This is a genomic window from Flaviaestuariibacter flavus (genome assembly GCF_004337505.1).
GTDB classification, from domain to species: Bacteria; Bacteroidota; Bacteroidia; order Chitinophagales; family Chitinophagaceae; genus Flavisolibacter; species Flavisolibacter flavus.
Window position 1 is genome coordinate 340,093 of sequence record NZ_SJZI01000042.1, and the last position, 57,671, is coordinate 397,763.

General features: G+C 58.8%; 36 protein-coding genes, 1 tRNA gene and 1 riboswitch (2 of these 38 only partly in view). Of the genes, 26 read left to right on the forward strand and 11 right to left on the reverse strand.

The window, feature by feature from the left end:
- The 16 genes from EPD60_RS09460 to EPD60_RS09535 all read left to right on the forward strand — a co-directional run.
- Positions 1 to 5,696, forward strand: partial view of a pectinesterase family protein gene (locus EPD60_RS09460; protein ID WP_131449139.1) — the 3' portion only. It extends 574 nt beyond the left edge of the window; the window shows 5,696 of its 6,270 coding nt (coding positions 575–6,270); its start codon lies off the left edge, out of view; it ends in the stop codon at positions 5,694 to 5,696.
- Between the two features lie 47 nt (positions 5,697 to 5,743).
- Positions 5,744 to 6,697, forward strand: coding sequence for a pectinesterase family protein (locus EPD60_RS09465; protein WP_131449141.1), 954 nt, complete (start codon positions 5,744 to 5,746; stop codon positions 6,695 to 6,697).
- Positions 6,698 to 6,739: 42 nt separating this feature from the next.
- On the forward strand, positions 6,740 to 8,353 hold the full coding sequence (locus EPD60_RS09470; protein ID WP_131449143.1) for a glycoside hydrolase family 43 protein: 1,614 nt from the start codon (positions 6,740 to 6,742) through the stop codon (positions 8,351 to 8,353).
- Positions 8,354 to 8,406: 53 nt separating this feature from the next.
- Positions 8,407 to 9,447, forward strand: coding sequence for a Gfo/Idh/MocA family oxidoreductase (locus EPD60_RS09475; protein WP_131449145.1), 1,041 nt, complete (start codon positions 8,407 to 8,409; stop codon positions 9,445 to 9,447).
- Between the two features lie 322 nt (positions 9,448 to 9,769).
- The gene (locus EPD60_RS09480; protein ID WP_131449147.1) at positions 9,770 to 11,407 is read left to right on the forward strand and encodes a glycoside hydrolase family 28 protein; all 1,638 of its coding nucleotides are present in this window, start codon (positions 9,770 to 9,772) and stop codon (positions 11,405 to 11,407) included.
- Between the two features lie 52 nt (positions 11,408 to 11,459).
- Positions 11,460 to 13,364 carry a glycoside hydrolase family 88 protein gene (locus EPD60_RS09485; RefSeq protein WP_131449149.1) on the forward strand — a complete coding sequence of 635 codons (1,905 nt, stop codon included), beginning with the start codon at positions 11,460 to 11,462 and terminating at the stop codon, positions 13,362 to 13,364.
- Positions 13,361 to 15,364 (forward strand): pectate lyase, encoded by a 2,004-nt coding sequence (gene pelA, locus EPD60_RS16965; protein WP_165871492.1) that lies wholly within the window; start codon positions 13,361 to 13,363, stop codon positions 15,362 to 15,364. Before EPD60_RS09485 ends, pelA begins: the two co-directional genes overlap by 4 nt.
- A gap of 3 nt (positions 15,365 to 15,367) precedes the next feature.
- Positions 15,368 to 16,885, forward strand: a complete 1,518-nt coding sequence (locus EPD60_RS09495; protein WP_131449151.1) for a tagaturonate reductase — start codon at positions 15,368 to 15,370, stop codon at positions 16,883 to 16,885.
- On the forward strand, positions 16,882 to 18,540 hold the full coding sequence (locus EPD60_RS09500; protein ID WP_131449153.1) for a UxaA family hydrolase: 1,659 nt from the start codon (positions 16,882 to 16,884) through the stop codon (positions 18,538 to 18,540). Before EPD60_RS09495 ends, EPD60_RS09500 begins: the two co-directional genes overlap by 4 nt.
- Positions 18,541 to 18,551: 11 nt before the next feature.
- Positions 18,552 to 19,994 carry a glucuronate isomerase gene (gene uxaC / locus EPD60_RS09505; RefSeq protein WP_131449155.1) on the forward strand — a complete coding sequence of 481 codons (1,443 nt, stop codon included), beginning with the start codon at positions 18,552 to 18,554 and terminating at the stop codon, positions 19,992 to 19,994.
- Positions 19,995 to 20,014: 20 nt separating this feature from the next.
- Complete coding sequence (locus EPD60_RS09510) at positions 20,015 to 21,025, forward strand: sugar kinase (RefSeq protein WP_131449157.1); 1,011 nt, start codon at positions 20,015 to 20,017, stop codon at positions 21,023 to 21,025.
- Complete coding sequence (locus tag EPD60_RS09515; RefSeq protein ID WP_131449159.1) at positions 21,018 to 21,677, forward strand: bifunctional 4-hydroxy-2-oxoglutarate aldolase/2-dehydro-3-deoxy-phosphogluconate aldolase; 660 nt, start codon at positions 21,018 to 21,020, stop codon at positions 21,675 to 21,677. Before EPD60_RS09510 ends, EPD60_RS09515 begins: the two co-directional genes overlap by 8 nt.
- A 49-nt stretch (positions 21,678 to 21,726) precedes the next feature.
- Positions 21,727 to 23,196 (forward strand): MFS transporter, encoded by a 1,470-nt coding sequence (locus EPD60_RS09520; RefSeq protein ID WP_207896590.1) that lies wholly within the window; start codon positions 21,727 to 21,729, stop codon positions 23,194 to 23,196.
- A 14-nt stretch (positions 23,197 to 23,210) separates the two neighbouring features.
- Entirely contained in the window at positions 23,211 to 25,187 is a 1,977-nt protein-coding gene (locus tag EPD60_RS09525; RefSeq protein ID WP_131449161.1) for a YhcH/YjgK/YiaL family protein, read from the forward strand.
- A gap of 77 nt (positions 25,188 to 25,264) precedes the next feature.
- A complete protein-coding gene (locus EPD60_RS09530) occupies positions 25,265 to 26,248 on the forward strand; it encodes a Gfo/Idh/MocA family protein (RefSeq protein WP_131449163.1) in 984 nt (327 codons plus the stop codon).
- Between the two features lie 254 nt (positions 26,249 to 26,502).
- Complete coding sequence (locus EPD60_RS09535; protein WP_131449165.1) at positions 26,503 to 26,925, forward strand: hypothetical protein; 423 nt, start codon at positions 26,503 to 26,505, stop codon at positions 26,923 to 26,925.
- Positions 26,926 to 26,953: 28 nt separating this feature from the next.
- Here the strand turns inward: EPD60_RS09535 and EPD60_RS09540 are convergent, their stop codons facing one another.
- Together EPD60_RS09540 and EPD60_RS09545 are read right to left on the reverse strand one after the other, a co-directional pair.
- Positions 26,954 to 29,020: a tetratricopeptide repeat-containing sensor histidine kinase gene (locus tag EPD60_RS09540; protein WP_131449167.1), complete on the reverse strand. Its 2,067-nt coding sequence runs from the start codon at positions 29,018 to 29,020 to the stop codon at positions 26,954 to 26,956.
- A gap of 81 nt (positions 29,021 to 29,101) precedes the next feature.
- Complete coding sequence (locus tag EPD60_RS09545; RefSeq protein ID WP_131449169.1) at positions 29,102 to 31,972, reverse strand: triple tyrosine motif-containing protein; 2,871 nt, start codon at positions 31,970 to 31,972, stop codon at positions 29,102 to 29,104.
- Positions 31,973 to 32,188: 216 nt separating this feature from the next.
- Here EPD60_RS09545 and EPD60_RS09550 point away from each other — a divergent pair, with 216 nt between their 5' ends.
- The 7 genes from EPD60_RS09550 (at position 32,189) to EPD60_RS09580 (ending at position 44,642) form a co-directional block, all read left to right on the forward strand.
- On the forward strand, positions 32,189 to 35,323 hold the full coding sequence (locus tag EPD60_RS09550; RefSeq protein ID WP_131449171.1) for a SusC/RagA family TonB-linked outer membrane protein: 3,135 nt from the start codon (positions 32,189 to 32,191) through the stop codon (positions 35,321 to 35,323).
- A gap of 18 nt (positions 35,324 to 35,341) precedes the next feature.
- Positions 35,342 to 36,853: a RagB/SusD family nutrient uptake outer membrane protein gene (locus tag EPD60_RS09555; RefSeq protein ID WP_131449173.1), complete on the forward strand. Its 1,512-nt coding sequence runs from the start codon at positions 35,342 to 35,344 to the stop codon at positions 36,851 to 36,853.
- Between the two features lie 27 nt (positions 36,854 to 36,880).
- Positions 36,881 to 37,792 carry a hypothetical protein gene (locus EPD60_RS09560; protein ID WP_131449175.1) on the forward strand — a complete coding sequence of 304 codons (912 nt, stop codon included), beginning with the start codon at positions 36,881 to 36,883 and terminating at the stop codon, positions 37,790 to 37,792.
- Between the two features lie 138 nt (positions 37,793 to 37,930).
- Positions 37,931 to 39,643, forward strand: a complete 1,713-nt coding sequence (locus EPD60_RS09565; RefSeq protein WP_131449177.1) for a cellulase family glycosylhydrolase — start codon at positions 37,931 to 37,933, stop codon at positions 39,641 to 39,643.
- A 20-nt stretch (positions 39,644 to 39,663) separates the two neighbouring features.
- Positions 39,664 to 41,868 carry a glycoside hydrolase family 3 C-terminal domain-containing protein gene (locus EPD60_RS09570; RefSeq protein ID WP_207896592.1) on the forward strand — a complete coding sequence of 735 codons (2,205 nt, stop codon included), beginning with the start codon at positions 39,664 to 39,666 and terminating at the stop codon, positions 41,866 to 41,868.
- Between the two features lie 50 nt (positions 41,869 to 41,918).
- The gene (locus EPD60_RS09575; RefSeq protein WP_131449179.1) at positions 41,919 to 43,115 is read left to right on the forward strand and encodes a family 16 glycosylhydrolase; all 1,197 of its coding nucleotides are present in this window, start codon (positions 41,919 to 41,921) and stop codon (positions 43,113 to 43,115) included.
- Between the two features lie 87 nt (positions 43,116 to 43,202).
- Entirely contained in the window at positions 43,203 to 44,642 is a 1,440-nt protein-coding gene (locus EPD60_RS09580; protein WP_243647796.1) for a glycoside hydrolase family 30 protein, read from the forward strand.
- Positions 44,643 to 44,698: 56 nt separating this feature from the next.
- Here the strand turns inward: EPD60_RS09580 and EPD60_RS09585 are convergent, their stop codons facing one another.
- Positions 44,699 to 45,430, reverse strand: coding sequence for a carbon-nitrogen hydrolase family protein (locus tag EPD60_RS09585; RefSeq protein WP_131449181.1), 732 nt, complete (start codon positions 45,428 to 45,430; stop codon positions 44,699 to 44,701).
- Positions 45,431 to 45,608: 178 nt separating this feature from the next.
- Here EPD60_RS09585 and EPD60_RS09590 point away from each other — a divergent pair, with 178 nt between their 5' ends.
- A complete protein-coding gene (locus tag EPD60_RS09590; protein WP_131449183.1) occupies positions 45,609 to 47,735 on the forward strand; it encodes a T9SS type A sorting domain-containing protein in 2,127 nt (708 codons plus the stop codon).
- A gap of 218 nt (positions 47,736 to 47,953) precedes the next feature.
- Here EPD60_RS09590 and EPD60_RS09595 read toward each other — a convergent pair.
- The 7 genes from EPD60_RS09595 to EPD60_RS09625 form a co-directional block, all read right to left on the reverse strand.
- A tRNA-Arg gene (locus tag EPD60_RS09595) sits at positions 47,954 to 48,028 on the reverse strand.
- A gap of 142 nt (positions 48,029 to 48,170) precedes the next feature.
- Entirely contained in the window at positions 48,171 to 48,749 is a 579-nt protein-coding gene (locus EPD60_RS09600; RefSeq protein ID WP_131449185.1) for a MarC family protein, read from the reverse strand.
- 149 nt (positions 48,750 to 48,898) lie between these two features.
- Positions 48,899 to 49,519: an alpha-ribazole phosphatase gene (gene cobC, locus EPD60_RS09605; RefSeq protein ID WP_131449187.1), complete on the reverse strand. Its 621-nt coding sequence runs from the start codon at positions 49,517 to 49,519 to the stop codon at positions 48,899 to 48,901.
- Complete coding sequence (locus EPD60_RS09610) at positions 49,504 to 50,277, reverse strand: adenosylcobinamide-GDP ribazoletransferase (RefSeq protein WP_131449189.1); 774 nt, start codon at positions 50,275 to 50,277, stop codon at positions 49,504 to 49,506. The genes cobC and EPD60_RS09610 overlap by 16 nt, the downstream gene beginning before the upstream one ends.
- A 3-nt stretch (positions 50,278 to 50,280) precedes the next feature.
- Positions 50,281 to 51,309, reverse strand: a complete 1,029-nt coding sequence (gene cobT, locus EPD60_RS09615; RefSeq protein ID WP_131449191.1) for a nicotinate-nucleotide--dimethylbenzimidazole phosphoribosyltransferase — start codon at positions 51,307 to 51,309, stop codon at positions 50,281 to 50,283.
- A 9-nt stretch (positions 51,310 to 51,318) separates the two neighbouring features.
- Complete coding sequence (locus EPD60_RS09620) at positions 51,319 to 52,020, reverse strand: Dph6-related ATP pyrophosphatase (protein ID WP_131449193.1); 702 nt, start codon at positions 52,018 to 52,020, stop codon at positions 51,319 to 51,321.
- Positions 52,021 to 52,092: 72 nt separating this feature from the next.
- On the reverse strand, positions 52,093 to 54,057 hold the full coding sequence (locus EPD60_RS09625) for a TonB-dependent receptor plug domain-containing protein (protein WP_165871493.1): 1,965 nt from the start codon (positions 54,055 to 54,057) through the stop codon (positions 52,093 to 52,095).
- Positions 54,058 to 54,151: 94 nt separating this feature from the next.
- Positions 54,152 to 54,424, reverse strand: a riboswitch (cobalamin riboswitch).
- A 133-nt stretch (positions 54,425 to 54,557) separates the two neighbouring features.
- On the opposite strand from EPD60_RS09625, the gene EPD60_RS09630 reads away from it, so the two are divergent.
- Positions 54,558 to 55,130 carry a hypothetical protein gene (locus EPD60_RS09630; RefSeq protein WP_131449197.1) on the forward strand — a complete coding sequence of 191 codons (573 nt, stop codon included), beginning with the start codon at positions 54,558 to 54,560 and terminating at the stop codon, positions 55,128 to 55,130.
- A 147-nt stretch (positions 55,131 to 55,277) separates the two neighbouring features.
- Entirely contained in the window at positions 55,278 to 55,847 is a 570-nt protein-coding gene (locus EPD60_RS09635) for an OST5 family protein (protein ID WP_131449199.1), read from the forward strand.
- A gap of 617 nt (positions 55,848 to 56,464) precedes the next feature.
- Here EPD60_RS09635 and EPD60_RS09640 read toward each other — a convergent pair.
- Positions 56,465 to 57,671: the 3' portion of a sensor histidine kinase gene (locus tag EPD60_RS09640; RefSeq protein WP_131449201.1), read on the reverse strand. Its footprint extends 182 nt past the window's final position; the window shows 1,207 of its 1,389 coding nt (coding positions 183–1,389); its start codon lies off the right edge, out of view; it ends in the stop codon at positions 56,465 to 56,467.

Genomic DNA, 57,671 nt, shown 5'->3' on the forward strand with positions numbered 1-57,671 from the left:
GCACCACGCTCCAGTGGAATATCGTATCGGAGCCCCTAAACCTGTCGTATCACAACGAAGGCTCGGGCGTGGAAAGCCACGGCTACGGCGGCATCATGGGCGGCCGCAAGGTGTCCATCCACCACAACCTCTTTGCGCATTGCTACAGCCGCACGCCGCGCTTCGACGGCACGCGCAACCTGGGCAACAGCGCCGCCGGACTCGAGAACGTCGAGTTCGTCAACAACGTGCTCTACAACTGGGGCATCAACAACGTTTACGGCGGCGAAGGCGGCAACTACAATATCATCGGCAACTACTACAAATACGGTCCTTCCACCAACAGCGGTGTGCGTTTCCGCGTGGCGAACCCGTACAAGCAAACCAGCAGCCCCGCGATCCCCTATGGTAAGTATTACCTGGCGGGCAACTACGTGGACGGCTCGGCCACCAACACCGCCAACAACTGGCGCGGCGTGACGATGGACGGCGGCAGCGCCGCCGATACGGCGCTGGCAAAGGCAACGACGCCCTTCAGCATCAGCACGCTCGCAGCGCAGGATGCAGCGGCGGCCTACAGCCTCGTGCTGCAGCAGGCCGGCGCTACCCTGCCTATCCGCGATTCGCTCGACCAGCGCATCGTAAACGATGTGATGAACCGCACCGGCCGCATCATCGACGTTCAGGGCGGCTACCCGCGCCTGACGCCCTTCGCCACTTCGCAGAGCGCCTGGCCGACGCTTGTTGGCGGCACTGCACCCGTGGATACGGACAACGACGGCATGCCCGACAGCTACGAGACGGCCAACAGCCTCAACCCTAACGACGCCGCCGACCGCGAGGGCATCGCTGCCAACGGTTACACCAACCTGGAGAACTACCTCAACGGCATCACCACGACGCCGCAGTTTTCGGTGAGCGGCAACCTCTCGGGCTTCTCGCAGACGATCAGCACACCCGCGGCCGCTTCTGCTTCCCGCGCTTACAGCCTCAGCGGCTCCAACCTCACTACCGACGTTACCGTGACAGCGCCCGCCAACTTCGAAGTGTCGGCCAACGGCACTACCTGGGCAGGCACGGCCACCATCCCGGTAAGCGGCGGCAACCTGAGCAGCAGCAGCGTATATGTGCGGATGAATGCCGCCAGCGCCGGCAGCTATTCGGGTGTCATCACCAACACTACTTCTTCCATCACGCAAACGATCCCCGTGAGCGGCATCGCCACCACGGCACCGGCCGGCGTAAACGCCACGGTGGCCAAGGACGGCACGGGTAACTACACCACCGTTCAGGCAGCCATTGACGCCGTTGCAACGGGTCGCACCACGCCCTGGGTGATCTATATCAAAGACGGCAAATACCGTGAGAAGATCGTCATCCCCTCCACCAAGCCTTTTATCCAGCTGGTAGGAGAGAGTGTGGCCAATACCATCATTTATTATGATGATCCGGCTACAACGCTTGGTACCTCGGGCTCGGCGAGCGTTACGATCAATGCTCCGGATTTTGCGGCGATGAACATCACCTTCGCCAATACTTATGGCGACGGATCGCAGGCCGTGGCCGTGCTGGTCAACAACGACCGCGCTGTATTCAAGAACTGCCGCTTCCTCGGCAACCAGGATACCTTTTACGGCAAGGGCAGCGGTACGCCGCGCGTTTACCTGAGCCAGTGCTATATCGATGGCAATATCGATTTCATCTTCGGATCGGCGATCGCTGTATTCGACAACTGCGTGATCTATCCCAAGGCCCGCACCGCCGCCGGCAACTCATTCATCACGGCTGCCAACACGCCCACGGGCCAGAACTATGGCCTCGTGTTCCGCAACAGCATCATCGCCAACAACACAGGTGCTACCACGTATTACCTGGGCCGCCCCTGGCAGAATACAACCACCGCATCGCCGGTCATCCTCAACAACCGAACGACCTTCCTCAACACCACGATGGGTTATACCATCAGCCCCGACGGCTGGACCACCTGGGATGCTACCACCAACACGGCAGGCATCGACTATGGTGAATTTGGCAGCAAAGACTTCCAGGGTGCGCCGGTGAACACATCGGGCCGCGTTGCCTGGGCCACCGCGCTTACCGCTGCGCAGGCAGCCAACTATACCAATGCCAACCTGTTCGGCAGCTGGGATCCCTGCGCCGTAGCAGCCAATATCTGCACCCTCCAGCAGTCGCCCATCGCCGTGTCGAACTTCCGCGGTACCAAGGGCAGCCTCAATGCTTCGGTTGACTGGAATATCAGCTGGAACATGATGGGCATCACCTATGACCTGTATCGCTCCACGTCGCGCAACAGCGGCTACAGCCTTCTGAGCTCGGTGACCAGCGTCAACGATACGGCTTACAACTTCAACTACACCGAGGCGCTTCCTACCTCGGGCACCGTATACTATTATTACCTTGTGGCTTCGCGCGCGGGTATGGCTTCACACACGACCGATACCATTTCGATCTCCAATCTCCAGACGATCGTAACGGCAGGTACGCTGAATGCCTTCACGCAAAATATCGGCACGCCTTCGCCGAGCCAGACCTTTACGGCTTCCGGTACCAACCTCACCGATGATGTTACTGTGACGCCCCCGGCTAACTACGAGGTGTCGACCGACGGCGCTAACTGGTTTACCAGCAGCAACCCGCTGGTGCTTACCCAGGCTGCAGGCTCCGTTGCCGCCACCCCGATCAGTGTGCGTCTCAACTCGCCTTCGATCGGCACCTGGGGCGGCAATATCGTGCTGAGCTCGGCCGGCGCCACGTCGGTGAACATGCCGGTGACCGGCAGCACGGCCATCATCGCGCCCGTAACAGAGCGCATCCTGCAGTGGTGGCCGATGACAGCCAACAACATCGACAGTGTCGGCGCCCGCGCTCCCGGTGTGGCCCCGAGCACCACGCGCTTCAACCGCATGACGGTTTCCAACGGTACGACCGTAGCCACCGTTCCGCCTTATTCGCCCCAGCGCGGCCAAGCACTGGCGCCGCTCACCGCCACCCTCGGCGAAGGCCTGTGGTCCAGTTCCGCCGGCGGCCCCGGTGGCTCGCTCAACCGCACGATCTACGAGCAGTTCGTGATCAAAGGCGCCAACCCGGCCGTTGACTCGCTGCAGATTGACTCGCTGATTCTGAGCGCGGCGTTCTATAACTCCACCAGCAGTACCCGCCTCGGTGTGGTCTGGTCGAAGACCGGCTTTTCTACCGCCGACTCGACCGACGTGAGCACCACGCCGGGTGGCTTTACCAACTTTATTGTGCTCAACCAGCAGAACACGGGTCCCACCGATGTGTACCGTCTTGCCTTCAACGGCAGCACGGGTGTTAGCATCAAGCGCGGCGACTCACTTACATTCCGCATCTATTTCAGTTGCAGCTCTTCGTCAACCGGCCGCTATGCGCTGCTGAAAGATGTAATGGTAAAGGGTGCCCGCATCGACGCCACGATCCCGCCGCCGACGATCACCGTGAACCCTGCCACGCTGCCGGCCTTCTCGCAGAACCTGGGTATTCCGTCGGCTTCGCAGTCATATACCGTTTCGAGTACCGACCTCGTCAGCCCCATTCTGGTTGTACCGCCGGCCAATTATGAAGTGTCGCTCAACGGCACCACCTGGAATAACAGCACCACGCCAATCATCCTCAACCCCGTTGGCGGTGTGGTTGCTTCAACTACCATCCAGGTGCGCCTCAACGCCAGCGCCACAGGCACCTACTCTGGTGTGATCAAGAACATGGTGGCCTCGGGCACCAACAAAGATGTGACCGTAACCGGTACTACCGCTGCGATCCCGACGATCGTTGCCGTGCCGGCCACGCTCGCTACCTTCTCGCAGACCCTGGGCTCGCCCTCTGCTACGCAGACCTATACGCTGAGCGCCTTCAACCTGGTGGGTAACCTCACGGTGACGCCTCCCGCCAACTACGAGGTTTCGGGCGATGGCGGAACTACCTGGTTCAACAGCAGCTCCCCGCTCCTGATCACACCGGTAGGCACCAGCGTTGCGCCCATCGTCATCACCGTTCGCCTTTTTGCTCCGGCTTCGGGCACCTATGGCGGCAACATCGTACATAGCTCCGGCACTGCCGCGCTGAACCTACCGGTGAATGGCATCACTTCCGGCACCCCGACGCTGATTCAGGCAGGCACGCTGGCTCCGTTTACACAAACGGTGGGCACGCCTTCCGCTGTTCAGACCTACACGCTTTCCGGAAGCGCGCTTTCGGCAAACGTGACCGTGGCACCGCCCGCAGGATACGAAGTATCTGCCGACGGCACCAACTGGTTCACCAGCAGCAGCCCGCTTGTACTCACGCCGGCAGCCGGAACCCTGGCCACTACCACGATCAGCATTCGCCTCAACGCCGGCGCGGCCGGTACCTTTGGCGGCGACGTGGTACATGCCAGCACCGGCGCCACCAGCGTACTCGTGCCGGTTACCGGTACGGTCGTGCCGGCTCCCGTGCTCAACGCAACGGCCAGCTTCACTCCTTTCACGCAGACCATCGGGGTAGCGCAGCCGGAGCAGACATACACCGTTTCGGGCAGCAACCTGGTTGGCGCCAACGTAACCATTACGCCTCCCGTCGGTTACGAGATCTCGCTGAACGGCACCACCTGGGTCACCAATACTACACCGATCCAGATCCCGGTGCCCGCCTCTGGCACGCTCGCTGCCACCACGATCCACGTACGCATGGCGGCCACTACTACCGGCACCTATGGCGGTAATATCCTCCATACCGGCACCGGCTTTGCGGCCGTGAATGTTCCGGTAACCGGCACCGCGATCCTGCCGCCCACCATCACGGTGTCGAGCGCTACGCTGTCGCAGTTCTCGCAAACGATCGGCGCGCCTTCCGGTGTGCAGTCGTACACGGTTTCGGGTCAGAACCTGACCGCCGACCTGACCATCACCGCACCCGCCGGCTACCAGCTGTCGCTCGACGGCATCACCTGGAGCAGCGCCCCGCTGACCCTGGCGCCCGCCGCTGGTGTTGTGGCTGCCACGACGGTTTCGGTTCGCCTGAACGCGACCGCCGCCGGTAACTACAATGGCCCGATCGTGAACGCAAGCACCGGCGCCGCAAGCCGCAACGTGAACATCACCGGTGTTGCCGTAGTGCCGCCGTCCTTCCTGGTATCGGTGCCGCAACTGCAGCCCTTCCGCCAGATCCTCGGCTCGCCCTCGAATCCGCAGAGCTACGTGCTCAACGGCGCCGGCCTGCTCGGCCCGATCAATATCACGCCTGCCGCCGGTTACCAGGTGTCGCTCGACTCCGGTAAGACCTGGTCTTTTGTTCCGGTTACCGTTACCCCCAACGCGGGCACGGTGAACCAGGCGGTGTGGGTGCGCCTCAATGCGGGCACTACCGGCACGCATGGCTATACCATCATTCACCAGAGCAACGGGGTTGCCAACCGCGCCTATGTGGATGTGATCGGCATCACCACTACCGAGGCTACGGGCGATTACAGTGTGTACCCGGTACCGGCCTTCAACAAGGTGTGGTTCAGCCACCCGGTGACGACGAAAGCAGCCACCATTACGATCTTCAGCATCGGCGGCGAGCGGCTCCGTACACTGCGCGCAGTGCCCGGCGCTGTAGAGACGCCGATCGACATCAATACGATGGCCCAGGGTGTCTACCTGGCCGTGTATGACAATGGCGAGGAGCGGGTAACGCGCCGGTTTGTTAAAGAGTAAATACTTCAGGATGCCGGGTAACACCGGCATCTTTATTTTGAAACCTTATGAAACAGATCTTTTCATTCGCCTTCCTGCTGCTGACGCTTGCCGCCGCAGGCCAGAAAAAGCAAAAGGGATGGACCGTCGCCGCCGATGGCAGCGGCGACTTCCGCACCGTTCAGGCCGCGCTCAACGCGGTGCCCGAAGGCAACAGCAAGCCGCTTACGATCCGCGTGAAGAAAGGCGAATACAAAGAGGTGATCATCGTGGACGCCACCAAGAACTTCGTCCGGCTTGCAGGCGACGATGCGGCGAACACCATCATCACGTTCAACAACCACGCCGGCACACGGCTGCCCAATGGTGATACGCTCAACACCTGGACCTGCGCCACGGCATTCGTTTACGGCAACGACTTCAGTGCCGAGAACATCACCTTCCGCAACGATGCCGGGTTCACCGCCGGCCAGGCTGTGGCCCTGCGCGTGGAAGGCAACCGCGCGGCCTTCCGCAACTGCCGGATGACCGGTTTCCAGGACGTGCTGTTCCTGAGCGGATCAGGCGTGAAGCATTACTTCCGCGACTGCTATATCGAGGGCACCACGGACTTTATCTTCGGCGCCGCCACGGCCGTGTTTCGCAATTGTCATATCCACAGCAAGAAGAACTCGCATGTCACCGCGGCTTCCACCAACAGCATCATCCCTTTTGGTTTCGTGTTCTTCGACTGTCGCCTTACCGCCGACAGCAATGTGAACAAGGTGTCGCTCGGGCGGCCCTGGTCGCCTACCGCATCGGTTACCTACCTGCGTTGCTGGATGGGAAGCCATATTGTTCCCGAAGGCTGGAACAACTGGAAAAACCCCGCCAACGAGGCGACGGCGCGTTATGCCGAATTTGAAAGCACCGGGCCGGGTGCCAACCCGGCTGCGCGGGTGAAGTGGGCACGCCAGCTCAGTGCGGATGAAGCAGCCCGATTTACCGTGAAGAATATCCTGGGTGACTGGAATCCGGAATGAATATCGAATATCGAATAATGAATAACGGGTAATGCGCCGGCGATGAAGAAACTGCTTGGATTGTCTTTTTCCGTATTACTACTGTCCGGCGCCGCGGCGCAGGGATTGTCAAAGACCTGGATTTCCGACCAGGGTGACGGCACCTACAAAAACCCGGTGCTGCATGCCGACTATTCGGACCCCGACGCCATACGGGTGGGCAACGATTATTACCTGACGGCCTCTTCTTTTGAAGATGCGCCGGGCCTGCCGATCCTGCACTCGAAAGACCTGGTGAACTGGGAGCTGGTGGGGCACGCGCTTCCCCGGCTGCAGCCCGATGCACACTTCTCGGTGCCGCGCCACGGCGGCGGCGTGTGGGCGCCTTCGCTCCGCTATCACGGGGGTGAATTCTATCTCTATTATCCCGACCCGGATTTCGGTATCTACCTCCTCAAAGCGAAAAAAGCAGAAGGTCCCTGGAGCGCACCCCTGCTGGTGGCGGCCGGCAAAGGGCTTATCGATCCCTGCCCGCTGTGGGACGACGACGGTAAGGCCTTCCTGGTTCATGCCTTTGCCGGCAGCCGTGCCGGCATTAAAAGTGTGCTTGCGGTCAGGAAGCTCAGCGCCGACGGCACCCGCACCCTCGATAATGGTGTGCTGGTGTACGATGGGCACCGGGATGATCCCACCATCGAAGGCCCGAAGCTGTATAAATACGGGGGGTGGTATTACATTTTCGCTCCGGCCGGCGGCGTGTCTACCGGCTGGCAGCTGGTGCTCCGGTCGAAAAGTATCTACGGGCCTTACGAGCGCAGGGTGGTGATGGACCAGGGCCCTACCCCGGTGAACGGCCCGCACCAGGGAGCCTGGGTGCGCACCGCGCAAGGGGAGGACTGGTTCCTGCACTTCCAGGACAAGGAAGCCTATGGTCGCGTGCTGCACCTGCAGCCGATGCGCTGGAAAGGGGGCTGGCCGGTGATCGGCGTAGATCCCGACGGCGATGGCAAGGGTCAGCCCGTGCTGCACTACCGCAAGCCCGAAACCCTCGCGGGCGGTACCCGGGCTACGCCCCCGGAAAGCGACGAGTTTAACAGCGCTACCCTTGGAGCGCAGTGGCAGTGGATGGCCAACCCTGCAGGCACCTTTGCCTTTCCCGACCCGTCGGGCGGGGTGCTCCGGCTCTTTTCCGCTTTTGCGGCCAGCGCCCGCAGCGTCTGGGATTATCCCAATGTGCTGCAGCAGAAATTCCCGGCGGAGACTTTTACCGCAACCACGAAGCTCACCCTGAACGCAAATCCGAAACTGTCGGAGCGTGCCGGGCTCGGAGTGCTTGGCCTCGCGAGCGCCGGCATCGCGATCCGCAATACCAGGAGCGGCTACGAGCTGGTCGGCTTCCAGGCACCCGACGCCGGTAAAGGCGGGGGCGAGCAGGAAACCGTGCTGGCCGCCACTGTTCCCGCCACCGTATATCTACGGGTGCGCGTCGGTGCCGGTGCCCGCTGCCGCTTCAGCTGGAGCACCGACGGGCAGTCGTTTACCGAATGGCCGGTGGATTTTACCGCGCAGCCCGGCCGCTGGAAAGGCGCCCGGCTGGGTATCTTCTGTACCCGCACCGGTACCACCAACGATTCCGGCAATGCCGCCTTCGACTGGTTTCGCCTGTCGTCTTACTAGCTTTGCAACAAACCTCAGAACCCCAGAACCTTAGAACCCCAGAACCCTTCTCCATGAAACCCATTCGAGCCGCCCTCTTATCCTTTGGCATGTCAGGGAAAGTATTTCACGCTCCTTTCCTGCACCTGCTCCCTGCATTTCAATTAGCGGGCGCCTGGGAGCGAAGCCGTAAGGAGATCGCGACGCGCTATCCCGGAGCCACCTCCTTCGACACGCTCGACCAGCTGCTTGCCGATGATTCCATTGAGCTGGTGGTGGTCAACACGCCCAACTATACGCACTACGAATACACGAAGCGCGCCCTCGAAGCAGGCAAGCACGTGGTGGTGGAAAAGCCTTTTGTCACCACCGTGGCGGAAGGGGAGGAGCTGTGCCGGATCGCCGGGGAGCGCGGCCTCCTGTTGTCGGTGTATCACAACCGGCGCTGGGATAGCGACCTGCTGAGCGTGAAGGAGGTGATCGGCTCCGGTGCGCTGGGCGAGATCGTTGAGGCTGCCCTTCATTTTGATCGTTTCAAAGCGGAACTCAGCCCGAAGCTGCACAAGGAAAAGCCCGGCCCGGGCGCGGGCGTGCTTTACGACCTGGGTTCCCACCTGATCGACTCCGCCCTGCATCTTTTCGGGACACCTTATTCCGTATTCGCCGATATCCGTTGCCTGCGCCCGGGTTCGGAGGTGGATGATTACTTCGAGTTGTTGCTGTATTACCCGCGGCTGCGCGTACGCCTGCATGCGAGCTACTTCGTGCGCGAGGCACCGCCGTCTTTCCAGCTCTACGGCACTGCCGGTAGCTTTCTGAAGCCCCGCGGCGATGTGCAGGAAGCGAGGTTGCAGGCCGGTGAAATTCCCGGCGAAGGCTGGGGTGCCGAGGATCCCGCGACCGCCGGCCTTTTGCACAGTGAGCACGACGACAGTGCAGGGCGTCGCACAGTGGCTGCGCCTCCCGGTGATTACCGTGCCTATTTCAATGGCGTTGCAGCTGCCATCCGCAACGGTGCCCCGGCGCCGGTAACATGCAGCGAAGGGCTGCAGGTGATCCGGGTTATCGAGACCGCTTTCCGGAGTGCTGCGGAAGGACGCGTGCTGCCTTTCTGAATGCCGGCGTTTTGCCATTAATCAATCCTCTTTCTAAGGGATTCCGACTAGCAGGGCGAGGGGCCCCGATGCTCCGCCCGAAGCGCGCCGCGATCGCCGGAAGTGCCGGAGAATGCTGCATTTGCCGCGAACGGGTTTACGGAAACGTTTTCGGTAACGATTGCGTAAAAAAAGGTCCTGTATCCGCTTGCGAAGAGTCAGGATTCGTTTAGACTTGTTGTGTGATCCCATCACCATTTAAGGGTCTGGGTCATATGTTGCAAGCAATCGTTTTACCGGCGGAATAGGTCCCTATACTGCCTTTTTATTCCTCAATCAGTTTATGAAAAATATATTCTTGATCGCCGGCCTGCTTTGCGCCACTTCCCTGCCCGCCCAGAAATGGCCGGTGCCGGTAGTGGTGAAAGATCCTGTGTTCCGGAAAGACACGCTTTCAATCCTCAGATTCGGCGCCCGCGCCGATGGGCAATTCCTGAACACAGGCGCCATCAATGGCGCCATCGACGCGTGCAGCAAAAAGGGTGGCGGTGTGGTGCTGGTGCCCGCGGGCTTCTGGCTCACGGGGCCGGTAGTTTTGAAAAGCGGCGTAAATCTCCACCTCGCAAAAGGCGCCCTGCTGCAGTTTACCGATGACTTCACCCAATACCCGCTCGTTGCGGGCAACTGGGAAGGCTTGCCGCAGATGCGCAACCAGTCGCCCCTCTCCGCCGAAAAGGCAACCAATATCGCCGTAACGGGATTTGGTATCATCGACGGCAATGGCGATGCCTGGCGCATGGTGAAGAAAGACAAACTCACTGAAACGCAATGGAAGCGGCTCGTTGCTTCGGGCGGCGTACTCAGCGATGATAAAAAGACCTGGTACCCCTCCGAAAAAAGCAAGACGGGGGCCTCCTTGAAAAACCCCGGTGTCATCGAATCCTCCAAAACACCGGAATACTACCAGTCCATCAAGGACTTTCTCCGTCCTAACCTGCTGGTGTTCACCTCCTGCAGGAATGTGCTGCTCCAGGGCGTTACCTTCCAGAACTCGCCGGCCTGGAACCTCCACCCGCTGATGTGCGAAAACCTGGTGGTGCGCGGTGTGTATGCCAAGAATCCCTGGTATGCGCAGAACGGCGACGGCATCGACGTGGAAAGCTGCAAAAACGTGCTCATCGAGAACAGCACCTTCGACGTCGGCGACGACGGCATCTGCATCAAGTCGGGCCGCGACGAAGCCGGCCGCAAGCGCGGCATGCCCACGGAAAACCTGGTGGTCCGTAATAATACGGTCTACCATGCCCACGGCGGCTTCGTGATCGGCTCCGAGATGAGCGGCGGCGCCCGTAACATCTGGGTCGACAACAATACCTTCATCGGTACCGACATCGGCCTGCGTTTCAAAACCACCCGCGGCCGCGGCGGCATCGTGGAGCATATCTTCGTGCGCAACACCACTATGAAGGACATTGCCGGGGAGGCTATCCTCTTCGACATGTATTATGCAGCCGTTGATCCGGTGCCGCTTGCCGGTGAAAAGCGCGAGCCGCCCAAAGTGGAGTTGCTCCCCGTAACCGAGGCCACACCGCAGTTCCGCAACATCCGCATCTCGGGCGTGGTGTGCAACGGCGCCGAGAAAGCCATCTTCGTGCGCGGTCTTCCCGAAATGAATATCCGTGACATCGTGTTGGAAGACATGGTGATCGCCGCACAAAAGGGCCTTGATATGACCGAGGGCACCGGCATTACGATCCGCAACGTGCAGCTGGTGACGAAGGAAGTAAATCCCGTGCTCAACATCCATAACAGCCGGAACGTGACGCTGGAAAAGATCCGTTACGGGAAGGCCGATCTCCTGCTCAACGTCTCCGGTGAAAAGAGCACGGGCATCACGGTGCGCAGCACCGACAAAGCTGCCGCCACCCAAGACATTGAACTTTCCTACGGTGCCCGCCCCGGCGCGGTCACCTGGAACTAATAGCGATTGCAATTCCGGCGGCAGCGCCGGCAACCCAAAAAGAGCATTAAGCATGATCAGAAAGGGAACGATAGCATTGTTGCTGCTTTGCGGAGGTGTTGCGAAGGCGCAGCCTGCTGCCAAGGCCGAAGGTCTTGCCACCACGGCCATGAAGCTGTGGCCTGATTCCTTTGTCCTTGCCGGCGACAAGACAGCCAAATGGCGCTACGACCAGGGCGTGGTGCTCCAAGGCATCGAGGGCCTCTGGAAGCGTACCGGCGATGGCAAATGGTTCAAGTACCTGCAGCAGAGCATGGACTTCTACCTGCAGCCCGACGGCATCATCCGCGGGTACAAGCCCGACGAATACAATATCGATCACCTCAATAACGGCAAGCTGCTGGTGTCGCTCTGGCAGGTTACCGGGCAGGAGAAATACAGGAAGGCGATCGAGCAGTTGCGCACGCAACTGCGCACGCATCCCCGCACTCCGGAGGGTTCCTTCTGGCACAAAGGTGTATATCCCAACCAGGTTTGGCTCGATGGCCTCTATATGGGACAGCCCTTTTACGCCGCGGTAGCACAGATGTATGGCGAGGATACGGCCTTCAACGACATTGCCCGCCAGTTTGCCCTCATTGAGCAGCATGCGCGCGACCCCAAAACCGGCCTGCTTTATCATGGCTGGGATGCAAGCCGCGAACAGCAGTGGGCCGATAAGAAGACCGGCCTTTCGCCCCATGTGTGGGGACGCGCACTCGGTTGGTACGGCATGGCGCTCGTGGACGTGCTGGAATTCTTCCCCGAAAATCATCCCGGTCGTGCCACCATCACCGGCATCCTCAACCGCTTTGCAGATGCGATCGTGAAAGTGCAGGATGATAAGACCGGCGTTTGGTACGATATTTCCAACATGCCGCGGGAGCCGAAGAATTACCTCGAAGCCTCGGCGTCATCGATGCTTGTATATACGCTCGCCAAAGGCGTGCGTCTTGGCTACCTTCCCGCACGTTATTCCGTAGCTGCGAAAAGAGGCTATGCCGGTATTGAAAAGCAATTCATCAAAGCGGAAAACGGCCAGGTGAACCTGCACGGCACCGTATCGGTATCGGGCCTCGGCGGCAAGCCTTACCGTGACGGCTCTTTTGCTTATTATATGAGTGAGCCGGTGGTCGTGAACGATCCGAAAGGCATGGGTGCCTTCATCAACGCAGCCAACGAAATGGCGCTGATGGAGCAGCCGCGCCCTGCTGCCGGGAAGACCGTTCTGCTGGACCGCTATTACAACAACGAATGGAAAAAAGGCGCCGCCGGACAGCAGGTGCGTTTTCACTATACCTGGGAAGACCGCGCCAACAGCGGCTTTTCGACGCTCGGTGAGCAGTTCCGAAACGTGGGCTTCCGGCTTGCTTCGCTGGATAAGGCACCCGACGCTGCCGCGCTGAAAGACGCCAGCGTATACGTGATCGTGGATCCGGATACCGAGAAGGAAACCGAGCACCCGGCCTTTATGAATGAGACCGATGCTACGGCTATTGCCGAATGGGTAAAAGCGGGCGGCACCCTGGTGCTGCTGGCCAATGACGCCGGCAACTGCGAGCTTACGCGCTTTAATGCCCTGTCCTCCAAGTTCGGCATCCGTTTCAACGAAGACCATATGAATATGGTGCAGGGCAACCAGTTTGAGCAAGGGCTCGTGAGCGTGGGTAAAGGCAACCCGGTTTTCCCGGATGCACGCCGCCTCTACATCAAGGAGCTGGCCACGCTCGGCCTGGAGGCACCTGCACAACCGGTGCTGACCAAGGAAGGTAAAGTGGTGATGGCTGTTGCCAACTACGGCAAGGGCCGCGTGCTGGCCCTGGGCGATCCCTGGCTGTACAACGAATACGTGGATGGCCGCAAGCTGCCGCCCACCTTTGATAATTTTACCGCTGCCCGCGACCTGGCGCAGTGGCTGGCAAAAGGAGTGAAAAAATGAGTACCCGCGGCAGACATATCCTGCTGGCGGGTTTCCTGCTTTCTGCCGCGCTGCTCCGCGCGCAGGACCCGGTTGCCGATAACATGCTGTTGTACCAGCGCTCCGTGGGCGGCTGGCCCAAGCATATCGGCGAGGTGAAGATCGATTACAACAAGCCGGTGAGCGAGACCGAGCGCGCCGGGCTGGTTGACGACAAAGGGCGCAACGATGCGACCATCGACAACCGAGCAACCACGAAAGAGATCCGCTACCTGGTGGACGCCTATCACAAATCGGGCAACGCGGCCTACCTGCGCGCCGCCGAGGATGGCGTTCGTTACCTGCTGGCGATGCAGTATGCCAATGGCGGCTTCCCGCAGTTCTGGCCCGATACCAGCGGCTACCGCAAGCAGATCACCTACAACGACGACGCAATGGTGAATGCGCTGGAAGTGCTGTGGGATGTGGCGCATAAGGCGAACGGCTTTGATGTGCTGAACGCCCGCCTGGCAAAGCCCGCGCAGAAAGCGATCGACCTCGGTGTTTCCTGCATCCTGAAAACGCAGATTCGCGTCAATGGCAAGCTCACTGCCTGGTGCGCCCAGCATGATAAAAATAATTTCGCCCCGGTGAAGGCGCGTGCCTTTGAGCTGGTGTCGCTCTCCGGAGCAGAAAGCGTGCACATCGTTGAATTCCTGATGAAGATCGACCGGCCATCAGCGGAAGTGCGCGCCGCCATCGAAGGCGCCGTGGAGTGGCTCCGCCGCAGTCGTATTGATGGTTACACCTACGCCGATGTGCCTGCGGCCAATACGCCCAAGGGATACGATCGCCTGCTCCGTCCCGACAGTAGTTCTACGATCTGGGCCCGCTTTTACGATATCGAAACGAACCGCCCTTTCTTCAGCGGCCGCGACGGCATAAAGAGATGGAGCGTCGATCAGATCGAGTACGAGCGCCGCACAGGCTATGGCTGGTATGGAATATGGCCCGGGAAGCTACTGGCAAAAGAATACCCGGAATGGAAAGCAAAGCAAGGCGGCCCTACAGCAGCGAAAGGCCGCGTGGTTACGGTGAACGCCACCGGCAAGGCTGATTTCCGCTCCATCCAGGAAGCCATCAACAGCCTTCCCGATACAGCGGATGCGCCACGCATTATCCGGATCGCCAAAGGTGTTTACAAGGAAAAGCTTTTCTTAAGCAAGCACCAGGTGGCCTTGATTGGCGAAGACCGCGATGCGACGGTGATCACCTTCGATATCGCCCGCGACGAATGGCGCTGCGACCATGCCGACGACTGGGGCGTGGCCACGCTCAACCTGAACGGCAACGACATCACACTGGCCAATCTCACCATTGCCAACGACTACGGCTTCAACCAGAAAGAGCCGCGCGAGGTGGCCTGCGTTGCCGATACAGTAACGCATAAAAGAACGATCACCAAAGACGGTCACCAGATGGCGCTGCGCAGCATGCGCACCACGCGCCTGAAAGCCGTCAACTGCCGCTTCCGTGCCTGGGCCGGCGATACCGTGAGCCCCTGGAACCTGGAGGATGGCATGTTCTACTTCAAGGACTGCCTCATGGAAGGCGGCGTGGACTTCTATTGCCCGCGCGGCTGGGCCTGGGCCGAGGGATGCACGTTCTTCGCCAACACCGGTATGGCGGCCATCTGGCACGACGGCTCGGGCAAGGCCGACTTCAAAACGGTGCTGAAGAACTGCCGCTTCGATGGCTACGATGGCTTCAAGCTTGGACGGTACCACAAGGATGCCCAGTTCTTTCTTATCGGCTGCCGCTTTTCTTCGAAGATGGCCGATACCGATATCTACCAGGTTAAGACCAGCAACGTGCTGCAGTGGGGGCGCCGCGTGTACTACAGCGACTGCCACCGCGAAGGGCGCGACTATGCCTGGTTTCGTGATAATCTTCCTGAAGGCGTCCGGGTCGGCGATATCACGCCCGCCGCGCTTTTCGGTAACAAATGGCAACCACAACTAAACCAGATAAAAACTAATTAACGTATGATCCTTTCCCGATATACCCTCAAGAACATCGCCGGTGAAGTGGCCCGAGTGCCGGATGAGGCGATCTTCGAACTGCCTGAAAAAGTATTGCAATTCGGAACCGGGGTGCTGCTGCGCGGCCTGCCCGATTACTTCATCGACAAGGCGAATCATAAGGGCATCTTCAATGGCCGCATCGTAGTTGTAAAATCCACTGCGCAGGGCGACACCAAAGACTTTGACCGGCAGGACGGCCTCTACACGCTTTGCATCCGCGGCGTGGAGAACGGTGAGAAGGTGGAAGCGCTCGAGGTGAATTCCTCTATCAGCCGTGTGCTCAGCGCCGTGGAGCAATGGGAGGAAATCCTGGAGTGTGCGCACAATGCTGATATGCAGGTGATCATCTCCAACACCACCGAGGTGGGCATCGAGCTGGTGCAGGATGATGTCCGCCATCATCCCCCGAAGTCGTATCCCGGCAAGCTGCTCGCTTTTCTTTACGAGCGTTACCGCGCCTTTGAAGGCAGCGCCAGCAGCGGTATGGTGATCGTTCCCACGGAGCTGATTCCCGACAACGGAACCAAGCTGCAGGCCATCGTGCTGGAGCTGGCCCACCTCAACGGGCTGGAGGATGCGTTCATCGAGTGGCTGGAAACGAATAACCGTTTCTGCAATTCACTCGTTGACCGCATTGTGCCCGGTCGCCCTGATGCCGATGATACCGCGCAGATCGAAGCTGCGCTTGGCTGCACCGACAAACTGCTTACCGTTTCCGAAGTGTACCGCCTCTGGGCCATCGAGGGCGACGAGCATGTGCGCTCGGTACTTTCGTTTGCGCAGGCCGACGAAGGCGTGGTGATCACGTCCGACATCGACGTGTACCGCGAATTGAAGCTTCGCCTGCTGAACGGCACGCATACCCTGAGCTGCGGTCTCGCCTACCTCGCCGGTTTTGAAACCGTGCGCGAAGCCATGGAAGACGAGCTCCTGTCGGGCTTTATCGCCGACCTGATGCAACAGGAGATCGCCCCTGCTATTCCTTATGCCTTACCCGCCGGCCAGGCGCTCGACTTCAGCCGCAAGGTGCTCGACCGTTTTGCCAATCCCTTCATCCGCCACAACTGGCTTGCTATTACGATGAACTACAGCTCCAAGCTGAAGCTCCGCTGCGTGCCCGTTCTGGTGGAACATTACCGCAAGCAGCAATCGGTACCCGGGCTGATGGCCCTGGGCTTTGCTGCATACCTCCGCTTTATGAAGGCGGTCGAATTAAAGGACGGTGCCTATTACGGTGAGTGGAACGGAACCAGCTACCTGATCCAGGACGACCAGGCTGCCACCTTCTTCCGCCGCTGGACGGGCCTTTCGCCCGCGGCGCTGGTGCGCGAGACGCTCCGCGATGACTACTGGGGCGCGTCGCTTCACGAGCTGCCTGGCTTTGCCGAAGCGGTGACCAACAAGCTGATTCAAATCTGCAACGGGGGCGCCCGTGAAACCCTCGAAGCGCAAATGACAAAAAAAGCGAACGTAGCATGAGTGCCCGTGTGTTGAAAGTGCATCGCGATGATAACGTGCTGGTAGCCCTGCAGGATCTTGCCAAGGGCGAGGTGGTGGAATTCAATGGCGCCACCTATCGCCTGGTGGATGATATCCCTGCCAAGCACAAGTTCTTTTTGCAGGATATGAACCAGGGTGATGCCGTGACCATGTATGGTGTGCTGGTGGGCAAGGCCCAGTATTTCATTCCTGCCGGGGCGCGTATGAGCACCGAAAACATCAGGCATGCCGCCGATCCCTACGACTTCCGCGGCGTGAAGTATGAATGGACGGCACCGGATGTTTCCAGATTCAAGGGGCGCACCTGGAATGGCTACCACCGCCCCGACGGGCGCGTGGGTACCGCCAACTACTGGCTGTTCATCCCCACCGTTTTTTGCGAGAACCGCAACCTCGATGTGATCCGCGAAGCCCTGCACAATGAACTGGGTTATGCGGTGACGGCTAAGTACAAGCAATACGCGCGTGCCTTGGTTGAAGCGTATGAAAAGGGAGAAGATATCGCAAATGCTTCCCCCCTTCCGTTTGGGAAGGGGCTGGGGGATGGGTCTGTTGCGGGCTCGCGTGTATTCCCCAACGTCGACGGCATCAAATTTCTCAATCACCAGGGCGGTTGCGGCGGCATCCGCCAGGATGCGGCCATCCTGAGTAAGTTGCTCGCGGCCTACGCCGATCATCCCAACGTAGGCGGTATCACCGTGCTGAGCCTCGGCTGCCAGAACCTGCAGACGAATGATTTTCTGCAGGACCTGAAAGAACGCAACCCCGCATTCAATAAGCCGCTGTTCGTATTTGAACAGCAGCAGTCGCAGAGCGAGGAAGACATGATCGCACAGGCGATCCGCAAGACCTTTGAAGGGCTCATCGAGATCAACAAGATTGAACGCGCACCTGCGACGCTCGACCAGCTCACAGTTGGGGTGAAGTGCGGCGGCTCTGACGGCTTCAGCGGCATCTCCGCGAACCCCGCTGTCGGTTACTGCTCCGACCTGCTGGTGGCGCTTGGTGCCAAGGTGCTGCTGGCCGAATTTCCCGAGCTGTGCGGCGTGGAGCAGGAGCTGGTAGACCGCTCCGTGAGCGAGCCCATCGCCCGCAAGTTCATGCACCTCATGAAGCGCTACGAAGAGATCGTAACCGCAGTTGGTTCGGGCTTTCACATGAACCCTTCTCCCGGGAATATTAAAGACGGCCTCATCACCGATGCCATCAAGAGCGCCGGCGCGGCCCGCAAAGGCGGCACTTCGCCGGTGGTGGATGTACTGGACTATACGGAGCCGGCAACCAAGCCTGGCCTGAGTCTCGTGTGCACACCCGGCAACGACGTGGAAGCAACAACCGGCAAGGCAGCATCGGGCGCTACGCTCATTCTCTTTACCACCGGTCTGGGCACGCCTACCGGCAACCCGGTTTGTCCCACCATCAAAGTAGCCACCAATTCAAAGCTGGCAAAGCGCATGGCCGATATCATTGATATCGACTGTGGTCCCGTCATAGCCGGCGAAAGAACCATCGAACAGATGGGCGAGGATATCCTCGAATACTGCATCCGGGCCGCAAGCGGCGAAGTGCTGCCGAAGGCCGTTTTACTCAACCAGGACGATTTTATCCCGTGGAAGCGCGGGGTGTCGTTATAACCACCAACACCATGAAGCATTTTCTCGACGAGAATTTCTTACTCCATAACAAGACGGCCGAACGGCTCTACCACGAGTTTGCGGCGCCGATGCCTATTATCGATTACCATTGCCACCTGCCGCCCGACCAGATCGCGGCCGACGGCAACTTCGCCAACCTCACCCAGGTGTGGCTTTATGGCGATCACTACAAGTGGCGCGCGATGCGCACCAACGGCATCAACGAAAGCTATTGCACCGGCGACAAGCCCGACTTCGAAAAGTTTCAGAAGTGGGCCGAGACCGTTCCCTACACGCTGCGCAACCCGCTGTACCACTGGACGCACCTCGAGCTGCAACGCTATTTCGGTGTTACCGAACTGCTCAACGCATCTTCGGCCGCCCGCATCTACGAGCATTGCTCTTCGCTGCTGCAAACGCCCGAATACTCGGTGCGCGGCCTCCTGCGCAAGATGAATGTAAAGGTGGTGTGCACCACCGATGATCCCATCGACTCGCTCGGGCACCACGCACGCATTGCGGACGATGGCTTCGAAACACGCATCCTGCCGGCCTTCCGTCCCGACAAGGCAATGAATGTCGACAGCGCCGTTGCTTTCAACGAATACCTCGGCAAGCTGGAGGCGGTGAGCAATACATCGATCTCTTCGTTTAACGATTACCTCGCGGCGCTCAAGTCGCGGCACGACTTCTTTGCCACGATGGGTTGCTCCGTTTCCGACCACGGCCTCGAGCAGATCTATGCCGAGCCCTGGAGCGAAAGCGAAGTACGCGGCCTCTTCAGCAAGATCCGCTCGGGCGGCGAGCTGACGCCGCATGAGAACAGCGTGTTCAAGTCGGCGATGCTCGAGATCTTCGCTACCTGGGACTGGGAGAAAGGCTGGGTACAGCAATACCACCTCGGCGCGCTCCGCAATAACAACGGCCGCATGATGCGCCAGCTTGGCCCGGATACGGGCTGGGACTCCATCGGCGACTTCCCGCAGGGACGCGCGCTGGCGACCTTCCTCGATCGCCTCGATGCGAAGGATCACCTCACAAAGACCATTCTTTACAACCTCAACCCGGCCGACAACGAGATGATGGCCACCATGATCGGCAACTTCAACGACGGTTCCGTCGCCGGCAAGATCCAGTACGGCTCGGGCTGGTGGTTCCTCGATCAGAAAGACGGCATGACGCGCCAGATCAACGCCCTGTCGAACATGGGCCTGCTGAGCCGCTTTGTGGGCATGCTCACCGACAGTCGCTCCTTCCTTTCGTACCCGCGCCACGAATATTTCCGCCGCCTCCTGTGCAATATGTTTGGTGAAGAGATCGAGAACGGCGAGCTGCCGGCCGATATCGAGTGGACCGGCCAGGTGATCCGCGACATTTGTTACAACAACGCCGCCCGCTATTTCAACTGGCAGGAGCAGGCTGCACCGGCAACGTTGCCGGTGGCAAACCAATGAATAGTCCGAAATTGAGCGCCATGAAAAAGGTTTTATGCTTCGGTGAACTGCTGCTGCGCCTCTCGCCCCGCCTCGGCGGCGCGTGGATCGCGGAAGAAAGCATGCCCGTGTTTGTGGGCGGCGCCGAGCTCAACGTGGCCCGCGCCCTCGCCCGCTGGCAACTGCCGGTGAGCTACTGCACCGCGCTGCCCGCGCACAACCTCGCCGACGAAGTGATCGGCTGGGTGGCGGCACAGGGCATCGACGTGGCACCGATCCACCGCTCCGGCGCGCGCATCGGCACCTACTACCTGCCGCAGGGCGCCGACATGAAGGCGGCAGGCGTGATCTACGACCGCGCTTATTCGTCGTTCTGGGAGCTCGCGCCCGGCGATATCGACTGGAACCAGGTGCTGGAGGGCGTGCATTGGTTTCACTTCAGTGCCATCTCGCCCGCGCTCAACGCGCAGGCGGCGGCGGTGTGCCTCGAGGCTGCCAAGGCGGCTTCGGAAAGAGGCATCACGGTGTCGGTAGACCTGAACTACCGCGCCCGGCTCTGGCAATACGGAAAGTCGCCCGCCGAAGTAATGCCGGAACTCGTAAAGTATTGCGACGTGGTGATGGGTAATGTGTGGGCCGAACAGCAGATGCTCGACATCCCCGTGCGCGCCGGTCTCCCGGATGATAAGGAGGCTTACATTGAGCAGTCAATGGCCTCATCCGCAGAAATACGGAAACGCTTTCCGAAATGCCGCCAGGTGGCCAACACCTTCCGCTTTGATGCGGGCGCCGGCGTGCGCTACTATGCCACGCTCGACGACGGGAAGCAATTCTATGTCGCCCCCGAGCAGTATGCCGCGGAGATCGTAGATAAGGTAGGCAGCGGCGATACGTTTATGGCCGGTCTTATCTGGGGCAACTGCAACTCGCTGCGGCCGCAGGAGCTCATCGACTTTGCCGCCGCGGCCGCTTTCAACAAATTGTTCATCACCGGCGACGCCACCACGGCTACGGTCGCCGATATCAAACGGTCCTTCGCTCAATATGCCTGATCAACAAACCGTACGCGCCGCCATCTTGGAACAGAAGCTGCTGCCGCTGTATTACCACGACAGCGCCGATACCAGCATCCAGGTGCTCGAAGCACTCTATGCAGGAGGCATCCGCTGCGTGGAATATACCAACCGCGGCGCCGCTGCCGCTGCCAACTTTAAGGCGATGCGCGCCGTTGCTACCGAAAGAATGCCGGGGCTGCTGCTCGGCATCGGCACGATCAAAAACGCACAGCAGGCGGAGCAATACCTGTCGCTCGGTGCCGATTTCATTATCTGTCCTTCGATGAACGCCGATGTGGCTTCGGTAACCAATGCCGCCGGCAGGCTCTGGATCCCGGGCTGTATGACGCCGACCGAGATCGCCGACGCGGAGAATGCGGGTGCGACACTCGTGAAGATCTTTCCCGGCAACATCCTCGGACCGGCATTCATCAGCGCTGTGCGCGACCTCTTCCCGGGCATGAAGTTCCTGGTGACCGGCGGCGTGGAGGCGGAGGCGAAGAATCTCGAAGGCTGGTTCCGCGCCGGCGTCAGCGGCGTAGGCATGGGCAGCAAGCTCATTTCGAAAGAACTCATGGAACGCGGCGACACGGAAAGTCTCAAAGCGGCCACCACCAGGACTTTGGAACTGGTGCGGCAAATACAATAAGAACTTTATCACGGGCTTATTACAGATACTGCCCGACAAACTTGCTACTATGATCGACGTACAACCTGCGCCCCCGCGCATTGAGCCCGTAAAGAGCGTCATGACAAAGTACCGCTGGACGATCTGCGCCCTGCTGTTCTTTTCCACCACTATCAACTACCTCGACCGGCAGGTGCTTTCACTGACCTGGAAGAAATACCTGGTGCCCGAGTTTCATTGGACCGACAGCGACTATGGCACCATCACCGCGCTGTTTTCTATTTTCTACGCCGTGTCGATGCTGCTGGCAGGACGCTTCGTAGACTGGATGGATACGAAGAAAGGCTTTCTCTGGGCCATCGGCATCTGGTCGGTAGGAGCGTGCATTCACGCACTGTGCGGCATTGCTGCCTCCGGTATGCTTACGGGCCATTGGCTCGTCGGTTTTGAAGGCGCTAAGGAAGCCCTTGCCGGCTTCGACAAAGCCGCAGTTATCACGTCTACCAGCGTGTCGCTGTTTATCGTAGCGCGCGTGGTACTCGCCCTGGGTGAAGCCGGCAATTTCCCGGCAGCCATCAAAGCCACCGCCGAGTATTTTCCGAAAAAAGACCGCGGCTTTGCCACCAGCCTGTTCAACGCAGGCGCCACGGTAGGTGCGCTGCTCGCGCCGCTCACCATTCCGTTTATCGCCAAAGCATGGGGCTGGGAGATGTCCTTCATCATTATCGGCGCACTTGGCTTCGTGTGGATGGGATTCTGGATGGTAATGTATCAAAAGCCCGAAGTACACCGCAAGGTGAGCAAGGCGGAGCTCGCCTATATCCAGCAGGACAATGCGCAGGTTGGTGCCGCGGCAAGCGCCGTTGCGCCCGTTCGCCGGATGTCGTTTGGCGAATGCTTTCGCTATAAACAAACATGGGCCTTTGCTTTCGGTAAGTTCATGACCGACGGTGTGTGGTGGTTCTATCTTTTCTGGACGCCTGCTTATCTCTCCGACATTTACAAGATGAGCGGCACGCAAACGTCCTTCCCGCTTTTCGTGCTTTACGCGATCACGCTGCTGTCGATCATCGGCGGATGGCTGCCGACCTATTTTGTTGACAAGAAAGGCATGAACCCCTACAACGGTCGTATGAAAGCGATGCTCATCTTTGCTTTCTTCCCGCTGCTGGCGCTGCTGGCGCAGCCCCTGGGCGACATCAGCTACTGGTTCCCGGTGATCATCATCGGCATTGCCGGCGCCGCGCACCAGTCCTGGTCGGCGAATATTTTCTCTACGGTTGGTGATATGTTCCCGAAGTCGGCGGTGGCCACGGTCACCGGCATCGGCGGCATGGCCGGCGGCATCGGGTCTTTCCTGATCAACAAAGGCTCGGGCCTGCTCTTTACGCATGCCGATCAAACGCAGATGATCTTCCTCGGCTTCCATGGCAAAGAGGCCGGCTACTTTATCATTTTCTCCATCTGCGCCGTAGCCTACCTGATCGGCTGGGTGGTGATGAAATCTCTGGTACCCGTCTATAAACCGATTGGCGAATAAACCTTCCCTACCTGATGTTGAAACCAATTTTATTCTCTGTCTCCCTCTTTGTTCTTACAGCGGTATCCGCGCAGCAGCAGGCAAAGAACGAAGCTTATTATGTGAAAGCCGCGCCTTTCAGGATGACGGTGCCGGTCGTGCCCGTCTTTTCGGCGAAACAATTCCTGGTCACCGCGTATGGCGCAAAGGGTGACGGGCAGCAGCTCAACACCGCGGCTTTTGCCAAAGCGATTACGGCCTGCGTTGCAGCCGGTGGCGGTCGCGTAGTAGTGCCCGCGGGTCTGTGGCTTACCGGTCCCATCGAGCTGAAGAGCGGTGTGAACCTCGTTGTGGAGCGCGGCGCGATCGTGCAGTTTACAGCCGACCGCACCCAGTACCCGCTCGAAAAGATCGGCGGCTCGTCGTCCCTCCAGGTACGTCCGCCCATCTTTGCTTACAAGGCGAAAAACGTCGGTATTACCGGCGAAGGCATCCTCGACGGTGCCGGTGAAAACTGGCGCCCGGTGAAAAAAGATAAAGTGACGGCGAGTCAGTGGAGCGCGTTCACAAAGAGCGGTGTCGTGAGCCCCGACGGAAAAGTGTGGTGGCCTTCGGCGGAAGCCATGAACGGCGAGAACTACCTCAGGACCGTGAAGAAGGAAGGGGCAACACCGGAAGACTACAAGCCCGCCCGCGACTTCCTGCGGCCGCATCTGGTGCAGCTGAGCAACTGCGAGAACATCCTGGTGGAAGGCGTTACCATCCGCAACTCCCCCAAGTTTGTCTTCTATCCAACGAACTCCGCGAATCTGACCATGCGCAACGTCACCATCTTCAACGAGGAGTGGGCACAGAACGGCGATGGTATCGATATCAGTGCCTGCAGAAACGTGCTCCTTTACAAATGCACGGTGTCGGCCGGCGACGACGGCATCTGCATGAAGTCGAGCTCTTCTCCGGGACAGGCCGCGCCGCGCCTGGAGAACGTGGTGATCGCGGGCTGCACGGTGTACCGGGCCCACGGCGGCTTCGTGATCGGCTCCAATACCGATGGCGGCATGAATAACATCTTCGTGAAGGATTGCAATTTCATCGGCACCGATATCGGCGTTCGCGTGAAGAGCAATGCCGGCCGCGGCGGGCTCGTGCACAATATCTATGTGCAGGACGTATTCATGTCCGACATTCAGAAAGAGGCCATCTCCTTTGATACGTATTACGAAGACGTGGTTGCCGGCAAGGAAGCAAAAGACGTGAAGACGACCGCCACCGACAAGGTGCCCGACTTCCGCGACTTTTACATCAGCAACGTTTTTTGCCGCGGCGCGAAAACCGCCGTCGCCATTACCGGCCTGCCTTATGCACCGGTGCAGAAGATCAATTTCAATAACGTGGTCATCGCCGCCAGCAAGGGCTATGTGGCGAAAGACGCGAAGGATATTGTATTCAAAAACAGTAAGGTCATCCTTCCCGGTGGTCGTGCCCGCGACCTGCCGGATGCCGTTGCTTCCACGAATGCCGACCCCTTCGCAGGCCTGGCGATGAAGCCGCACGCCTCGGTGAACCGCACCGAGTTTGAGCTGCAGTACGCCGCCAACAAAGAACTCTGGGACAAAGCCATTGAGTTTCTGCGCAGCACGAAGCTGTCGGAGCTTGCACCCGGGAAATATCCTATCGCCGGCGACAGTGTGTTTGCCAGCGTGACGCTCGGTCCCGACAAGGCCTTCGAGGCCACCAAGTGGGAAGCGCACCGCAAATACATCGACCTGCAATACATCATCTCCGGCAAGGAGAAAATGGGCGTGGCCCCGCTGTCGGAGGCAAAGGAAACGATGGCTTACAATGAGACCAAAGATGTGGCCAACTACGAGGCCGAAGGCGCGTTTCATGTTGCCGACCCGACGCAGTTTTTCCTTTTCTTCCCGCAGGATGTGCATCGTCCCAATATCAAGGTAGAAGAGGGCGACGTGCGCAAGATCGTGATCAAGATCCGGGCAGCGCCCGCGCCCTGAGGAACGTTATTGTTTTTCCGGAATAATTCTGAATGCCCCTCCGGGGGCATTTTGTTTGCCCTTCTTATTTTTAAGGTATGGCGGAAAAAATCTCCTGGGGCATAATCGGCTGTGGCGATGTTACCGAAGTCAAGAGCGGGCCGGCATTCAACCGGGTGCCGCAGTCGCGCCTTTATGCAGTGATGCGTCGTAATGGGGCAAAGGCTGCGGATTACGCCGCGCGGCATGGCGTACCAAAGTGGTACGACGATGCGGCGGCGCTGATCAGCGACCCGGAGGTGAATGCGGTTTATATCGCCACACCGCCTTCGTCGCACGCGGCCTATACGCTGCAGGCCCTCGCGGCCGGCAAGCCGGTGTATGTTGAAAAGCCGATGGCGCTCGATGCGGGCACGGCGCAATTGATGGCAACCGCCGCGCAGGAGGCAGGGCTGCCGCTTTGCGTAGCGCATTACCGGCGCGCACAACCGCTTTTTCAAAAGATCAAAAGCCTGCTCGAGGAGGACGCCATCGGCCGCCCCCGCAACGTGCGCCTTGAATTGTTCGAACCTGCCGGTGCCGGGCTCGTAGCGCGCACAGAGCAGCCCTGGCGCCTCGATCCTGCCATTTCCGGCGGCGGGCTTTTTTACGACCTCGCGCCCCACGCGCTCGACCTGCTGTTGTATTTCTTCGGGACACCCGTTAGTGCTACCGGCGCTTCCTGGAATGCCGCCGGTCAGTACGCTGCCGACGATACAACGGCGGGCATCATCCGCTTTGAAGGCAATGTGCTTTTCGAAGGCAGCTGGTGCTTCGCCCATACCCTGAAGCGCGACGTCTGCACGATCTACGGCTCGGAAGGCAGCCTGCGTTTTTCGGTTTTTGAAAACCGCCCGGTCCTTCTGGACCGCGAGGGCACACAGGCCGAATACCGCTTCGAGCCGCTCGCGCATGTGCAGGAGCCGATGATTGCAGCGGTGACGCAACACTTCCTGGGGCTCGGTCCCAACCCCTCACCGGCACAGAACGGCGTGGCCGTGCAGGAACTGATGGAAAGTTTTACAAGAAAAGCGGGGCGCTGAACGGCTTGGCGACTGGCCCCGGGGTAAATTTTACGAAGCTGATATTCAATGCGTTGCGCTCATGTTTACGTTCTTGGTTGTCGTAGGAGGCCGGTAAGATGGTGTTTGCCGCGGCCTGCTGCCCGCACTATTTTTGTTCCTGACAAAGCGATCCGGCCCCTCTTCGGGGTGGAAAGTGAAAATCGATCGATCCCGATTGCCTGCTGTGTGCGCGGTTGACTTGCTCATCATTCAAAAACACAAAAACCGCAATTATGAAAAAGCACTTCAGCAACACCCTGACCCGCAACCTGCGCCAGCGCGCGCTCGTTCTCACTGTATGCGCCACTTTGTTTGGCGGACTTACCGCTAATGCCGCCGGCCCCATCGAAGACAAGCCCGCCGTTCGGGTGCAGGGCAGCGCTGCCATCAATGGCCAGCCCGTATTCCAGGTAACACTCAACGACGAGCAGCACCAGGGTTTCGCCCTTCGTATCACCGACGAAGCCGGCAACCTGCTCTATTCCGAGCAGATCCGCGCCGGAGCATATTCCAAGCGTTTTCAGCTTGCCATGGTTCAATCCGAAGATATCCGCCTGTACGTGGAGCTGGTTCCGCGCAGCGGGCAAAAGGCCGAGAGCTACCTGGTGGAAGGCAATGCCGCCGCCGTGCAGCAACTCGTGGTGTCGCGCAACTGATTCCTGAGGCCGTTGCTATACCCGATTTCTACGGGCGCCGATCTACGGAGGCGCCCGTTTTTGTTGTGGGTACTACCTCGTTCACCGCGCCCGGGATCACCACTTCCACCCGGCAGCCGTGCGGGAGCGCCTGCCCGATGCGGAAACTGCCGCCGAGGCTTTCGGCACGGGTGCGCATGTTGGTGATGCCGATGCCATCTACCTTGCCGGGACGGTAGCCCTGACCGTTGTCGGAAAGATCCAGCAGGAGGCTGCCGTCTTCCCTGAGGCGGAGCGACAGGTCGGCCTCACTGGCGCCGGAATGCTTCAGGATGTTGTTGAGCGCTTCCTGGATGATCCGGTAAATGGCCAGGTGCACTTCGCGGCGCACTCCTGCCACGGGCACGGCCGTGCATTCGTTGCGGATGGTGAGCTTTCCCGTGAGGTTGATCGATTGCACCAGTTCGGCCACCGAATCGCACAGGCTGATCTTGCCCAGCGTAGGCGCCGAAAGGCGCTTGGAGAGCGCCCGGATCTCGTTGATGCATTGCTGCAGGTAAAGCGTCGAGCGCTGCAGTACGGCTTTCGGGTCGCCGATCCCGTCGAGCACCATTTCGTTGTGCAGCTTGACGGTGGTGAGCACCTGGTTGATATTATCGTGCAGCTCGAGCCCGATAGCTGAGCGCTCGCTTTCCTGTGCGGCGATCACGGCTTCCATCACCAGCTGCTGGCGGCGGGCCGTTTCCAGCTCCAGGGCCTGCTGCTGCTCGCGGATATGCTGGTTGAGCGCCGTTACCTCGGCGAGGTTGCGCTGGTTGCGGCGGTTGTTTCGGGCGATGACCCACATCAGCAGGCCGGCAAGCACAATGCCGCCGCCCAGGAGCACCAGGTAGATGGTATTGCGGCGTCGGTCTTGTTCCAGCAGGGTCACCTGCAGCTGGAGCTCTTTTTCGCGGAGCCGCCGCAGCAGGTCGGCGCCCAGTTGGCGGCGCTGCACATTTTCGAGCGAGTCGCTCAGTCGCTTGTATTGCTTGAAGTAGCGCAGCTCCCCGGACACATCATTCTGGTAGCGGGAATGAGTGGCCATCAGTCCATACCATTCCTTGTCCACTACAGGATTGGGAAGTGTATCGAGGTCGGCGCGGAGGGCAGCCATTTCGCGATCCATTTCGGCATAACGCCGGCTGCGTGCATAGAGGGTAGCCAGGTCGAGGCGCACGTCCTGGGCAAAGAACACTTCGTAGCCCGGGCGCGCATTGAGGGCGATGCCCTCGCGCAGCAGGGGCTCGGCTGCGGCCAGGTCGTTGCGCGCCAGGAATACCTTGGCTTTGTTGGCAACGATCACCCCGCGGATCTTATCCATGCTCCGCTGCCCCAGCGAGTCGCGGTGCGCCTCGGCATAAGTGAGCGCCCGGTCGAACCAGAACAGGGCCGTGTCGAGGCGGCGGAGGTGCAGGTTGCTGAGACCGATATTGCTCAGGATCTCCTGCTGCTGCAGGGCCCGCGCGGTGGTTTGGTCGGCACATTGCTCCTGGCCGTTGAAAGCCTCGCGGAAATAGCGCGCCGACTGCTCATACTGCTGTTGCTTGTACAGCAGCATCGCCACGTTGTAGGTGTATACGCTGCGCTCGCAAAGCGGCAGGCGCTCGTCGGAAACGCGCTTGGCGCGGAAATACAGCTCATTCACCCGGTCGTATTGCCCGGTGCGGTAGGCGAGATCGCCGGCGAAAAGCAGCAGGCCGAGGTAGGTGCGCGGGTAGCGGTGCTGTGCTTTTTCCGTACGGAAGTTCAGCAGGGCCGAATCGATGGAGCGCAGGGCCGCGGCATAGTCACGGGTATGGTAAAAATGGTGGATGGCCATGGCGTCGAAGCGGCGCGTGCGACTCAGGGGCGTGGGCGGGCCGGCGAGGCGCTGCAGGGAGTCGATGTCGGCATACATACGCGGCCCGGGGCCTTTGTCTTCTTCAAATTTGATCCAGGAAGGCCGGAGGGCGAGATCCCACCAGGCCTGTTCGGATTGTTCGTCGGTAAACCGTTGCCGCTTGCCGCAGCCATAGAATAGCGGTTGGGCGCAAAGGAGCAGGAGGAAGATCGGAAAATGGAAAAGTCGTTTCACGGGTTGGTTGCGGTTCAAAGATATTGATAAATAACCGCGGGTTATTATATGATGTCCGCCGTCCAAAGCAGCCTGATGCCGCTAGCCGATCCGGATCAGGAAATCGAAGAGGTTCATTTCCGTGGCAAGACCGAGCTTCTTGCGCAGGCGGTAGCGGCTGATCTCCACGCCACGCACCGAAATGTTCATGAGCTGGGCCACCTCCTTCGAGCTCAGGTTCATCCGCAGGTAGGCACAGAGCTTCAGCTCGTTGGGTGTCAGCGTCGGGTATTCTTTTTTGATGACGGTGAGGAAGTTGCCGTGCACCTGGTCGAAATGCTGGGCGAAGTTGTCCCAGTCGTCGTCCACCTTTTCCTCTTCATGCAGGATGCGGATCACTTTCTTGAAGTCGTCGGTGGCTACCTCGGTGTCGAGCTTTTTACGGATGCGCGCCAGTTCGTCCTTAAGGCGGCCCAGCATCTCGCCCTTCTGCACCAGGTGCATCGCCGTGGAGGCAAGCTGCGTGTTTTTGTGCGCGATCTCGGCCTCGAGCTTTTCGTTCTGCAGGCGGATGATCTCTTTCTCGTTCTTTTCCAGCTCCAGTTGGTGCAGGTACTGCAGGCGGCGCTGCTCTTCCTCGTGGCGCTGTTGCTGGAGGTGGAATTTGCGGCGCTGGTAACGCACCATCAGCAACACAACGATGCCGAAGAGCAGGCTATATACACACCAGGCCCACCAGCTGCGGTACCACGGCGGCAGCACGGTAAAGCTGTAGCTGCGCAGCGCCGACTCCTGCCCGAGGCTGTTGCGCGCCTTTACCTCAAACACATAGTTGCCCGCTGGCAGGTAGGGATATTCCTTGTCTACCCGCTTCGACCACGAAGACCATTCCCTGTCGAGCCCGCGCAGGCGATACGAATACACGATATTATCCAGGTCGGCGTAGCCGGCGGAGGCGAATTCGAAATGGAGCGTGTTGGTATGGTTGGCCACCTGCACATCGCTGCCGCCGGTTGCGGGGCCGAAGCCGCCGAAGAGCAGCGTATCGTGGCGGCCCGTGCTCCGTACGGTGCGGAGCGACACTTCGAGCCGGCGGTGCTGCTGCAGGTACTTGCGCAGGTTGACATGGAAAAAGCCGCGCTCGGCGCCCACCAGCACATTGGACGCATCGATCGGGTAGATGTGCTCGAAGCCGTTCACCAGCTTTTCCGCCAGCTCGGGCAGGTAAATGAGCTGCTGCCGCTCCCCGCCGGTGAGCACGCCCACCATCTTGTCGTGCACGAACCAGATATTGCCGTCCCCGTCTTCCTTCATGAGGCGGATATTGGGAATGTTGAGCAGCTTGTCGAAATAGGCAGAGGGCACAAAACGGTCGCGCGCCGCGTCGTATTCGAAAACACCGTTCTCGGTGGTGGCCACAATTCGGTTGCGCACCTTGAAGATATAGTTGTTGTTGACCGACAGCAGCCCGTCGCCGCTGGCGTAGCGCCGGATCTGCGGGTGCATGCCGCCGTCGAAGCGCACGCGGTAGATGCCTTTGTAGGGATGGGCCACCCAGATGGTGCGGTCGTTGTTGTCGATGGAAATAAAGCGCGCCGACTCGAAGGGTGCCGTCTCGTTGCCCAGCGTGAAGGAGGCGCCGCCATAGTGCAGCAGGCGGATGCCGCTGTAGGTGCCGGCCACCACCAGCTCGGAGGGCAGCACGTTGGCGTAGGGGTAAAAGCCCCAGAATCCTGTGCCGCCGGCAAGCGGGCGGGCGCTGCCGCCCAGCACCTCGAAGGCGCCCTCGTGGTGACCCATCAGCAGTCGGCCGTTCACCTCCGAAAGGTTCCACACCTGGCCCTGCGCGTTAGCCACGGGCCGGAAGCCGCCCCGGGCGTAGCTGATATCTCGGCTGCCGTCGAGGGGCGCCTCGTACAGGCCATTGGAGGTTCCGATGTATAGTTTGCCCCCGAACACCATCGATGTGTAGCCCGAGCCTTCATTCTGCGACGAGGGATAGATATGCCGCACGGGGCTGTCGTAGGTGATGAAGTCGATGCCGTTGTCGAGCCCGAGCCACAGGTTGCGGTCGCGGTCGAAGAAAGCGGATAGGATATTATTGTTCTGCAGACCCTCGCGGCGGGTAAAGCTTTGGGTGACGTTGCCCTGGCGGTTGATGATATAGCAGCCGTCGAGGGTGGTGCCCAGGAGGTAATGGTCGGCGTCGGCGCGGGCGGCTGTATATATAAGGCGTCCGGCGATGGCCTTGAGGTCGGGTGTTTCGAAAGGGACAAGGCGCCCGCCGGTAATCAGGAAAGCCCCGTGCCGGAAGGAGGTCATCAGCATTGTATCGCGGCCGAAGGGGAGGAGGCCGGTCACCAGCAGGTCGTGCGGGTAGGCGGCGCCGGGCAACAAGGGCTCCCAGAGCCCGTTGCGGAAGCGGAGCAGGCCGCGGGGATTGTCCTGCACCAGCAACTGCCCGTTGCATTCGTCCATAAAGCGCCAGTCGGTACTGTGGGAAACCGTTACCTGGTCGCCCGTAAACTGGAAGATCCTGCCGGAGGTGCGGAAAAAGAGGCTGTTGCCGAAGGAGATGATGTTCCAGACGTCGGCAAAGGAGCGGTCGGCGGCCGGGATGCGGTCTTTCAGCGAGTGAAAGCGAAGGGCGCCATTGGCTTCCGGGGCGAAATAACCCAGCTCGTCCTGCCCGCCCACGTAAATCCGGCCGTTGCTGCCGATGGCCACCGAGCGTACGATGGTCTTGTTTGGGAGGGGGTAGGTCTTCCAGTAGGCGCCGTCGTAGGTAAGTAGGCCATCGTTGTTGGCGAAGTACAGGATGCCGCCGGTGTCCTGCCGGATCATCCAGCTTTGGGTGCCGGCGCGGTAGGTGCTCTTGCCGTAATTCCGGACTTCGGGCAGTCCAATCGTAGACTGTCCGGCCCCGGCCTGGGTCAGCAAAAGAAGGAGCAGGATAAGGGTGCCTGGTCTCATGAGCAATCGGTCAGTGAATATAGTATTTTTTGGTTGATGTAGTGGTGAAGGGGCGAAAATGCCCTGATTTCAGCGAAAGCAGCGGGTGTGATGTAGTGGTGATGTAGTGCCTGATGAGGGGATCGGGTGCCGGAAAGTATACTTTTACCTCGTGGTCCTGGTACCGGTCCGGCCACCACGAATTGCTTCTTAAACACACTAACAAAACGCTTGTGTATGAAATTCAGAATTGCATTGCTATGTACGCTGCTGAGTGCCTATGGCTCACGGGCGGACGCCCAGGAGCTCACGGTCACCGGGCGGGTGACCAACAACAATGAGCCGGTTTCCGGCGCTACCGTCACTGTAAAAGGAACAAAAACTGCCACCACCACGGATGCCAGGGGTAATTACACCATCAGTGTTCCGCGCCCGGGCGCTGTGATTTCCGTCACCCATGTGGGCATGGAGCCCCAGGAGCAAACCATCAGCGCCGCCGGCACCCATAACTATAACCTGACCGGGCTGACCGGAAGCATGAACGAGGTGGTCGTGGTAGGCTATGGCCAGCAACGCAAGGCGGTCACCACCGGCTCCATTTCCTCGGTAAAGGCCGACCAGCTACAGAACGTTTCCAATGTACGCGTTGAGCAGACCCTCCAGGGCCGTGTGTCGGGTGTTACCGTGCTACCCACCTCGGGTCAGCCGGGCGCGGGCCTTTCGGTGCGCATCCGCGGTACGGGCTCTAACCGTGGCTCCGATCCTATATATATAGTAGACGGTGTCCGGATGGGTGGCCTCGAGTCTATCGACCCCTCCGACATCCAGTCGGTCGACATCCTCAAGGATGCGGCTTCGGCAGCCATCTATGGCGCGGAGGCCGGCAACGGGGTAATCCTGATCACCACCAAGGCAGGCAAGAACAACGCCCGTCCTGTGATCTCTTACACCGGCCAGTACACCCAGCAGTCGCTGAAGCCCGGCTTTATCAAGATGATGGACGCCCAGCAGTATGCCCAGTACCTCAACGAGGCCGGGGTGGCAGGTGCGCCCAGTATGATCGACGTGGCCGGCATGGGTGCCGGCACCAACTGGCTCGACGAAGTGCTTCGCCGGGCTCCCCAGCAGCACCACTCCCTGTCTGTCTCCGGCGCAAACGACCGGGGCAACTACTACGTCAGCGGCAACATCTTCAGCGCCGATGGTATCGTCGGCGGCGCCAACTCTTTCTTCAAGCGCTACACCGCCCGCTTCAACGGCGACTATAAGGTGAAAGAGTGGATGAACATGGGCGTGCGCTTTACCTACATCAACCACCAGCGCTCCGCTATCTCGGAAAACAACGAGTTCGGCTCCATCCTTTCGAGTGCCCTGGTGATGGATCCCACCACGCCGGTGACCTACAATGACCCGAATAACTACCCGGCGCACGTGCAGGGCTACTTCGACCCCTCCTTCGTTACCGCCAACGGTACGCCCGTAAGCTCGCTGCTGCTCTATGATGCGCAGGGCCGCCTTTACGGCCTGTCGAATTACCTTAAAGGCGAGTATGCCAACCCGGTAGCCCGTATCGAAAACCAGCATGGAAAGAACACCCAGAACAAGATCCAGGGTTCTGCCTATATCGAGCTGATGCCCATCAATGGTCTTAAGTTCACCTCGCGCTTCGGTATCGACAATGCCTTCCAGAACGGCCACGGCTGGAACCCCCGTTACTGGTTCTCGAGTGAAAGCCTGGCAGAGAAATCCGGCGGCTACGATTATTACGACAACTGGAACTACTGGCAGCTGGAAAACTTCGCCACCTACAACCGCCGTGTTGGCGGGCACAATTTCACGGTGCTGGCCGGCGCCTCGCAGCAGAAGTGGCATGAATACCACATGGGTGGATCTTACACAGGACTGTTCCGCGAGGAGGAGCGCTTCTCTTACGGTTCCTTCAATGGTACCGTGAACAACGCCTCCATCGGAAGCGGTATCACGGATTACACACTGGCGTCCTTTTTTGGTCGCCTGAACTACGAGTTCGAGAACAAATACCTGTTCATGGCTTCGGTGCGTCGCGACGGAACTTCGAAGGCTGCGCCGGGCAAAGAATGGAAGACTTATCCGGGTGTGTCTGCCGGCTGGGTCTTTTCCAACGAGAACTTCCTCACCGGCCGCGTCAAGAATATCCTGAACTACGGTAAGCTGCGCGCTTCCTGGGGTCAGGTGGGCTCCGTCTCCTCGCTTGGCGTCGGCGAATGGATGAATAAGGTGGTTCCTTCGGGCTTCTATTACGACCCGAACAATACCGCCCTGCAGGGAGCCGCTCCCGGCTCGCTGCCCAACCCCGAGCTCACCTGGGAAACCAGCGAGCAGTTAAATGTGGGTATGGACCTTTCGTTTCTCAACAATCGCCTTACCCTGACGGTAGACCGTTACAAGAAGACCACCAAGGATCTCCTTACCGGCGGCACCGTTCCCCTGTACGTAGGTAACTTCATCTCTACTGTAAACGCCGGTAACGTGGTGAACAAGGGATGGGATGTGGACCTGAATTTCCGCCAGCCGGCCCGCAAGTCGCGCGGCTTCAGCTGGTCGGTCGGAGGCAACTTCAGCACCGTTGACAACAAGGTGACCTACCTCGATCCGAACTCCCCGATCATCAACGGCGCCGGCATCGGCACCGGCTGGACGGCCTCGGCCATACAGGTAGGCTACCCGATCTGGTACTTCCAGGGCTACAAAACCGACGGCATATTCCAGAACCAGGCCCAGGTAACCGAGTACCTCGCCAAGAACCACATCACGGGTTATACCCCCAAGCCGGGTGAGCCTGTTGTTGTAGACGTGAACGGCGACGGGCAGATCAACTCGAGCGATATGACCTATATCGGGTCGCCCCACGCCAAGTTTATCTTCGGCCTCAACACGCACCTCGAGTTCAAGGGCTTCGACCTGAACGTGCTGGCCCAGGGCCAGACCGGCAACCAGGTGCTCATGGGCTTTAACCGCACCGACCGCCCCACTGCCAACAAGCCGGCCTTCTTCTTCAACAACCGCTGGACCGGTGAAGGCAGTACCAACACCTGGTTTGCCGCCAACACTTCGAACGACAAGATCTACAACAGCGACCTGATGGTTTTCGATGGCGACTTTATGCGCATCCGCCAGCTGCAGTTGGGGTATACGTTCAACCCCTCGCTGCTGCGCCGCGCCGGCATGAGCAGCGCCCGGATATACGTGTCGCTCGACGACTACTTCACCTTTACCAAGTACCCGGGTGTTGACCCCGAAGTTGGCAACAACGGTGGTGCCTCAATTGGTATCGATCGTGGCGGCTACCCCATCCCGCGCAAAGCAACAGTCGGCGTAAATCTTTCCTTCTAACCTTCAAACGATTGCGAAATGAAAATGCTTTCTATAAAATCCGGATTTCTTTGCCTGGGCCTGGCTATAATGGCCGGAGGCTGCAAGAAGTTTCTTGACCAGCCGGTACAGGGCACGCTTCCCGAAACGGAGTTCTACAAAACCGACGACGAGATCAACCAGGGCACCATTGCCATTTACGACATGATGCAGGCCCACTACAACAACAACTGGGCGAGCCCGTACATGGTAAAGACGATGCTGACCGACGAGAGCAATGCGGGTGGCTCCAACGACGGCGACCAGCCCGGCTACCAGCAGCTCGACGACTACAACTTCAGCGCCAACAACGACAAGGTGCGGGATTCCTGGCGTCTTTTTTACTACTCGATCTACCGCTCCAACAAAGTGATCGGCCGCACGCAGGCGAGCAACCCCTTGCGCAGGCGCCTGGTGGCCGAAGCCAAGGCCCTCCGCGCTTACAACTACCTCGAGGTGGTGTCGCTGTGGGGTGATGCCCCGCTGGTGCTCGAAGACCTCGTGCCTTCCCAGTTTACCAACACTCCGCGCCGACCGAAGGCCGAGATCTACGCGCAGATCGAAAAGGACCTGAACGAAGCGATCCCCGACCTGCCGCTGAAGAGCACCTATCCGGCTAATGACCGCTTCCGCATTTCGAAAGGAGCCGCGCAGGCCATCCTCGGCAAAGCGCTGCTGTACCAGAAGAAATATGCAGCCGCCGCCACGGCATTCGATGCTGTGATCAGCTCGGGACAGTACAGCCTCGAGCCTTCAATTGGTAAGGTTTTCTCGCAATCCGGCGAGTTTGGCCGCGAATCTCTTTTTGAGATTTCCTACACCAATATGCGCAATTACGACTGGGGTAACTTTCCCTGGGGCGGTGCGCCGGAAAGCAATATCCATATCCAGCTGATGGGCCCCCGCGCCGACTTCTACACCAAGGCGCCTTCGGATTCACTGCTGGCCGGCTGGGGCTTCAACCTGCCCCGCCAGGGCATGTGGGATGCCTTTACGAATGCAGGCGACATCAACCGCCGCAAGGCCACCATCATGTCGAAGGCCGAACTGGTGGCTGCCGGCGGCAACTGGACCAACGACAATGCCTGGGACTTCCAGGGCTATTTCCAGCGCAAGTACGGCTCCTTCCAGACGCAGACCGGAAACCCGGTGGGTGAGCTGAACTATGGAACCAACTGGCGTCTTATCCGCTACGCCGACGTGCTGCTGATGGCAGCCGAAGCCAACCTGAACGGACCGAGTGCCGCCAACGCGCTTACTTATGTCAACCTCGTGCGTCAGCGCCCCGGTACCGCACTGCCCGCCCTCACCTCGGTAACGATGGACGATATCATGCGGGAGCGCCAACTGGAGCTTGCATTCGAGGGACACCGCTTCCAGGACCTCGTACGCTGGGGGCGCGCAGCACAGGTGCTCGGACCACTCGGCTTTGTTGCCGGCAAACACGAGCTGCTGCCGATCCCGCAGTTCGATGTTCAGTCGGGCAACCTCACACAAAACAATGGTTTCTGATCTGCTTTACCGTAAAACTACAAGTACATGAAAAAGTATTCCCGCTATACGGCACCGGTCCTCATGGCGCTTGCCGCCTGCCTGGGCATCGTTGCCTGTAAATATGACGTCAAGGAGCTGGCGCCCGCGCCCACCGCGGATTTCACGATTACGCCGCTGCCTTCGCTTTCTAATTATTACCGCGTTGAAATCACCGGCATCAGCAATGCCAACCAGTTTCAATGGGAAACAAGGTACAGCCAGGACCCGGCACGGAATAAAAAGATGGCGCTCTATACCAAGACCGTCGACACCCTGTTCATCCCGTTGCGCGGCGTCTACGATGTAAGCCTGATCGCTTATGGGCCCGGCGGATCGAAAGTGGTGACCAAATCGCTCAACGTGCCGCAGGATGTGCCGCTGAAGCAGGTGCTTACCGGCAACAGCACGAAGACCTGGATTCTTGACCAGCCCGGCGGCGGCGCACTCTGGGTAGGCGACCCCGGCGGCGCACAGTGGTGGAGCAACGGCGCCGCCGATGTGAACGCGCCCGACCGCACCTGTCTCTTCAACGACGAGTATACTTTTAAGATGGACGGCTCCTTCATCTTCGACGACAAGGGCGACCTGCGCGTGGATGACGAAGCGAATGCGCCTTTCCCCGCCGACATGGCCGGACCCGGCACCAACATTGGCTGCTACCCGGCCTCGGCCATCCAGCCGCAATACCGGCCCTGGGGCTCCGGCAACTTCACCTTCCAGATCATCGGCGCCAACCAGCTAAAGGTAATCGGAACGGGTGCGCATTTGGGCCTGTATAAGGCCGGGCAGAACGGCACCATCAACATGCCCGAAGCCGAGAATACCTACGAGATCGTCGAGCTCACTTCCTCGAAGCTCGTGGTGCGCAAAATGTATGGCTGGGGCCAGTGGAAGTTCACCTTCAAGCCCAAGCCGTGATCAACGGCAGTTTTTTCTTTACATAGCAAGCAGACGTAAGCAAAGGTGGGACTGTCGGCCTGTCGAGGCCGGAAGCCCCCTTTCTTTCCCTGCTGCATCATTCATCCCCAACCCGTGCGTACCGTATTTATACAAGGTTTGACGCTTGTCGCAATGCTGCTGACAGGATTAGGCGCCACTGCGCAGGGCTACCTGCATGCCGCCGGCGAGCGCATCGTCGATGGTGCCGGCAAGCCGGTGCTGCTGCGGGGTATGGGCCTTGGCGGCTGGATGCTCCAGGAGCCCTATATGCTCGGGCTGAGCGGAGTAGCGGTGAACCAGCAGGAGATCCGCGCACGCATTACCGAAGCCGTCGGTGAAAAACGCAGTGCGGCATTTTATGCTGCCTGGCTGCAGCATTTCGCTACAAAGGCCGATATCGATTCGATGGCCGCCTGGGGCTTCAACTCGGTGCGCCTGCCGATGCATTACGCGCTGTATACGCTCCCGGTGGAAGCGGAGCCCGTGGCCGGGAAACAAACGTGGCTTCCCGAAGGTTTTCGCCTCACCGACTCGCTGCTGCGCTGGTGCGCCGCCAACAAAATGTACCTGATCCTTGACCTGCATGCCGCACCCGGCGGGCAGGGCAACGACCTTCCCATCGCCGACCGCGACAGCACAAAGCCTTCGCTCTGGCAAAGTGCGGCGGCCCGTGAGAAAACGGTGGCACTCTGGAAGGAGCTTGCCCGGCGCTATGCCGGCGAGCCCTGGATCGGCGGCTACGACCTGCTTAACGAGACGAACTGGAATTTTTCCGATCCCTCCGACAAGCATGGTTGCAACGATTCGCTGAACGTGCCGATGCGCGCGCTTTACGAGCGCATCACAACGGCTATCCGATCGGTAGACCGCAACCATCTCCTCATCATCGAAGGCAATTGCTGGGGCAACAACTATCGCAACGTGCTTCCGCCCTGGGACAAGAACATGGCACTCAGCTTTCATCGTTACTGGAACGAGAACTCCGAAGCCTCCCTGCAATCGATCCTTTCGCTGCGCCGGCAATACCACATGCCGGTGTGGATGGGCGAGTCGGGCGAGAATTCGAATGCCTGGTTCCGCGACGCGGTGCGCCTGCTCGAAGGGCAGGAAATCGGCTGGGCCTGGTGGCCGCTGAAGAAGATGGGGATGAACAACCCGCTGGAGATCCCGTCGAACCCGAATTTTAAAAACCTGCAGGAATACTGGAAGGGTAAGGCGCCGAAGCCGCAGCCCGATTCAGCATTCGCAGGACTCATGCAGCTGGCGCGCGACAGCCGCACCGATCATGCCCGCTTTCATCCCGACGTAGTGGATGCCCTCTTCCGCCAGGTGCGCGACGGGGCCGCCAGACCTTACCGGCAATACCGCGTGGGCAGGGATACCGTGCTGCCTGCCGTGCATTTCGACATGGGGCCGATCGGTGCCGCCTACCAAAGCAATACTCCCGGCAACTACTGGGTGAGCACCGGCAAGCGCACCGACTGGAACCGCGGCTGGACTTACCGCAACGATGCCATTGATATCCTCGCGCTAGCCAACGGCTACGAAGTGGAGCTGGAGCCGGGCGAGTGGGTGCAGTATACATTTTCGGCCGATGGTGGTGCCGCGCGCTTTATACTTACCGCCAACAGCAGTACTACTGCAAAGCCGCAACTGTGGCTGAACGGCAAGGCGCTTGAGCCTGTAGCCGCAAAGGAGACCTGGGTACTGACCAACCTCCCGCTGCTGCCCGGAACCAACCGCCTGCGTGTAGGTACTGAAGGAGGTACGCTGCGTTTTTCCTCGATCGGGCTTGTTCCGACAGGCGCCGCCGGGCAACCCAAAAATTGAAAACACACAAATCCAAACACATGAAACGAAACATATTCCTGCCTGCCTGCCTTGCTTTAGGATGGACCCTGCTGGCTGCAGGCGTGCGGGCCCAGCAGAGCGCGCCGGTGATGACGCAGGGCGTCCAAACGGCCACCGCGTCGTCGCTCGAACAACAGGCCGAAGCACTGCTGCGCCAAATGACTCTCGAAGAAAAAGTCAATATGATCCACGCCACATCCTCGTTTACCTCGGGTGGCGTGCCGCGGCTCAAGATACCGGAGTGGGTGATGTCGGACGGACCGCATGGCGTGCGCGTAGAGCATGGCCGCGACTGGAATGCCGACAAGAATGTATACGACTCCGGCACCTACCTGCCCGTGGGTGTTTGCCTCGCAGCCACCTGGAACCCGCAGCTGGGCTATGCTTTCGGATCCGTGCTCGGCAGCGAGGCCGCCGCGCGGGGCAAAGATGTCATTCTCGGTCCCGGCATCAACATCATCCGCACACCGCTCAACGGCCGCAACTTCGAGTACGCGAGTGAAGATCCCTTCCTCGTATCGCGGATGGTGGTGGGTTATGTGAAGGGCGTGCAGGACCAGGGGATCTCGGCCTGCGTCAAGCACTATGCGCTCAACAACCAGGAGGTGAAGCGTACCTCCATCGACGTGCACCTCAGCGAGCGGGCCCTGCGGGAGATCTATCTTCCCGGCTTCAAGGCCGCCATCACCGAGGGCGGTGCCAACACCATCATGGGTTCTTACAATAAGGTACGCGGCCAGTGGGCTACCGAAAACCGCTACCTCGTGAACGATATCCTGAAAAAGGAGTGGGGCTTCAAGGGCGTGCTCATGAGCGACTGGGGCGCTGTGCATCACACGCAGCAGGCGATGTGGAACGGCACCGACCTTGAGATGGGCACCGACCTTTCGATGCTGCCCAATCCCAATTACGGTAAGTTCTATATGGCCGACACGGTGATATCGATGGTGAAGCGCGGCCTCATGCCGGAGTACCTCGTAGACGATAAAGTGCGCCGCATTCTCTACGTAATGCTCAAGACCAACGTCATCAGCGGTCAGCGTAAAAAAGGTGTTTACAATTCTCCGGCACACCAGGCCACGGCGCGCAAAGTGGCCGAGGAAGGCATCGTGCTGCTGAAGAACGAGCAGAATTTCCTTCCGCTGAAAAAAGAGTCTGTGCGCAGCATCGCCGTGATCGGTGTCAACGCCGGGCGCCGGCAGTCAATGGGTGGAGGCTCATCGCAGGTGAAGGCGTTTTATGAAATAACGCCGCTGGAGGGAATCCGCAAACTGGTTGGCCCTAATGCAAAGGTCAACTATGTTCCCGGCTACACCAATGCGCGGGGCGCCAAGGCCGATGCCGGTATGATCCAGGCTGCCGTTGACGCCGCCCAAGCTGCCGATGTGGTAGTGTATGTGGGCGGCACAACGCATGGCTACAACTACGCGGTATGGGCCGACAATGCCTACGATGCGGAAGACGTGGACAAGCCCGATATGTATCTTCCCTTTGGCCAGGACGAACTCATTAACGCTGTACTTGCAGCCAACCCGCGCACCGTGGTGGTGCTGATGGGCGGCGGCGCGGTAGACATGACGCAGTGGGTGAGCAAGACGCCCGCCATCCTGCAGGCCTGGTATCCCGGCATGGAAGGCGGCAACGCCCTTGCGGGAATTCTCTTCGGAACGGTGAATCCTTCGGGCAAGCTGCCGATGACTTTTCCGAAAACCCTCGCGGAAGCGCCGGCCCACAAGCTGGGCGAGTACCCCGGCACCGACGGCATCGTCAATTATAACGACGACATCTACGTTGGCTACCGCTACTTCGATACCTGGAAGGTGGCGCCGCAGTTTGCCTTCGGCCATGGCCTTTCGTATACCACATTCCGCTACAGCGGCATCAAGACCGAAGTGAGCGGCAAGAAAGTAAAGGTGAGCTTCACCCTTACCAACACCGGAAGCCGCGCCGGCGCAGAAACCGCGCAGGTATATGTTCACCAGCAGAAGACACGGATGCCGCGCCCCGAGAAGGAGCTGAAAGGCTTCCAGAAAATAGTGCTGCAGCCCGGCGAAAGCCGCTCGGTAACCATTACCTTGGGAGAGGATGCTTTCCAGTACTACAACGATGTGCTGAGCAAATGGGTATCTGACAAAGGAGCCTTCGATATCCTCGTCGGCGGCTCCTCGCGCGACCTGCCGCTTTCCGCGAGCGTTAACCTGTGACCAATGGCCGTTGCTGCCTGAATTGATTTTTGAACCGCACGAAAAAAACTATGAAAATGATTCCTTTCAGCGCATTGCTATTGCTGGCGGTTGCCTGCAATAAGGGGGGCAGTAGCGGCGGAGACACGCCGGCCCAGCAGGCGCGCATCAGCATCGAAGACCTGGCGCTTGCCGAAGGCAATGGCGGAAGCACCGAGTTCGCGTTTCGCGTGCTCCTGGAAAACGCGCCTTCGGGAAATGTTACGGTGCAATATGGCACGCAGGACGGCACGGCCCGGAGCGGCGAGGATTTTACCGCCGTCAGTGGCGCGACGCTCACCTTCGCGCCCGGAGAGACCGAAAAGCGGATCCGCATCAGCGTTACCGCCGACGATATCCGCGAGGGCGACGACCAGTTTAAAGTGGTGCTGGCAAACGCCTCCGGCGCCGTTATCACCCGCAGCAGCGCCACCGGCCAGATCATCAACGACGACACGCGGGTGCCCTTCACCAATGCCGGCTATGATGCGCCCACATCCTATCCTGGCTATACGCTGGCGTGGAGCGATGAGTTCAACGGGCCTTCTCTCAACACTACCGACTGGAAAAACCAGAATGGCGACGGCTGCCCGGGGCTGTGTGGTTGGGGCAACAATGAACTCGAGTACTATACCGACCGTCCCGAGAACCTGTTTTTCCAGGATGGCAAGCTGGTGATCGAGGCGCGCAAGGAAGACTATAGCGGCAAAGCCTATACGTCATCCAAGATCCTGACGGAAGGGAAGAAGACCTTTAAGTTCGGCCGCATCGATATCCGTGCCCGTCTGCCGAAAGGCAAGGGCATCTGGCCGGCGCTATGGCTGCTGCCGCAAGACAATGTATATGGCGGCTGGCCCCGCAGCGGCGAGATCGACCTGATGGAACTGGTGGGCCATGAACCCAACAAGGTATACGGCACCCTGCACTACGGTCCCGGCCCCGGCAGCACGCAAACAAGCCGCGGCTATACGCTTCCTTCTGGAAATTTCAACGACGAGTTTCATGTGTTCTCGCTTGAATGGAAGCAGGACCAGATCAAGTGGTACGTGGACAACAACCTGTATTCTACCGTGAACCGGGCGGATATCGGCGCGCTCAACTGGCCCTTCAACGAGCGCTTTTACCTCATATTCAACCTCGCGGTTGGCGGCAACTGGCCCGGCAACCCCGATGCTTCCACCTATCTCCCGCAATGGATGATCGTGGATTATATCCGCGTGTATCAATAATGCATAAGTGTGTGGCAGGCAGCGTGAGTCCATTTTCGCAGCAATCGTTATTGGGCTCCCTGCCTGTTTTTATTAAAAAAAACAATAGTGAAAAATACCGCATTTTTCCTGCTTACGCTGGCGTTTGCGCTGGCCTGTAGCCGCAAGTCGGGCAGCGCGCCTGCCCCGCCCGTTGAGCCGCCACCGGTTTCACCGGCGGGTGATGCCGTTGCCTGGTGGCTGACCACCGGCGGGGGCAACGCGCTGCTGCAACAACAGGCATCGCTTGCCTTCGGCACCGGTACAAATACTTTCCCGGTAATCGACGTCGACAGCACGCAGCGCTTCCAGTCGATGGACGGCTTTGGCTATACCCTCACCGGTGGCAGCGCTCAACTGATCAACGCCATGAGCGCTTCATCCGGGGCGGCCCTGCTTCAGGAGTTGTTCGGTACCGGCGGCGATGCCATTGGCGTCAGCTACCTGCGCATCAGCATCGGCGCCTCCGACCTGAGTGCTGCACCATTTACTTACAACGAACTGCAGGCGGGCCAAATAGATACCCTGCAGCAGCAGTTCAGTATCGCGGCCGAAAACGCTGACCTGGTTCCGTTATTGAAGCAGATCGTACAGATCCAGCCGGGTATCAAAATCCTCGGCTCGCCGTGGACGGCGCCGCGCTGGATGAAAAGCAACGGCTCCTATATCGGCGGCTCCCTGCTGCCGCAGTACTACCGGGCCTATGCGCGCTACTTCGTGAAATATATCCAGGCCATGCAGGCCGAAGGCATCCGCATTGATGCCGTGACGGTGCAGAACGAGCCGCAGCATGGGGGCAACAATCCCAGCATGGTGATGAGCGCCACCGAGCAGGCCGACTTCGTCAAAAACCACCTCGGGCCGATGTTTGCAGCGGCGGGGATCACCACCAAAATCATCGTGTGGGACCATAACGCCGACAACCCCGGCTATCCCATCCAGGTGCTCAACGACCCGGCGGCAAAGGCTTATATCGATGGCTCCGCGTTTCACCTGTATGCAGGCAACATTTCGGCGCTGACGCAGGTGCACAACGCACACCCCGACCGCAACGTGTATTTCACCGAGCAGTGGATCGGCGGGCCCGGCAACTTTGGTGGCGACCTGAAGTGGCATATCGAAAATCTTATGGGCGGCGCACCGCGCAACTGGAGCCGCAACGTGCTGGAATGGAACCTGGCCGCTGATGCCAACTACGGCCCGCATACCGACCAGGGCGGCTGCAGCACCTGTCTTGGCGCCCTCACCATCAGCGGCAACAGTGTGCTGCGCAACACCGCGTATTACGTGGTTGCACACAGCTCGCGCTTTGTGCCGCAAGGCTCTGTGCGGGTGCAGAGCAGCATCGTGACAGGCCTGCCCAACGTAGCCTACACGACGCCGGCTGGCAAAAAGGTGCTGCTGGTGCTCAACAGCGGCGGCACGCCGCGCAGCTTCAATATCCGCCAGGGTGGCCGCCAGGTGACCGCTTTGCTCGAAGGCGGTGCGGTGGGCACTTTCGTTTGGTGATTTTTCTCCTTGTGTCATACAGCGCCCGCGGTTTTCACCGCGGGCTTTTTTGTATGCTACGTAAGCAGTAATGAGCGGGCATCGCCGCTTCCGGTGTCGTAGATCAGGATGCCTTCCGAGTGCGCATCGAGTGCGCCCGCAGGTTCGCCTTGAGGCGTCCAGGCAGCGCTGCTACCGGCACAGATAAAATCATCGGCCGGTCCAACTGCGTTGGCCATCAGCACGTGCATGTTGTGTTGTTGTGCCACAGCAGGGTAATGGGCCTGCGCTTTCGCCAACCCGTTTTCTGACTTGGCTACAGAGGCCAGGTAGACCCTCGCGCCATGCGCTGCCGCCGTAGCGGCGTGTGCCGGTTGCAAGGATTCGTAGCAGATGGCCGGCGCCAGGCGCAGGCCGTCGAGCTCCACCAGGAGCGCTTCGGTGCCGGCGATGAAGAAGGGCAACTCGTCGTCATGCAGCAGCTGCTTGGCATAACGCTGCCGCGGCTTGTTGGGAATGAAAAAGTGCAGGCCGATGCGGGTGCCGGAGGCGGCTCTTTCCGGCAGGCCGGCGCCGATCACGATGTGGTGGGCGTCGCCCAATTGCTGCAGGGAGTGGAGTTCGGGCTCATTGCCCGTAAATGCCAGCTCAGCGGCCAGCCGGGGCTCATAGCCCGTCAGCGACAGCTCGGGGAAAAGTACCAGGGCGGCGCCTTCCGCTGCTGCAGCCCGCACAAAACGTTCGTGCAGTACCAGGTTGTGCGCCCGGTCGCCGGCAAGGGGTCGGATTTGAGCCGCGCAAAGGATCATGATTACTTTTTCTAAAAATAAGCCCGGCCTCGGGGCGATTTCGTGCCGCCCCGGCGTTTATTTTTTGGCGGTACGCAGCAGTTTTCAATTTTTAAGCATCTTTATATACCTGGACCGTAAAAATACGGGCCGCTGGCAGCGCTCCTGTGCCGCCAACCCCAAACTAAAGCAACTGCAAATGATGAATCCCAAAGCCCTCAATCCACAAGGCTGCCCTGCTGCGCGGCCGGTAATTTTTTTCTTCCGTAAACCGGTTCTAATTCGAATTCTTTCCGCATTAAGCGTAGTTGCCGCCGTATTTGCCCAGGATGCCCGTGCCCAGGCCCCGACGCTTTCCAACCGCGGAACGGATTTCTGGGTGGGCTATGGGCACCACCAGTTTATGGAGCCGGGGCAGACAAACGCCCAGGAGATGGTGCTCTACCTGAGTGCGGAGCAGGCTGCTACCGTTACGGTGACCCTCGTTACCGGCAGCGCAACTCCCAGAGTGTACACCTACAACGTACCGGCAAATACAACGATCACGACCGATCTGATTGCAAAGAGCGGCGCTTATGACATGCGCCTCTATTCACCGCCGGTGTCGCTCGGTGGTAATGGGGGCGAAGGCATCTTCAATCGTTCGGTTCACATTGAAAGTAATGTGCCCATCGTTGCTTATGCGCATATTTATGGCTCGGCATCTTCGGGTGCGGCCCTGCTGTTGCCAACGAACGCCTGGGGCTATTCCTATACCTCGGTGAACAGCGCCCAGAGTTATGCCGCCAATTGCTTTTCCTGGGTTTATGTAGTTGCCAGGGAAGACAGTACTATGGTGGAGATCACCCCGAGCGTGGCGACCCGTCTCGGTAAGCCGGCCGGCGTGCCGTTTACGGTGACCCTCAGCAAAGGACAGGTCTACCAGGTTTTGGGTGCTCCTGAAAGTGCTTCGGCCAAAAGCCAGATGACCGGTACGCGGGTGCGGTCGGTTGTCAACAGCCTCGGTGTCAGCCAGCCCATTGCTGTCTTTTCGGGTAGCTCGCGCACTTCGGGCGAAATGCTTTGCGGCGGCTCGGGTGGCGGCGATAATGACATGCAGCAGGCCTTCCCCGCGCATGCCTGGGGCACCCGTTACCTGACCGCGCCTTTTTCTACCTCAACGGCCGCAAGTACCTTCCAGACAAATGTGTACAAGGTGATTACCCGCTGGCCCAATACCGTGGTGCGGCGGAATGGCGTGGTGCTCACCCCGGGCGTAGATGGCTATTATATTTTCGCCAGCAACCAGCCGGAACTCATTGAAGCGGACAAGCCGGTTATGGTTGGACAGTTCATGGGCGGTGGCAGCTGCGTTGGCAGCCTTGGCGACCCGGAAATGGTATTCCTTACAGCCCTGGACCAGGGCATTACCTCGGCCCGCTTTTTCCGCAACACCCGGGAGGGGATCTCGATCAACTATGCTACGGTGATTGTGCCTGATGCTGCGCTTGCCTCGCTGCGCATCGATGGTGGCTCCGCCTTCAACCACGTATATGATCACCCGCGCCTCGCCGGCTATAAGATTGTTGTAAAAAGCTGGACGGCGGCGCAGGCCTCCGTGCAGATCCAGTGCGATTCGGCGTTCACCGCAATCACGTACGGACTCGGCTCGGTGGAGAGCTATGGCTATAATGTGGGACTGCTGGTGCGTAACCTCGACGCCTGGCCTACTGCCCGCATACAGGGCAGCGCAGAAGGCACCGATACCGTGCAGGCCGGCGCGCCTTTCCGCTTCGTGGTGCGCTCGCCCCATCGCCTGACGGGCATCACGTGGCAACTGAGCGGCGTTTCGGGCCTTTCACCCTCCGCCGACGCTACGCTCACCAACCCCGCGGCCGTCGACTCCGTGCAGATCAATGGCCGTATGTGGTATACCTATCAAACGGCCAGTACTTATACCGCATCGGTTACCGGCAGCTATTCAGTGCCGGTGCGCTATGCCTTTCCGCTGCTGGAGCAATCCGACGGGCAGGCAACGGTTGCCTATAACTTCAGCGTCGCCGGTGTTGCCACCGCAGCGTCCAACCTTGTAGCCGATGCATCGGAGCTTACGGTTGGCCCGAACCCGGTGCGCGGTGCCCTGCAGATCCGCTACAAGGGCCGCCCCGGCGGTTTGCTTACGGCCACCCTGCTGAACAGCATGGGGCGCCCGGCAGGTCGCTCCCACACCCTTAGCGGCAACACCGCCACAATGGACGTCAGCGGGCTGCCCGCGGGTGTATATACACTGCTGCTTACCGACAGCCGGAGCGGCCGCACGCTGCAGCGGCAGGTCGTGAAGCTGTAACCCGGGATATATCCGGTGCCATCCGAAAGCACGATAAGCCGACCACAGGTAATGCCTGTCGGTCGGCTTTTTTGCATGGCATCTCGTGGTTTGCAGCGGCTTCCGCGTGCTCCCTGCAAATGGCGCATAGGCCGGCGCGAGTATGGTGTCGCGGCTTTTGCGTGGCTGGTAAGGTTCTGAATGCAAATGCCCCGACGGATTGTCAGGGCATTTGCGTTTGGTGGCCTCGCCAGGAATCGAACCTGGATCTGGAGCTTCGGAAACTCTTATACTATCCATTGTACTACGAGGCCATTGCCGCTGCGGTTTCGCCGCGGGCCGACAAAGATAGGGAAATGCGCTAATGTGCTGTGAGAATGCGGTAATGCGGTAATGGAAGGTGTAGCGTACAAGTTACCAATAGACCAATTAACCAATAGACTAATCCCCCGACTCCTACCTGATCAGGCCGTGCGCATTGGTGGCGAAGATTTTCACCGCAATGGCCAGCAGGATAACGCCGAAGAACTTACGTATGGCCAGCAGACCCGAAGGCCCCAGCAGGCGCTCGATGTGACGGAGCGACTTTAACACGATCAACACGAAAACGAGGTTGGCCAGGATGCCCAGCAGCATGGTGGTGTAGTCGTAGTTGGCCTTCAGGGAGATGATGGTAGTCAGCGTACCCGAGCCGGCAATAAGCGGAAAGGCAATGGGCACCACCGTGGCGGCGCGCGCTTCGCTTTCACCTTTGAAGAACTCTACGCCCAGTACCATTTCCAGACCCACGATGAAGATGACGATGGAGCCGCCCACGGCAAAGGATTTTACATCCAGGCCCAGCAGCCCCAGGAAGGGCTTGCCGCCATACAGGAAGCCGATCATCAGCGCACCCGAGATCAGCGTGGCACGTACCTCGTGGATGCCGCCCAGCTTATTCTTCAGCGAAATGAGCACCGGGATGGCACCCACGATGTCAATCACGGCAAAAAGGGTGAAGGTCACCGTGAGCAGCTCGTTGACGTTGATTTCCATGGAAAGGGTTTGCCACAAAGATGCGAACGAGAACGGGAGAAAACAGAAAAAGAGAAAAAGAGAACGAGATAACAAGAGAACGAGAAGTCAATACGATGAGAAAAAGGGAATGGCTTCCCCGGTGTATTTATGCATCTCGTTCTTGCTCCTCACGTTCTCTTGTTGTCTTGTTCTCGCACCGGCCGGTGCCGCTCCACGCCTCGCTTTACGTTATGCAAAAAGCGGTGGCCAAGACCCGCTCCCTTGCGGTGCAGGTGCACGGTGCAGCCGTAGTGGATCGGGAAGGCATCGAAGGAGTCGCGCAGGGGCACATCATTGATGTGGGCCAGCACACTTCGGATCACACCGCCGTGCGTCACCACGGCCACAGGGCCGCCCGCATCGGGGAGCGACTGCAGGAAGGCAATCACGCGCTCGTATAAAAGCATGTAGCTCTCGCCGCCGGGGATGCACACATGCACAAAGTCGTCCATCCAGGCCTGGAGCGGCGCGGGTTCGATATCGTCCCAGGAGCGCAGCTCCCAATGGCCGCAGCTGATCTCTTTGAGGCGGTCATCGAAGCGGATAGCATGACCGGGAAAAAGCCGCTCGGCAAGACGGCGGCAGCGTTGCAAGGGACTCGAGTAAACGGCAGCCACATGCGGCGGAAGGTGCGCGACAATCGCCGCAGCTTCTTCATCAAAGCTTTCCGTAACGCCAAGGTCGGCTTGCCCGTAGCAGGTGCCCGGCGCCACATCGGGGGTGGTATGCCGGATCAGGTAGATCTCCATAAAACCAGTATTGTCAAATAACACACCAGCTCGGTTACTTGTTGCAGGGCGCCCAGGCAGTCGCCGGTATAGCCGCCGATCCACTTTTCGTAATAACGTTTTGACCAGAACACCAGCCCCGCCACCGGCAGCAACACCAGGGCCGCTTTTAGCGGAAGCAGCAGCAGCGGTGCCGCGCCACAAAGCGCTGCCAAGCCGTAGGCTGCGGGTCCGAGTCGCTCGGAAGCGAGCGGCTTCGCCTTGCTGCCGGGCTGCAGCACGTATTGCGATACCTGGATAAGACTTACAGCCGAAAAACGGCTCAGCGAATGCCCGAGCGCCAGCACCACTACGTATTGCCAGAGGCTGTCCACTTCGGTAAACAGGTGCGTGAGCAGCAGGAATTTTAGTCCCAGTACCAGCACAAGACCCGCTACGCCAAAAGTGCCAAGGCGGCTGTCTTTCATGATCGTGAGGATCTGCTCGCGGTTCCAGCCGCCACCGAAGGCATCGCAACAGTCGGCGAAGCCGTCTTCGTGAAATGCACCCGTGAGCAGCAGCGAGGCGCCGATGGCCAGTAGCACCGCCACATCGGTGACGCCGATGAAATAAAAGATCCAGAAGACCAGGAAATGCACTGCTGCCACAATCCAGCCTGCAAGCGGGAAGTAGCGCGCCGAGGCCTGCAGGTATTCGGGCTGATGGTCGGCCCAACGGCTCACCGGGATGCGCGTGAGAAACATCAGGGCTGTAAGAAAGATGCGGAGCTCGCGTTTCATTCTTTAGCTTTTGTTGCTGACCCCCGCGCTTTCGAAGGAAGCCATTTCGTTGAGAAAAGCTGTCGCCGCCTGCAGCAGCGGGATGGCGAGCGCGGCGCCGGTGCCTTCACCCAGCCGCAGCCCCAGGTGCAGCAGCGGGCGCCCACCAAGGTAGCGCAACAGGGCTTCGTGCCCACGCTCGGCACTGCTGTGGGCAAACACACAGTTGTCAATTACAGGGCGCTCAATGCCGGCAGCTACAAGCAGGGCCGCCGTAGCAATAAACCCATCCACCACGATCACCATACCACGCTTCGCCGCTTGCAGGTAAGCTGCTGCCATCATCGCTATCTCAAAGCCACCCACCTGTTGCAGCAGTTGCGCCGCACCGCCATCGTAAGCAGCGAGCTGATGCGTCGCGGCTACTTCCTGCAACGTGCGCAGTTTGGTATGCAGCGCTTCGCCCTGTGCACCGGTGCCGGCGCCCACGCATGCTTCGAGCGGCAGTTTGGTAATGGCGTGCATCAGCAGTGCCGCGCTGGAGCTGTTGCCGATCCCCATTTCGCCAAAGCCGATGCAGTTGCAGCCCGCATTTGCGATTTGCCCCACGATGGCGCTGCCTGCAGCAAATGCATTTTGGAGCTGCGCTTCCGTCATGGCATCACCCAGGCGGTAGTCGGCGCTGCCTTCAGCAACAGGCGCATCGATAAAATCATCGTGACGCACATCGGCAAACGAAGCACGCACGCCGGCATTCACCACCCTGAGTTGAATGCCGTTGAGCCGGCAAAACACGTTGATGGCGGCGCCGCCCCGCAGGAAGTTGTGTACCATCTGCGCGGTTACCTCCATGGGGTAGGGGTTGACAAGACCCGTGGCGGCAATGCCGTGGTCGGCGGCAAATACTACGATGTGCGGTGCGCACAGGGCGGGCTTGTCGGTGCCGAGTATCGTGCCGATACGCAGGGCCAGTTCTTCCAGCATGCCGAGTGCGCCCGGCGGCTTTGTCTTGTTATCAATCTTATGGCGCAGCGCGCCCTCAGGTGAAATCATGTTGTGTAGTTAGGGAAGCAGCTCGCAGAAAGAGAAAACGGTTTCGGGACGTGCGTCGGTGAAGCAGTCGTCATTGCCACGCGGCGCGGGATAGCTTTTCTGGATAATCGCTCCGCGCTCAAAAGCGACAGGATGTAGAAATACGGGGCCGTCCCACACAAAGGTGTGAAACTCGCCGTTCTCACCGCAGGGATCCACGCCCGCCGGCAACTCGTGGAGAAAGGCATCGTCGAAGGCGCGGCCGCAGAAGGAGCGGGGCAGGAAGCTTTCATTGACGCTGACGATAACGGCGCGGAAGCCGTCGGCCACAAAGCGCTGTGCAAGCGCCGCCGTATCGCTTCCCCAGAGCGGGTAATGGCCGCGGAGACCGTCTTTTTGCAATAGTCCTTCGCGGTATTGCCGCAGGTCTTCGAGAAAGAGGTCGCCATACAGCGTGTCGGTGAACCCTTCGGCTTTAAGCGCGGCATGCGCGGCATGCAGGCTGCCTTCATAGTCGGCCATCGAAGGATTATCGGGCAGTTCTACTACACTCAGCGGCAGGCCCAGGGCGGCACACTGGCGCTCCAGCAGCATCCGCGATACGCCGTGCATGGAGATGCGGTTGTGGTGCAGGCAGGTGAGCAGCCGTTCTGATTTGATGCCTTGCTGCTGCGCGGCCTGCAGGCAAAGGGCGGAGTCTTTGCCGCCGCTCCAGTTGAGAAATGTTTTCATAATGATAAACGTTGCGCGAAATTATTTCCTTAAAAGAAGAAGCCCCCAGGTGGGGGCTTCTTCTGATTGCGGTTAGTGAATGTTATAGGTCAGCCCGGCCATGAAGTTGAAGCGGCGGGAGTTGTACCCGTACACTTCCGTGAACTGCTCGTCAGTGACGTTGCGCAGGTCGGCAAAGAGGCGGAGTGCGGGCAGGATGCGGTATTCGCCGTAGATGTCGAGCGTGCTGTAGGCCGCCATCGGGAGCGGCTCAGCGGCATAGCGGCCTTCGAGGCGCTTGCCGATGTGACGGAGCGTGGCGCTCAGGATCCACCTGCCGTCGGCATTGTAGCCGGCCGTGAGGTTGTAGCTGTGCTCGGGGCGGCGGAACAGGTTGTTATAGGTGGTGTCGCCTTTTACTACCACCGGCCAGGCATTGAGGTCTACATAGCCCAGGGTATTCACCTTGCCGGTGACCCAGGTGTAGTTGGCGTTGCCGAAGAACTTACCCCACTTACCCTGTGCTTCCAGCTCGAGGCCGTGGTCTTTCTGGCGGTTGTAGTTGAAGTAGTTGTTGGTGGCGTAGTTATAGTCAAGCCCGTTCTTCACATCGCGGTTGAAATACGTGGCGCGGAGCATCACGTCGCGGGTGGGTTGGTACTGGGCGCCGAAGTCGGCGTTGATGGAGCGCTCGGCTTTGAGCGCGGGACCACCGTACTCGCTGTTGTAGATCTGGTAGAGCGAAGGCGCCTTGAAACCCGAGGCGATGTTGACAAAGAACTTCACCTCGCGGCCGATGGTGTACGATGGGTTGAAAGAGAAGGTGAAATTGTTGCCGTACTCGGTGTGATGGTTGAGGCGTCCGCCGAGTTCGAGGTTGAAGCTACCGAGGTTTTTGAGAATCACCGAGGCGAAGGCGCTGTACTGTTCGGTGCGCGCGGAGTCCTGCCCGAGGCGGTTTTCAAGGTCGCCATAGGCGGTGCGGTAGAAGTCCGACTGGTCGGAGTTCTGCAGGCGTGCATCCACACCAGCCAGCAGGTCAATGTTCTTATTCGCTGCGATGCGGGTGTAGGCTTCACCGAAGTGAGTGCGGCCGATGAAGTTGCGCTTCGCGAATTTTACAAAGCCGGGCACCGAGGTGGAGTCATCGAGGTAAGCCCGCTCCAGCGCATTGTAGTTATAGTTCACATACAGCGTGTGCTTGCCGTATTGCCAGGTGGCGCTGGCGCCCGCGAGGTAGTTGCGCGTGGTGATGGTGTAGTCTTTGTCGTCGAGGAAGGAGCCCGCGTCGGCGTCGGCGATATAGCGGCTGTGCTGCCCGTAGAGGCGCAGGCTGACGCTGGAGGAGAGTGCCGTGGTGAGCGAGGCGTTGAGCACGTCCTGGCGGTAGCGGTCGTTGTCGAAGCCGGCGCCTTTGGCCGAGGAGTCGCGCGCGCTGGAGAAGCCGTTGGAGGCGGAGAGGCGGCTGTAGCCGATGCTGTACTGCGACTGCCCGTAGCTTCCGCTCAGGTTGCCGCTGCCTTTGAGGGTGCCGAAGGAGCCGCCGGCGAGCGTGCCGTTGAAGCGTGTGCCGTTGCTGCCTTTGCGGGTGATGATGTTGACCACACCGGCAATAGCGTCGGAGCCATAGAGGGTGGAGAGCGCACCCTTCACGATCTCCACGCGCTCAATGTTGTCGAGGGGGACGGAGTTGAGATCAAAGGCCTGGTCGATGCCCGAGGGATCGTAGGCGGGGATGCCGTCGATGAGGATAAGGGTCTTGCCTACGCCGGCGCCGCGGAGGTAAAGGTCCTGGTTGGTGCCGAGGTTGTTCTGGCTGCCCACCACGCGGAAGCCGGCCTGCACGGCGAGCACTTCCGACACGGAGCGGCCGCTGTTGCGGTCGAGCACGTCGCGGCCGATGACGGTTACTTCCTTACCGGTTTCGGCGGCGCTCTTCGGAAACTTGTTGGCGGTTACGACCACTTCATCGAGGGTCGTGGCGCTGTCGGCCGCTTGCTGGGCCAGGAGGGGACTGCTGAATGCGATTGCAGCCACCACAAATGCTTGTTTTTTCATAAACAGAAAAAAGGTTTGTGTGACTGCTTCCGGAAAAAGGGACAGAAATAAAAAGCGTGAACTTTCCATTCCTTGCTTTTCACCCGAAAGCAAAATTGGTTGTGCTGCAATGGCAGGTCTTCTGGCTTAACCCGTCGGCGCCTTCCCATGGTGCGCGGTGCACCACAGTGGCAAGTTGCCTGGCGGAGAAAGAATCTCTTAATCGGATCACAGATCTGAGATCTGGCTTCCGAGGATTTAGATCCGAGATCAGCGGTCCGAGATTCCCCTCCGGGGTTTTACAGCTACGGGGATAGCTCCTGATTCCAACAGGATTCCCTTTTAATCCCGGTTGTGAACCCCGGGAACCGTTGCGGGTGCAAATGTAGGGGAAAGGCGCAAAGGCGAAGCGCACCTGGTGCGGGGTGCATAATTTTCTTAATTCCTATCTTTCCTAAAGAAGACCGGCCGGTGCAAACCCCTTTTCGTTATTGATAATCCGGCTTAACACAAACTGAAACATGCTGAAGTTCTACAAATACGTTTTCTTCTTCGCGGCTATATGTTGGTTACTTGCCATTCTCGTTCATATAGGATCAATTGCCGGGTTTGACGTAGGTGATAAGGTTCCATTCATTTGGCTCCTGCACCTTGGGATTTTTATAGTTTGGATTCCAACGATCCTTAGCATCAGGAACAATGAAGAGGTTGCAGCATATCAAAAGCAAGAGGTAAAACGCCCACTGGGAATCTTTAAAATAATTTTCAAACGCACGCCCATCTGGTTGACCATTATTTCCGTTCTTGGCTTTTACTATGCGGTCGCTAATTTTTTCCTTTTTGCAATTTCACAACAGGGTAGCGTCGGTTTCATAAATGGCCAGCGCGCACTGCATAATCATGGCCGCATAATTAAGATTCTGTCGGAACAGGAATATCACCACTACCAGGCAAACGAGATAAGAGGCTTTTCGGGCCATTGGATAGCTTTCTACGGAATTGCAACAGCTGTATTGTTTTCGTTTATTAAGAAGGGCAGGACTGGAGAAAGTCCCAATATGCAGGACAATGTTCCGAACTGGCATGGCGCTTAAACGAAGCTGCCGCAAACCGGGGCTTTTGTACTAGGCCGCATTCTGCGGTTGTGATATTTTTTAGTTCGCCCGGCCAGCGCAAAGTCTTTCCGCTATACACCACCGCAACCGGGTGTTCGATAATCCGTAGCAAGCGAATTCGGTCACTTGACTTTTCAAAAAAAAACAGATCTTCTTGATATGTATAGAACGCTCTATGACATAAGAACAGAAGGTATGCCCACTTCCTTGCGCTTGTTCTTCCTGATAGGAGTAGCGGCAGTCCTTATTGGCGGTTTGTTGCTCGTTTCGTGGAAAGGCGGGCGTCGTCTGCCAGTAAAAGAAGCGAGGCTTCTTTTAGTTGGGTCAGCATTTGCACTATTTGGCTCCTTATTCTTAGTGCTTTCTGTTGGTTCTATGATTTTTTCAGGACCCCGGGCCGATAAAATTTTTGCACAGAAGCTGTTTCGGGTGGTTGAAGGCTTTCCTTTGAATTATCATCCAATGCCTAAGGAAGGTCATGACGAGGAAAAATTCGAAATTCAGGGCATTTCGTTTCATTACAGTGATTATGACACCCGCTTTGGTTACGATAATGCCGCATCCCACGGCGGAGTTATTCACCCAGGCAATTACTACAGAATTACCTACTATCCTGATCAGGATTCACTGGAAGCGGGCGGGCCTGCCATCCTGAAAATTGAGATTAAGGACTCCGTTTCAGTCAGGCCGAAATGAGTTATGCTCATTCATCGCATTCAATCCGTTCACAGGTTTGTGCTGATCACCGGAGAGAAAACCTGGTGCCGCGAGTTTTCAACCGAAACGCTGGCAACGATGCATAAAGAAGCCCGGCGTTGTAAACCGCGCTCACTGTCTTTTTGATCTTATTTTACTTTTCTCTGTGCGATCGCTTTCTTCTGTGCTGCACTTTTCTTTTGAGTAGGCTTATTCTTCCTGGATTTAGTTGTCTTTTTCGACATACAATAAAATTTGAGGTTAATGAATCATTTACTTATGGCTGTAGCGTTTTTCTTTCCTTTCTTCCAGGTCGCCCGTTGAGGAGCGGCAACTGTACAGGCCGGCGAAAAGTTCATAAAGATAGGCCTATAAGAATAAATACGATACCAGGTAAAGGTTTGCAGGCCGGGTAGGTCGTCCTTCTGACGTTGCCCGGTTAGAGCATACCGGGGGGCTTTTGGTATTGACCAGGTCTGACAGCGCACCATATGAACTGTTGCACTAGCCTGCTTTTCCAGATTCCCTGTCTGTCCTAAATTTCACCGGCCAGCGCAAGGCTCTTGCTGCTGGCGGTAAGAGCACGTCTTGCCAAAACGATCCAGATTCCGGTTTTTTCATTGATGACGCGACACCATCGGAACCGTGACCGCCACCTGCGTGCCCTTCCCTGGCGAGGAGGCGATATCGAGCGAGCCGTTCATTAGCTCACTTCTTCGCCTGATATTCTCCAACCCGATCCCGATCTTTTTCGAGTTAACATCGAAGCCGACTCCGTGATCGGCAATGCCAAGAATGATAGCATTCCAATCAGTCTTAATACTTATTTCAACCTCCGAAGTTTTGGCGTGCTTGATAATATTGGTCAATTGTTCCTGGATAATCCTGTAGAAACCCAACTGAACTTTTTCATCCAAAAGAAGTTCGGGGTCGATAGAAGTTTTTACGTTCAACCGGCCATTTACATTCATACTCCTGATTAAGAAGTCGATCTTTTCAGCTAATGGAAAGGCGGGTTCAACAGAAGGCGCAAGCTGTTGCGACAGTCGTCTTAGTTCCTGGATGGCCTCTGATAAATACGCTATCAGCTTTTGGGTCACCTCCTGGGAGGTTCCCTCCGTGTGAATACTTTGCAAAAAGCCGACATTTAATGAAGCCGCCGTAAGAATTTGCTGCACGTTGTCGTGCAGTTCCATAGCTAACTGGTAGCGCTCCTCTTCCTGTGCGTTCACTACAGCTTCGTTCATTCGTTTGTTGCCATGCCAATGTTCAATAATCGCCCCGATTATCTTCCCTAAGACCCTGATCAATCTTTCTTCTTCATAAAGAAATACTTCGCCCCCATCAACGGGTGCCTCGTGCAGGTAACATACTTCCAGATAGCCATAGAACTCATTGGCACTCTTTATCTCCGATCGCAGGCACCATTCTGTTTCCCTGAAGTTGTCGGTGGCGAAGACGGCTCCGTTCTCCAATGTAATCCGCACTTCTGTTATGTAGGGGAATTGCCAGCCCTCCCGAATGGGCTGTAAACAGCGCTGCAGGCTTGTATGAATGTCCTGGTTTTGAAAACAAAGCTCAATCACATTCAATATGGCCAGCTGCTCCTTTACCCGTTCATTTAAATCATGTTTCAGTTTCCGGGTGATTTCAGTGGAGCCCAATGTCCATATATAGAAAATTTCATTCTCGACTTGAAAAGACGCTACGGAAATATCCTTGTAGGTGGCAATCCCTCCCTTATTGTTCGCTCCATAGTCAGGGTGGATTCTATACACTTCCAGAAAATCCTCGAATGAATGATAGGATTGATCCTGGAAGTAG

What these genes read in the sequence shown, in the direction of transcription:
- EPD60_RS09510 (WP_131449157.1), top strand. Translation starts at nt 20,015, where the DNA reads ATGAAAAAGGTTTTATGCTTCGGTGAACTGCTGCTGCGCCTCTCGCCC.
- EPD60_RS09570 (WP_207896592.1), top strand. Translation starts at nt 39,664, where the DNA reads ATGAAACGAAACATATTCCTGCCTGCCTGCCTTGCTTTAGGATGGACC.
- EPD60_RS09465 (WP_131449141.1), top strand. Translation starts at nt 5,744, where the DNA reads ATGAAACAGATCTTTTCATTCGCCTTCCTGCTGCTGACGCTTGCCGCC.
- EPD60_RS09530 (WP_131449163.1), top strand. Translation starts at nt 25,265, where the DNA reads ATGGCGGAAAAAATCTCCTGGGGCATAATCGGCTGTGGCGATGTTACC.
- EPD60_RS09470 (WP_131449143.1), top strand. Translation starts at nt 6,740, where the DNA reads ATGAAGAAACTGCTTGGATTGTCTTTTTCCGTATTACTACTGTCCGGC.
- pelA (WP_165871492.1), top strand. Translation starts at nt 13,361, where the DNA reads ATGAGTACCCGCGGCAGACATATCCTGCTGGCGGGTTTCCTGCTTTCT.
- EPD60_RS09500 (WP_131449153.1), top strand. Translation starts at nt 16,882, where the DNA reads ATGAGTGCCCGTGTGTTGAAAGTGCATCGCGATGATAACGTGCTGGTA.
- EPD60_RS09495 (WP_131449151.1), top strand. Translation starts at nt 15,368, where the DNA reads ATGATCCTTTCCCGATATACCCTCAAGAACATCGCCGGTGAAGTGGCC.
- EPD60_RS09600 (WP_131449185.1), bottom strand. Translation starts at nt 48,749, where the DNA reads ATGGAAATCAACGTCAACGAGCTGCTCACGGTGACCTTCACCCTTTTT.
- uxaC (WP_131449155.1), top strand. Translation starts at nt 18,552, where the DNA reads ATGAAGCATTTTCTCGACGAGAATTTCTTACTCCATAACAAGACGGCC.
- EPD60_RS09560 (WP_131449175.1), top strand. Translation starts at nt 36,881, where the DNA reads ATGAAAAAGTATTCCCGCTATACGGCACCGGTCCTCATGGCGCTTGCC.
- EPD60_RS09485 (WP_131449149.1), top strand. Translation starts at nt 11,460, where the DNA reads ATGATCAGAAAGGGAACGATAGCATTGTTGCTGCTTTGCGGAGGTGTT.
- EPD60_RS09630 (WP_131449197.1), top strand. Translation starts at nt 54,558, where the DNA reads ATGCTGAAGTTCTACAAATACGTTTTCTTCTTCGCGGCTATATGTTGG.
- EPD60_RS09520 (WP_207896590.1), top strand. Translation starts at nt 21,727, where the DNA reads ATGATCGACGTACAACCTGCGCCCCCGCGCATTGAGCCCGTAAAGAGC.
- EPD60_RS09525 (WP_131449161.1), top strand. Translation starts at nt 23,211, where the DNA reads ATGTTGAAACCAATTTTATTCTCTGTCTCCCTCTTTGTTCTTACAGCG.
- EPD60_RS09610 (WP_131449189.1), bottom strand. Translation starts at nt 50,277, where the DNA reads ATGAAACGCGAGCTCCGCATCTTTCTTACAGCCCTGATGTTTCTCACG.
- EPD60_RS09480 (WP_131449147.1), top strand. Translation starts at nt 9,770, where the DNA reads ATGAAAAATATATTCTTGATCGCCGGCCTGCTTTGCGCCACTTCCCTG.
- EPD60_RS09515 (WP_131449159.1), top strand. Translation starts at nt 21,018, where the DNA reads ATGCCTGATCAACAAACCGTACGCGCCGCCATCTTGGAACAGAAGCTG.
- EPD60_RS09550 (WP_131449171.1), top strand. Translation starts at nt 32,189, where the DNA reads ATGAAATTCAGAATTGCATTGCTATGTACGCTGCTGAGTGCCTATGGC.
- cobT (WP_131449191.1), bottom strand. Translation starts at nt 51,309, where the DNA reads ATGATTTCACCTGAGGGCGCGCTGCGCCATAAGATTGATAACAAGACA.
- EPD60_RS09555 (WP_131449173.1), top strand. Translation starts at nt 35,342, where the DNA reads ATGAAAATGCTTTCTATAAAATCCGGATTTCTTTGCCTGGGCCTGGCT.
- EPD60_RS09585 (WP_131449181.1), bottom strand. Translation starts at nt 45,430, where the DNA reads ATGATCCTTTGCGCGGCTCAAATCCGACCCCTTGCCGGCGACCGGGCG.
- EPD60_RS09545 (WP_131449169.1), bottom strand. Translation starts at nt 31,972, where the DNA reads ATGAGACCAGGCACCCTTATCCTGCTCCTTCTTTTGCTGACCCAGGCC.
- EPD60_RS09535 (WP_131449165.1), top strand. Translation starts at nt 26,503, where the DNA reads ATGAAAAAGCACTTCAGCAACACCCTGACCCGCAACCTGCGCCAGCGC.
- cobC (WP_131449187.1), bottom strand. Translation starts at nt 49,519, where the DNA reads ATGGAGATCTACCTGATCCGGCATACCACCCCCGATGTGGCGCCGGGC.
- EPD60_RS09475 (WP_131449145.1), top strand. Translation starts at nt 8,407, where the DNA reads ATGAAACCCATTCGAGCCGCCCTCTTATCCTTTGGCATGTCAGGGAAA.
- EPD60_RS09575 (WP_131449179.1), top strand. Translation starts at nt 41,919, where the DNA reads ATGAAAATGATTCCTTTCAGCGCATTGCTATTGCTGGCGGTTGCCTGC.
- EPD60_RS09620 (WP_131449193.1), bottom strand. Translation starts at nt 52,020, where the DNA reads ATGAAAACATTTCTCAACTGGAGCGGCGGCAAAGACTCCGCCCTTTGC.
- EPD60_RS09590 (WP_131449183.1), top strand. Translation starts at nt 45,609, where the DNA reads ATGATGAATCCCAAAGCCCTCAATCCACAAGGCTGCCCTGCTGCGCGG.
- EPD60_RS09625 (WP_165871493.1), bottom strand. Translation starts at nt 54,057, where the DNA reads ATGAAAAAACAAGCATTTGTGGTGGCTGCAATCGCATTCAGCAGTCCC.